A 57671-nucleotide genomic window follows, 5' to 3' on the forward strand; every position below is an offset into this window, starting at 1 on the left:
CCACAATTGGATCTGCGTTTGACTTAGAGACCGAGGTCAGACAGGCCCGGATGGTCATCCGGGCGCCGACCCAGCGGCCAGTGGAACTTGCGCTCGCTTTCCTTGATCGGCATATCGTTGATGCAGGCATAGCGCTGGAACATCAGGCCCTGCTCATCGAATTCCCAGTTTTCATTGCCGTAAGAGCGGAACCAGTTACCCGAATCATCGTGCCACTCATAGGCATAACGCACAGCGATGCGGGTATCGGAGTAAGCCCAGAGTTCCTTGATCAAACGGTAATCCAGCTCCTTCGCCCATTTACGGGTGAGGAAGGCCTTGGCTTCTTCGCGGTTGTTGGCGAACTCGGCGCGGTTGCGCCATTTGGTGTCGAGGGTGTAGGCCAGCGATACCCGTTCCGGGTCGCGGGAGTTCCAGCCATCCTCGGCCAGTCGAACTTTCTCGATGGCCGATTCACGGTTGAAAGGTGGCAATGGCGGACGTACCTGGGCTGCAGTAGACATATCAGTCTCCCGATCTGATTAATAGTTGAACAACAAGTCCGGCTTATTAAGGCGTTACAGGTCCAATAACTTTCGCGCCATGCATTGCGCATTATCGGCGGCACTGTGATCACCCATCACAAGCGCTACGGTAATGGCACCGTCAATCAGGATCAGCAGCTGTCTGGCCAGCAGTTGCGGATCCTCGGCACCATGTTCGGTACACAGCTCGCACACGTAGTCGAGCAGTTTCTGTTTGTGTTCTTTCGCTACCAGCCGCACCGGGTCCTGCGGGTCGCCGGTCTCGCCGCTGGTGTTGATGAACGCGCAGCCGCGAAAGCCTTCTGAGGCAAACCAGCTCTTGAGCACGGTAAACAGGTTGAGCAGGCGATCGGCCGGGGTTTCGGCCTGATCGACAGCGCTTCTGTACCAGTGCATCCAGCGTACGTCACGGCGTTGCAGGGCGGCGACGGTCAGCGCGTCCTTGTCGGCAAAGTAACGGTAGATGCTTTTTCTGGAGACGCCGGCGGTTTTCACCAGAAGATCCATGCTAGTGGCAGCGATGCCACTTTTGTAGATCAACTTTTCGGTGACATCCAGAATGATGTCGCGTGTGTCGTTGCTAGTGATTTCGTTCATGGGTCGAACAGTAGAACGATTGTTCTCCTTGGTCAAGCAAGTATTTTTATTGCTGGTGAAATCGCTTTCGCGAGCAAGCTCGCTCCCACAGGGGAATGCATTTCAAATGTGGGAGCGAGCTTGCTCGCGAAGGAGGCATTACTGACACTGACAAGACCCGAAGGATGCGATGGTGTAAGCTCTGGGGTTCTTCGGATTCGACCCATTGCGAGCCCTATGCCGTTGCTTTTCAAACGTTCTTTGCTGCCCAAATTGCGCAGCTTTCCGCTGACCGCCGAGGCCGTGACCATTCTGTCCGGCGCCGCCGAGTTCCGTCGTTGCCTGCTGGAAAAGATCGCCGCTGCGACCCAGCGCATCTACATCGTCGCGCTGTATCTGCAGCAAGACGAAGCGGGTCAGGAAATCCTCGATGCACTCCACGCGGCCAAGCTCAAGCGCCCCGAGCTGGAAATCGCCGTGGTCGTCGATTGGTTGCGCGCCCAGCGCGGGCTGATCGGCGCAGGCAAGCAGCCGGGCAATTCGGCGTGGTACCAGGAAATGACCCGCACGCACCAGAGCGAAGTGCCGGTGTACGGCGTGCCGGTGCAGACCCGCGAGTTGTTCGGTGTGCTGCATTTGAAAGGCTTCGTCATCGACGACTGCGTGGTCTACAGCGGCGCGAGCCTGAACAACGTCTATCTGCACAAGTTCGACAAGTACCGTTTCGACCGTTACCACGTGCTGCACAGCCACGAACTGGCTGATTCGATGCACCACCTGGTCAAGCACGGCCTGATCGAATCAAAGGCGGTGCACCGTCTCGATCTGCCGAACCTGCCGACCACACGCAGCCTGCGTAATGACATCGGCGATCTGCGCAGCCGTCTCAAATACGCGACGTACGACACCGCTAACGGCAGCACCGCCCGGGAAGGCCTGTCGGTCAGCCCGCTGCTCGGCGTCGGCAAGAACAACCCGCTGAACCGGGCGATTCTCGAACTGATCGCCAGCGCGCAACAACAGCTGACCATCTGCACGCCGTACTTCAACCTGCCACTGGGTGTGATCCGTGAGATCAATCGCGCGCTGGCCCGTGGCGTGAAGATCGACATCGTGGTCGGCGACAAGACCGCCAACGACTTCTATATCCCGCCGAGCGAACCGTTCAAGGTCATCGCAGCGTTGCCTTATCTGTACGAGATCAGCCTGCGCCGCTTCGCCAAGCGCCATCAGCGCAACATCGACAGCGGTCAGTTGAACCTGCACCTGTGGCGTGATGGCGACAACACCTATCACCTCAAGGGCATGTGGATCGACCAGCGTTACACCTTGCTGACCGGCAACAACCTCAATCCACGGGCATTCCGCCTGGATCTGGAAAATGCGTTGCTGATTGATGATCCGAAAGGTGAATGGCTGGCGCCTCGGGCGAAGGAGCTGGAAGAGATTTTCCGCCATACCACGCGGATCGCCAGCTTTCAGAATCTGGAGACGCTGCCGGAGTATCCGGCCGGGGTGGCCAAGTTTCTCAAGCGCGTGAGTCGGGTGCGGATTGAGCGGTTGCTCTACCGGATTCTGTAAGGCTTTAAATTTGTAGCGGTCATACAACCGCTATCGCGAGCAGGCTCACTCCTACAGGGGAACGCATTCCAGATGTAGGAGTGAACCTGCTCGCGATAGGGCCTTAACAGACGCTAAAAAACTTAATTCAGACCGAGCTTGCCACGCAACGTGGACAGGTCTTCAGCCAGCGTATTCACCGGCCCGACCAGCGCCTTACGGTCGTTATCCTTCACTTTGTCATACGTCTCAAAGCCACCATCCTTGGTCTTGTACTTGGCCAGAGTCTTGTCGACGGTGGCAAAGTTCTTGTCCACTTTCGCTACGAACGCCTTGTCCTGCTTCTCGATCTGCGAACGGAACAGGTCGACGATTTTCTTCGCGCCGTCGATGTTTCCCTGGAAGTCGTACAGGTCGGTGTGGCTATAGCGATCTTCTTCACCGGAGATCTTGGTCGCGGCGACTTCTTCCAGCAGTGCGGCGGCACCACCGACGACTTTCTCCGGCGGGAAGGTCAGGCCGGCGACGCGGGTTTGCAGGTCTTTGACGTCGCTGTCGAGCTTGTCTGCCAGCTCGTTCAGGCCTTGGGTGCTTTTTTCCGAAAACAGCGAGTATTCGATGCGGTGGAAACCGGTGAAATCTTCTGCTTTCACGCCTTTCTCGTGGTCGTCGACACGGGAGTCGATGGACGCATCGAGATCACTGAACAGCTCGGCGATCGGCTCGATCGACTCGTAGTAAACGCGGGTTGGTGCGTAGAGTTTTTGCGCGGTGGCCAGATCGCCTTTCTTCACGGCGTCGGTGAATTGTTGGGTGTGGCTGCCCAGTTCATCCAATTGCTCGGTGACATAAATCTTGTAGTCCGAAACCGGCCCCACCAGATCCAGTGGTGCTGTGGCGGCGAACGCCGACAGCGGGGTATTGAGCAAACCAAGGGTCAGCAATAACGCGAGTGGCGTCTTTTTCATGGGGGCGGCTCCAGTGTCGGGATGTTGTTTCAGGCAGCGGTTTTCGGTTGTGTGGCGTTGAGCAGCGAGCGACCGATGAAATCCTTGTCGCCGGTGACACCCGGCAGGGTGAAGAAGTAGCCGCCGCCGACGGGTTTGAGGTATTCCTCCAGCGGCTCGCCATTGAGGCGGGTCTGCACGGTGATGAAGCCTTTTTCCAGATCAGCCTGGTAACAGATGAACAGCAGGCCCATGTCGAGCTGGCCGTTCTTGTTCACGCCGTTGGAATAGTTGAACGGTCGGCGCAGGATCAGGTTGGCCTGGCTCGCGGCGGTTCGCGGGTTGGCCAGGCGAATGTGCGCGTCGAGTTTGGTCAGCTTGCCTTCCGGGTCTTTGCTGTAGTCCGGGACTTCCGTCTCATGTTGCGCCCCCATCGGCGCGCCGGTGGTTTTGACCCGGCCGATGATGCTTTCCTGTTCCTGCAGCGGCGTGCGATCCCAGCGCTCGACGAAGTTGCGAATGATCCGTACCGCTTGATAACTGCCGTGAGCAGCCCAGGCGGGTTCGTCACTGCCCGGTTGCACCCAGACCAGGCGATCCATGGCTTTATCGTCGTTGGAATCCGGGTTGGCCGAGCCGTCGCGGAAACCAAGGAAGTTACGCGCCGATTGCGCCGGCACGCCCGGTTTCGCCGGGGCCTGTGGCGGTACGCTGCCTTCCTGTTTCCAGCGCACCAGCAGCAGGTCGGGGAGATTTTTGACGATGTCGCGCAGGGCGTGAATGTTGGTGTCGGCGGTGTTGGAGCAGAATTGCAGGCTCAGGTCGCCATGGCAGCAATCAGGGTCCAGCGCATCGTTGGGAAAACCGACCATGCGCATCAGACGCTTGGGCTTGGCGGCGGCCAGACCGAAGCGCTCGTCGAACAGCGACTCGCCGACGGACACGGTGATGGTCAGGTTGTCCGGCGTGACATTCGGTCCAAGGATGCCGGAATCCGGCGGCGGCAGTTTCGGATCGATCTGCGCCACCGGGCCGCCCTTCATCAGGAAGGCGATGCGCTCGTTGAGGGTGCGGAACAGCCGCTCCAGATCTTCACGATCACTGGCCAGTACGTCAAACGACACCAGCATGCCCGAGGCCGGGCGTGGCGTGACGATGCCGGTCTGGTGGACGCCGTGGAAATCATGACGGTCTTCGGTCTTGTCGCTGCTCGGTGCTTCGGTGACTTGTGCCGGCGCGGCGGCCATGGCCGGGCAGCTCAGGGCGGACCCGGCGAGGGCGACACCGGCGGCGCCCATGCCCATCAGGACTCGGCGACGTTGCAGGTTGAGGCTTTCTGAATCTTTCATCGGGAATGGGTCTTCTGCTTACAGGCCGGAGAGGCCGAGGGCGGGATCGATGCCATCCAGTGCGTCGGCCAGGGCCTGGGCCTTGTCGGCAATCTGCTTGCGTTGTGCGCCGCTGACGGAGTCGTAGCTGGCGTAGCCGTCCTTGATCTTGTAGGTGTCGAGTTCGCTGTCGAAGTCCGCCAGTGCCTTATCGATTTTCGGCAACAGGTCGGCGGCCGACTTGGTCAGCATCGGCCGCAGCAGCTCGACGACTTTGCGCGCGGTTTGCGCGTTGGCGGCGAAACCGTTGAGGTCGCTGTGGCTGTAGCGTTCCTCTTCACCGCTGGCGGCGCGGACGTCGGCCAAGGTGTTGAGGTTGCGCACGATGACGTTGACCAGTTGCTCCGGTGGCAGGCTCTGCGCGAGCAGTTGCTGTTTGAGCGTGGTGACATCGCTGAGCAGGCGTTGGGCCACGGGCGTCAGTTGGTCGAGATTGCGTTGTTGGAACAGTGCGTATTCGAGGCGGTGGAAACCGACGAAACCCGGATCCTGTTCGCGTTTTTCAAAGTAATCGGCGCGGGCGTTGATGCTGTTGTCCAGTTCTGCCAGGCGTTGCGCGGCCGGGGCCAGACGTTGATATGCAGCACGCGCCGGCAAGTACAGGGCTTGCGCCTGACTGAGGTCGTCGTGTTCAATCGCTTGATCGAGCACAGTCACGGCTTTGATCAACGCGCTGCTCTGGCTGGCCAGGTACACGCGGAACTCCGACAGCGGCCCGACGAAGGCAACCATCGACGGTTTGGCCTTGGCCGCCGCATCAGAAGCGGCAGTCGGCGTCACGTGCAGGGTGCCGCGCGGATTGCTCAGCAGGCCGCAGGTGATCGCGTAATCGCCCGGTTGCAGGTTGGCGTTGATCACCTGGCTCAGGCCCGGCGCGATGTTTTCCCGTTCTTCGACGACCAGCACGCCGTCAAGGATTTCCCATTCCACGGCACGCTCGGAGCGGTTGACGATGCGGAAACTGGCGCGGCCGGCCGGCACCGTCAGTGCATTCGGTTCACAACTGCCGGGATGAATATTCACCACCACTTCATCGTGATTGTGCTGACGCTTGGCGGCGGCCATTTTCGAGGCGTAATAAAACAGACCACCGGCGGCGATCATCACCACCACCGAACCGGCCACCGCCCAACGCAAGGCGCGGGGAGGGGAGGCCTGAGGAGTATTAGGCTTTGACATGAATGCCCTTATTGGCTGGAAACGGAAGACGTCTGCGTGGAAGGAGTGGGCGCGGGAGCCGGGTAAAAGAACATCACCAGCGCCACCAGCAGATAAATCAGATAGGCACCGAGGGTGCTGACGGTCGGCGCATCCTGGTAACCGAACATGCCGGCCAGCACCGAGCCCAACGGGCCGTCCATCGGCAGCGTCGCGCTGAAGTCGAAGAGTACGGTTTGCAGGTGATTCCACAGCCCGGCTTCATGCAGCGCCTGCACCGAGTTGGCAAGAATCCCGGCGGCCACCACCAGAATGAACAACCCGGTCCACTTGAAGAACGCCGAAAGATTGAGGCGCATGCTGCCGCTGTAGATCAGGAAGCCGACGATGATCGCCAGAATCAACCCGAGCAGGGCGCCGATCGGCGCGCCTGGACCTTCGCTTTGCTGGAACACCGCGAGCAGGAAGAACACCGTCTCCAGGCCTTCACGGGCGACAGCAAAAAAGACCATGGCGATCAGTGCGATGACCTGATGCTTTGATGACGTCAGCGCCTGATCCAGCGAGGCTTGCAGTGAATGCTTGATCGAGCGCGCGACTTTGCGCATCCAGAACACCATCGAACTGAGAATGCCCACGGCCACCAGCCCGACCACGCCCTCGAACAGCTCCTGCTGTTTTTGCGGGAATTCGGCACTGACCAGTTCCAGACCACCGCCGACCAACAGGGCGAGGGCGGCAGCGAGAAACACGCCGATCCATACGGCGGGCATCCATTGGCCACGGCCGGTCTGCTGGAGGTAGCTGGCGATAATGCCAACGATCAGCGCGGCTTCAATGCCTTCGCGCAACATGATCAGAAAGGGAACGAGCATTCGGTATCCACGGGGTCATTCGAAGAGGTTACAAGTAGTAACATAATGACAAGCATTCTCACATGACAATCATTGACATAAACCTGAACACAAGCTGAACAAGAGGAATGTTTGCTTCGCATGGATCCCTCTGGGAGCGGGCTTGCTCGCGAAGGCGGTGGGTCAGCAAAAAAATTTGTACTGACCCACCGCCTTCGCGAGCAAGCCCGCTCCCACCAGGGATTTGTGTTGGCTTTGGGTTAAGATGCCGGTCACTCAAAAACAACAAGGTCTACCGCGTTCCATGTCGGAAAAAGACACCATCGCCGCCCAACTCGTGCGTGAAGCGCTGCTGCAAAGTTGCGCCCCGGGCGCGGCCACGGAAGAGGTCTTGAACAAGGTCGGGATCGATCCGGCATTGCTGCAAACCAAACACGGCCGGGTGCCGGCCTCGCAGTACGCCAAACTCTGGCGGTTGCTGGCCCGCCGTGGTGACGACGAGTTTTTCGGCATGGACCCGCGCAAGCTCAAGTCCGGCAGCCTGGAATTCCTCTGTCGCAGCGCGATGGCGCAACCGACGCTGGCAGCGGGTTTGAGTACGGGCCTGAGCTTTTTGTCGCTGATGCTCGAACGCCTGCCGGCGCAACTGGTACACCAGCAAAGTCTCGCCGAGATTGTGCTGCTGGAGGACGATCCCGAACCACGCCGCGCCTTCACCTATTTCACCTACTGGATGATCGTCCATGGCGTGGCCTGCTGGCTGGCCGGGCGGCGGATACCGATTCTGGCGATTGAATTGCGTTGCTCCGAGCCGGATTTCACCGACGATTACCGGGTGATGTTTTCGGAAAACCTGCGATTCGACCGACCTCGAACGCGGATGATCTTCGCGGCTGATTGCCTGGATCTGCCGATCAAACGCAGCGCCGAAGAGCTGAAGCGCTTTCTCGCCCATGCCCCCGCCAACATTCTGGTGAAGTACCGCGACCCGGAGAGCCTGGCCAGTCGGATCAAGCATGATCTGCGGCAATTGCCTGCCGAACAGTGGCCGGAAACCGAGGCGTTGGCGCAGCAATTGTGCATGTCGGCCTCGACCTTGCGCCGACGCCTGGCGGAGGAAGGGCAGACCTATCAAGGGCTCAAGGACAGTGTGCGCAAGGAGTTGGCGATTATCTGGCTGGCTGAGCCTTCGATCAGTTTTGTCGAGATTGCCAGCCGATTGGGGTTTGCCGATGCGAGTTCGTTCTACAAGGCGTTTCGCAAATGGTCGGGGTCCAATCCCGGGCATTACCGCACGTTGATCCTCAATGAAGTTGTCTGATCTGGCGCCATCGCGAGCAGGCGAAGGCCTACATTTGAAATGCGTTCCCCTGTGGGCCTTCGCCTGCTCGCGATAGCGCCATTCCAAGCGCCACAAAACTAAAACCCTGGCCAAACCAGTCAACCACTTTGATAGCTTTGACCATTGCCGCCACCGCCCCACAGCGCGACTATCCCTCTGTTGTTTACGGTTCCCAGCCTAATAAAAACACAGAGGGATTCAGGCAATGCGCGATTACTTGTCTGCCACCGCACAGTTCGACTATCAACACACCGTGGAGGCCGCGCTCAGCGGTACGCTGGAGGCGCTCAACGCCTGCGTCGAATGTTGCGACCGTCATGCCTTGCCCGGGCGCATTGCGCTGTTCTGGGAGGGCCGCGACGGCGCCAGTGCGACGTATACCTTCAGCGATCTGCAGGACAAAGCCGCGCGCTTCGCCAATTTCCTCCTCGCCCAAGGCGTGCAGAAGGGCGATAAAGTCGCCGGTCTGCTGCCGCGCAACATCGAATTGCTCATCACCGTGTTCGCCACCTGGCGCATTGGTGCGGTGTATCAGCCGCTGTTCACCGCGTTCGGCCCCAAAGCCCTCGAACATCGCCTGAACAGCTCCGGTGCCAAAGTCGTGGTCACCGACGCCGTCAACCGGCCCAAACTCGCCGACGTCGCTGACTGCCCGACCCTCGTCACCGTTGGCGGCGCCAAGGGCCAGGGTATCGTCCGAGGCGACTTCAGCTTCTGGGCCGAACTGGCCAACTGTTCCAATGTTTGCGAACCGGTCCTGTTGACCGGCGAAGACCCGTTTCTGCTGATGTTCACGTCCGGCACCACCGGCCCGTCGAAAGCGCTGTCGGTACCGCTCAAAGCCATTGTTGCCTTCCAGAGCTACACCCGCGACGCCGTGGACCTGCGCCCCGAAGATGCTTTCTGGAACGTCGCCGATCCGGGCTGGGCCTACGGCATCTACTTCGGCGTCACCGGTCCGTTGTCGATGGGCCATCCGATCACCTTCTACGATGGGCCGTTTACCCTCGAAAGCACCTGCCGGGTGATCAACAAGTACGGCATCACCAACCTCACCGGTTCGCCGACGGCTTACCGTCTGTTGATTGCCGGTGGTGATGAGTTCGCCAAGTCGATCAAAGGCAAGCTGCGCATCGTCAGCAGCGCCGGCGAGCCGCTGAACCCGGAGGTGATTCGCTGGTTCGCCGACAACCTCGGTGTGGTCATTCACGACCATTACGGCCAGACCGAACTGGGCATGGTCCTGTGCAACCATCACGGCCTCGATCACCCCGTGCATGTTGGCGCCGCCGGTTTTGCCTCGCCGGGCCATCGCATCGTGGTGCTCGATGATCAGTACAACGAACTCGGCATCGGCCAGCCGGGCATTCTCGCCATCGACCGGCCGCAATCGCCGATGTGCTGGTTTGGCGGCTATGAAGGCACGCCGACAAAAGCCTTCGTCGGCGATTACTACCTGAGCGGCGACACCGTGGAATGGAATCCGGACGGCAGCATCAGCTTTGTCGGTCGCAGCGACGACGTGATCACGACCTCCGGCTATCGCGTCGGCCCCTTCGATGTTGAAAGTGCATTGATCGAACACCCGGCAGTGGTCGAAGCGGCGGTGGTCGGCAAGCCCGATCCGGAGCGCACCGAACTGGTCAAAGCCTTTGTGGTGCTGAGTGCGCAATACCGCGCCGCGCCGGAGTTGGCCGAAGAACTGCGCCAACACGTACGCAAGCGTCTGGCTGCGCATTCATACCCGCGTGAAATCGAATTTGTCAGCGAATTGCCCAAGACCCCGAGTGGCAAGTTGCAGCGCTTTATCTTGCGCAACCAGGAAATCGCCAAGGCTCAAGAGGCTGCGGCGCATAACGTTTCAGCTTGAATCAGGAAATACCGTCATGCAGATCGAGAACAAGGTTTTTATCGTCACCGGCGGCGCGTCCGGCCTCGGTGCCGCCACCGCTGAATTGCTGGTCAGTGCCGGCGCCAAAGTGATGCTGGTGGACATGAATGCCGAAGCGGTCGCCGCGCAGGCGCAACGTTTGGGCGCGCAAAGCGTGGTGGCCGACATCAGCAACGAAGCCGCCGCCGAAGCCGCCGTGCAGGCCACGGTCAAAGCGTTTGGCAGCCTCAACGGTCTGGTCAACTGCGCCGGTATCGTCCGGGGCGAGAAGATCCTCGGCAAGAACGGCCCGCATGCGCTGAGCAGCTTCGCCCAGGTGATCAACGTCAACCTGATCGGTAGCTTCAACATGCTGCGCCTGGCCGCTGCGGCGATCGCCGAAGCCGAGGCCAATGGCGACGGTGAACGCGGCGTGATCATCAACACCGCCTCGGTCGCAGCCTTTGACGGGCAGATCGGCCAGGCAGCGTATTCCGCTTCGAAAGGCGCAATCGCCAGTCTGACCCTGCCGGCCGCCCGTGAACTGGCACGCTTCGGCATCCGTGTGATGACCATCGCCCCCGGTATTTTCGAAACGCCGATGATGGCCGGCATGACCCCCGAAGTCCGTGATTCGCTGGCCGCCGGCGTACCGTTCCCGCCGCGTCTGGGCAAGCCTGCCGAGTACGCCGCGCTGGTTCGGCATATCATCGAAAACAGCATGCTCAACGGCGAGGTGATCCGTCTCGACGGCGCCTTGCGCATGGCCGCCAAGTAAGGAGGATTAGTCATGACTATTTCCAGTGATCCGATTGTTATCGTCAGTGCCGTCCGCACCCCAATGGGCGGCTTTCAGGGCGAACTGAAAAGCCTCACCGCACCGCAACTCGGTGCTGCTGCGATCAAGGCTGCGGTTGAACGTGCCGGTGTTGCCAGCGACGCGGTCGATGAAGTGCTGTTCGGCTGCGTATTGCCGGCCGGCCTCGGCCAGGCACCGGCACGTCAGGCTGCGTTGGGCGCCGGGCTGGATAAATCCACCCGTTGCACCACCGTCAACAAGATGTGCGGTTCGGGTATGGAAACCACCATTCTCGCTCACGACATGCTGATCGCCGGCAGCGCCGATGTGGTCATCGCGGGCGGCATGGAGAGCATGTCCAATTCGCCGTACTTGCTGGATCGCGCCCGCGCCGGTTACCGCATGGGCCACGGCCGCGTGCTTGACTCGATGTTCCTCGACGGCCTCGAAGATGCCTACGACAAGGGTCGCCTGATGGGCACCTTCGCCGAGGATTGCGCCGAAACCAACAGCTTCAGCCGCGAAGCGCAAGACGCCTTTGCCATCGCCTCGACCACCCGCGCGCAGCAAGCGATCAAGGACGGCAGCTTCAAGGACGAAATCGTCCCGCTGACCGTGACTGTCGGCAAGGAGCAGGTGCTGATCAGCCACGACGAACAACCGCCAAAAGCCAAACTGGACAAGATTGCCTCGCTGAAACCGGCGTTCCGCGAAGGCGGCACGGTGACGGCGGCGAACTCCAGCTCGATCTCTGACGGCGCCGCAGCACTGGTGCTGATGCGTCAGTCGCAGGCGCAGAAACTGGGCTTGAAACCGTTGGCGGTTATCCATGGCCACGCCGCGTTTGCCGACACTCCGGGCCTGTTCCCGGTGGCGCCGATTGGTGCGATCAAGAAGCTGATCAAGAAAACCGGTTGGTCGCTGGCTGATGTCGATCTGTTCGAAGTCAACGAGGCGTTTGCCGTGGTTGGCATGGCGGCGATGACCCATCTGGAAATTCCCCATGACAAGCTCAATGTGCATGGCGGTGCCTGTGCGCTGGGGCATCCGATCGGCGCATCGGGTGCGCGGATTCTGGTGACGTTGCTCTCGGCGCTGCGCCAGAGAAACCTCAAGCGCGGTGTCGCGGCAATCTGCATCGGCGGCGGCGAAGCGACGGCCATGGCTGTGGAATGCGTCTATTAACGTTGGCACCGGACCCTGTGGGAGCGGGCTTGCCCGCGAAGGCGTCGTGTCAGCCAGCGTTGAGTTGAATGACACACCGCATTCGCGAGCAAGCTCGCTCCCACAGGATTTGTGTCTGAACTTGAAGTAAGGATTCACCATGATTCCCAACGAAGACCAAGCCCAGATCCGCGACATGGCCCGGCAATTCGCCGAGGAACGCCTCAAGCCGTTCGCCGCCGAGTGGGATCGCGAACACCGATTCCCCAAGGAAGCCATCGCTGAAATGGCCGCGCTGGGCTTCTTCGGCATGCTCGTGCCGGAGCAGTGGGGCGGCTGCGACACCGGTTACCTGGCGTACGCCATGGCCCTGGAGGAAATCGCCGCCGGTGATGGCGCCTGCTCGACGATCATGAGCGTGCACAACTCGGTCGGCTGCGTGCCGATCCTCAAGTTCGGCAACGACGATCAGCGCGAACGTTTCCTCAAACCCTTGGCCAGCGGCGCCATGCTCGGTGCCTTTGCGCTGACCGAACCGCAAGCCGGTTCCGATGCCAGCAGCCTGAAAACCCGCGCACGCCTGGAAGGCGATCATTACGTGCTGAATGGCTGCAAACAGTTCATCACCTCAGGGCAAAACGCCGGGATTGTGATTGTGTTTGCGGTGACCGATCCGAGTGCTGGCAAGCGCGGTATCAGCGCGTTTATCGTGCCGACCGATTCACCGGGCTACACAGTCGCCCGGGTCGAAGACAAGCTTGGCCAGCACGCGTCCGACACCTGTCAGATTCTTTTCGAAGATGTGAAAGTGCCGGTGGCTAACCGTTTGGGGGAGGAGGGCGAGGGCTACAAGATTGCTCTGGCCAACCTTGAAGGTGGCCGCGTCGGCATCGCGTCGCAAGCAGTGGGCATGGCCCGCGCGGCGTTTGAGGCGGCGCGCGATTACGCCCGTGAGCGCGACACCTTCGGCAAGCCGATCATCGAGCATCAGGCCGTGGCCTTCCGTCTCGCTGACATGGCCACGCAGATCGCCGTCGCCCGGCAAATGGTGCATTACGCCGCGGCCCTGCGTGACAGTGGGCAACCGGCGCTGGTCGAGGCATCGATGGCCAAACTGTTCGCCTCGGAGATGGCCGAGAAGGTCTGCTCGATGGCGTTGCAAACCCTCGGCGGTTACGGTTACCTCAACGACTTCCCGCTGGAGCGTATCTACCGCGACGTGCGCGTCTGCCAGATCTATGAAGGCACCAGCGACATTCAGCGCATGGTCATTTCGCGCAATCTTTGACAAGGAATTTTAATTCATGACTTACGAAACCATTCTGCTCGAAACCCACGGCCGCGTTGGCCTGATCACCCTCAACCGCCCGCAGGCGCTGAATGCCCTGAATGCGCAACTGGTCAGCGAAGTGAACCAGGCCCTCGATGCGCTGGAAGCGGATGCGAACATTGGTTGCATCGTCCTCACCGGTTCGAAGAAAGCTTTCGCCGCCGGTGCCGACATCAAGGAAATGGCCGAGCTGACCTATCCGCAGATCTACATGGACGACCTGTTCAGCGACAGCGATCGCGTGGCCAACCGGCGCAAGCCGATCATCGCCGCCGTCAACGGTTTTGCCCTGGGCGGTGGTTGTGAACTGGCGTTGATGTGCGACTTCATTCTGGCCGGTGACAACGCCAGATTCGGTCAGCCGGAAATCAACTTGGGCGTGCTGCCAGGCATGGGCGGCACCCAGCGCCTGACCCGCGCAGTGGGTAAAGCGAAAGCCATGGAAATGTGCCTGAGCGGGCGCATGATCGATGCGGTGGAGGCCGAGCGTTGCGGCATCGTCGCGCGGATTGTGCCGAGTGATGAACTGCTCGAAGAGGCGTTGAAGGTTGCTGCGGTGATTGCCAACAAGTCGCTGCCGATTGCGATGATGATCAAGGAAAGCGTGAACCGTGCCTTTGAAGTGAACCTGACAGAAGGCGTGCGGTTTGAGCGCCGGGTGTTCCATGCGGCGTTTGCCACGCAGGATCAGAAGGAAGGGATGGCGGCGTTTATTGCCAAGCGTGAGGCGGCATTCCAGGGCAAGTAATGTGCTGAACTGACTGACGCTTTCGCGAGCAGGCTCGCTCCTACATTGGGTTTTCGGCGAACACAATCTCTGTGCTCACTGGAGATCCCTGTGGGAGCGAGCTTGCTCGCGAAGCTTTTTTTGGCTTGATGTACATCAAAATCAAAAGCCCCTCACCCTAACCCTCTCCCGGAGGGAGAGGGGACTGATTGGGGGATGCTTTAGATGTACGCCGACCTGAGAGAACTTTACTGAATCCTTAATTGACTTCCATATCGACTCGGTCCTTCAGGTCGATGTACAACGCCAGACACCTCGGTCGGCCCCCTCTCCCTTTGGGAGAGGGCTGGGATGAGGGAAAAATGGGGCCAACACCCTTACAACTGATAGTTCTTCAGCTCCCGCGCAATCACCATCCGCTGAATCTCGCTCGAGCCTTCATAGATCTGGGTAATCCGCGCATCACGGTAGTACTTCTCGACCGGATAATCTTCCAGATACCCATACCCGCCATGAATCTGAATCGCCGACGAACACACCTTCTCGGCCATTTCCGAGGCAAACAGCTTGGCCTGCGACGCTTCGGACAAGCACGGTTTGCCCGCCGTGCGCAGACGCGCCGCATGCAGGATCATCAGCCGCGCCGCGTTGATTTGCATGTGCATGTCGGCCAGCAGGTTGGCGATGCTCTGGTGTTCGTTGATCGGTTTGCCGAACTGAATACGCTCGCGGGAATACGTCAGCGCCGCCTCGAACGCGGCACGGGCAATGCCCAGGGCTTGCGCGGCGATGCCGATGCGTCCGCCTTCAAGGTTGGACAGGGCAATCGCCAGGCCTTTGCCGCGCTCACCGAGCAGATTCGCTTCGGGGATGCTGCAGTTGTTCAGCGTCACTGCGCAGGTGTCGGAGGCGCGGATGCCCATCTTGTGTTCGGTGCGATCGACGATGAAACCCGGTGTATCAGTCGGCACCAGAAACGCGGAAATGCCTTTCTTGCCCAGTTCCGGATCGGTCACCGCAAACACAATCGCCAGTTTCGCCCGTTTGCCGTTGCTGACAAATTGCTTGGCGCCGTTGATCACCCATTGGCCGTCGCGCAGTTCGGCGCGGGTGCGCAGGTTGTGCGCTTCGGAACCGGCCTGTGGTTCGGTCAGGCAGAAGCAACCGATGGTTTGCCCGCTGGCCAGATCCGCCAGCCAGGTCTGTTTCTGTGCGTCGCTGCCGTAATTGAGCACCGGGCCGCAACCCACCGAGTTGTGGATGCTCATGAACGCGCCGGTCGCGCCGTCACCGGCGGAAATCTCTTCCACGGCCAGTGCGTAGGCGACGTAATCGACGTAGGTGCCACCCCATTCCTCCGGCACTACCATGCCAAGCAAACCCAGTTCACCCATCTTCGCAACGAGCGCATCATCGATCCAGCCAGCCTTTTCCCAGGCCTGCGCGTGCGGTGCGATTTCGCCACGGGCGAAGTCCCGGGCCATGTCGCGGATCATCACTTGTTCTTCAGTCAGTTCGAGATCATGCATGGCTCAGCTCCCGCTCTCAGCAAACCCGTGGAAGAAACTCGCGACATGCTCTGCGTCCAGCGCAGCGAGGGTCGGCGGGTTCCAGCGAGGTGTCTTGTCTTTGTCGATCAGCAGGGCGCGCACGCCTTCGATCAGGTCGCCGCGGGCGAACCACTGGCGATCCAGGTGCAGCTCCAGCGCGAAGCACTGTTCCAGGCTCAGGTGCCGGCCGCGACGCAGCATCTCCAGGGTCACCGCCATGGCCAGCGGCGAGCGGGTTTCCAGCAGATCAGCCGTGGTGGTCGCCCATTCGTGGCTGTCGGCGACGGTCACTGCGCGTAACTGCTCGACCATGCTCGGTACATCCGGCAGGGCGAAGAAATGGTCGATGGCCGGGCGCAAGGCTTCAAGTGGCGCATCGGGCAGGGTTTGCACGGCGTGCTTGGCCAGCAGATTCTGCAGCGCCTTGAGCGGCGTGTCCTGCCATTCCATCTGATCGAGTCTTTCGTCGAGCAGCGCCAGTTTGCTGCTGTCCAGATACCAGTCGGCGAGGCCGCAATACAGCGCATCGGCCGCACGGATCTGCACGCCGCTGACACCCAGATAAATCCCCAGTTCACCGGGAATGCGCGGCAGGAAATAACTGCCACCGACATCGGGGAAATAACCGATGGCCACTTCCGGCATGGCCAGACGGCTCTTCTCGGTGACCACCCGCAGATCGGCGCCTTGCACCAGGCCCATGCCGCCGCCGAGGACGAAGCCGTCCATCAGTGCCAACACCGGTTTGCGGTAATGATGAATCGTCAGGTCGAGGGCGTATTCCTCGACGAAGAAATCTTCGTGCAGCGTGTCGCCGCTTTTGTAACTGTCGTACAGGGAACGAATATCGCCGCCAGCGCAGAAAGCTTTTTCACCGGCACCGCGCAGGACTACCGCCTGCACATTGGTGTCAGTCGCCCAGGCGTCGAGCTGCTGCTGCAGCAAACGCACCATGTCGAGGGTAATCGCATTGAGGCCGGCGGGGCGGTTGAGGGTCAGGTGACCGATGTGATTGCGAACGTCGGCCAGCACTTCGTTTTGCGTGGCATCCATGGACGGGGTCCGCGGGGATGAAGCCTGAGCTGTCATCAGTAACTCCCTGCTTTTATTGTCTTTATTCGAGAAGCTCGCGCGCGAGCGTTGACCGATCGTAACAGTGCAAATTTGCCGTGTACAACCGGGATATTCGCAGGGGGAGTTTGCGTTTTTGCAGTAGGCGCAGCCTTCGGCAGCGCCTGCACGGGGTCAGCGGAATGTATCGGCAATGCTGCGACGCTTGGCATGCATTTCACTGGCATGGATCAGTTGTTCGAGATCTTCGGGAGTGATGTCGATAAAGGCTTCCATCTCGGCCAGCGCGAGTTTGAGGTCTTCGGCGGTGATCGCCTGACTGTCGACCGGTGCCAGCAGCGGCGCCGGTTCTGCCGGGCGTTTCGGATAATGAATGCGGGTCAGGTTGTTGTAGGCGAGGGCGCTGAGCAGCATGCTCGCGGCGCCGAGCATCACCGGTTCCATGGCTTTCCAGTCCATGGCGATGGTTGCAGGGTCGGCCAGCACCAAGGTCAACGCCAACGCGCCGGCCGGCGGATGCAGGCAGCGCAGCCAGCACATCAGGATCAGCGCCATGCCCGCCGCCAGGCAAGCGCTGCCCAAGGTGCGGCCAAGCACGTGCGCCACCAACAGCGCGACAACCCCGGCACATAAATAACCACCGAGAATCGACCACGGCTGGGCGAGGGCGCCGGAGGACACGGCGAACAGCAACACCGCCGACGCGCCCAGCGGGCCGATCAGGTGATAGGCAACGTCATGGCCAAACACCTGCGCGCATAACCACACACTGAACAACGTGCCCAAAGCCATGCCAATCGCGGCGCGGCTCCATTCAGTGGGACGGGTGTTGATGGCAGCAGGTAACCAGCGAGCGAGCATGTGAATCCGATCCTTGCAGCAAATTCGAGGCAAAAAAAAGGACTTGTCCGGCATGTCCGGAAAGCCCTCGAAGTGTTCCAACATTGGGGGAGGAACGCACACAGTGTGCCGGGCAAACTCGATGCTGACAAATTCATATTAATGCAGATTTAGTGCATTAATTTTGAACTGAAGCAGCGCGGCGTCCACTGATGAAGCACAACCAGCCGCCCACAGCCGCGAGGGCGCTCAAGGCATAGAACATGCTCGGCGCCGGGGTGTGCATCAGTAGAAACCCGCATATGACCGGACTGGCCGCACCGCCGAGGGCGGCGAGGTTCTGCGCGCCGTAATAGCTGCCGCGCAGCTCTTCCGGGGCGAGGGTGTCGACAAACAGAAAGTCGGCCGGGTAAATGATCATCTCGCCCAAGGTGAAGATGAACATCGCCACGCACCAACCCACCAGGCTGTCGGCAAGACTGAAGCCGATCAGGCCAATGATGAACAACGCGGTGCCGCCGGCAATCCAGTGGCGCAGATGTTCGCGGGTCAGTAAACGGCCGATCTGGTACTGCAGCACAATTACCGTGATCGCGTTGCAGGCGAGCAGGGCGGCCATGGTGTCCAGCGTCTGTTGCTGCGTGTGGGTGACCAGCAGGTACTGCGACAGGTACAGGGTGAAACGCCCGTGCACCAGGGTGCTGAGCAGGCAACCCAAGGTAAACAGGATCATCGTGCGGTCGTTCTTCAGGATGATCAGGGTTTTCAGAAAGCTGGATGGCGCAGCGATTGCCGAGACCGGATTCACTTCACGCGCGGCACCGTACAGCAGAAAGATGCTGCCGATGGCAATCGCGCCCGCCACGATAAACGGCGCTGACGGCTGAACGCCGGCGATCACCACGCCGATCATCGGGCCGACGGCATAACCGATGTTGGTCAGCGTGTAATTCAGGGAAAACGCCTTGACCCGCTGGCCTACCGGCAGGTTTTCACTGAGGATGGCTTTGGAGCCGATCAGGAACAGCGCCGACGCCGTTTCGCTGATGATCAGCACCAGGGTGACGAGGTACAGGTTCTGCGCGAAGGTCAGCAGGATCAGACCGGTACCGCTGGAGAGCATGGTCAGGATCAGCAACCGGCGCTTGTCCAGCCGATCGATGATGTAGCCGCCGTACAGCGACAACAGCGTGGCGCTGAACACCGCGATGCCCAGCAGCAGGCCGACATCTTGCGGGTTGAGGTCGAGCTTGTTGCTGAGGAACAGCGTCAGTAGCGGGCTGATCAGGGCGCGGCTGATAACGACGGTCAGCGAGCTGATCATCAAGCGGCGGATGAGGCGCGAGTAAGTGGCCACGAAGGGTCAATGTCCTTATTTCAAATGCTTGGCGAGCGTGCATCATCCTTACCGGGGAGCCACCACCGGTCAAGCCGCCACACCACAATTCCTGTGGGAGCGAGCCTGCTCGCTCCCACAAGGACTTTCATTGCGTTCAAATCAGGCGCAGGCGCATGGCACAGCGACGTTCCGGGGGAAAGCCGTGGAGGATTTCCGATTGCAGTGCTTCGTGTAAATGGCGATCAGCTTGTGCAAGCGTCAGCTCGGCAAATCCCATCCGTTGATAAAACGGCGCATTCCACGGCAAATCACGGAAGGTGGTCAATGTCACTGAGTCCAACCGCATCGCGCGCGCTTGTTCAATGACTGCCGCAACCAGTGCGCGACCGATGCCTTTTCCTTGAAAAGCCTGACTGACGGATAGCTCCTCAATGTGCATCTGCTGATTGATGTCTACCGCACGAACAAATCCGGTCAGTTGCCCATCGCTCTTTTCAGCAACCCACACGTACGTCTGTTCGATGGCCTGCAGATGTTGGGCAGCATCGGGTACCTCGGCATCAGCCAGCCACGCCAATGGCGGATCAAGACGAAACAATTGCGCGGCCGAACGCTCGATCGGGGGGAGGGCAACCGCGTCAGCAAGGCTGGCGCGGCGTACGTCGAAGGTCATGTTAAGGCGCATCCTGTCGGTCAAGAGTTCGACAGGTTACGGTTTGAGCCACAGCAATACATAGTCGTTTTTGTCGAAACGCCCGCTCAACACTGTCTGCGCGCTTTCCAGCGGCGTGCCCTTGAGGGATGGCCGATCGCTGCGATCCATCATCAGCCACGCCGGCCCCTTGAGCGCTTCCAGTTGCTGGATCGAGTCGCTGAACTGCGGTTGCAGATCCTGCTCGATGTTGACCATGAACTTGATCGCCTTCGCGTCCTTGCCCATGCCGTGCAACACCAGCGGCGCCGGGTTTTGCTGAACCTGGGCGAACACCGCGCGGCTGAATGCCTGAGTGTCGTACAAACGTCGCTCCACCGGCTCGAACACTGCCGCGTACATCGTCCATAAGGCCAACACCGCAGACAACGCCAATACCTCGACCCGCCAACGCGGGATCAACAATCGCGACAACGCCAAGAGTTGCAGCACGCCCAGCGCGATCAGGACCCAAGACACGTCACTCAACGGCTCGGTAAACCGCTGTCGGGCGACCAGCAACACCACCAGCAACAATCCCGGCGTGACCAGCCACAACCCCAGCATCAACCCGCGCAACCCGCGAAACACCCGGCCGTGCGCGACCTGAAACGGATACGCGGCAATGATCGCCGCCATCGGCAACATTGGCAGCAGATACCGCGCCTTCTTCGCTTGAGGAATCGACAAACCCACCATCACAATCAGTCCCGCTGCCGCGCAGTACTGCACCAGGCGTAATGTCGGGCCACGTTGCTGCGGTTTGCTCAGCCAGGTCGCTACCAGTACCAGCAATGCCAGCGGATAGGCCAGTGCGTAGTTGCCGAGCGAGCGGGTGAAGTAGTACAGCGAACCGCTGACGCCTTCGCTGCCGTCCATGCGCCCCAGGAACTGCATGCGAACCACGTCCTGCAAGAAGAGCGGACCACCGCTGAGTTTCGCCAGCCACAACAGCAGGCCGACGCAGGCTGCGAGCAACAGCGACGCCAGTACACCGAACACCAGCAGGCGCGACCACTCCCGGTCGAGCAGGTAATAGCTGCACAGCATGCCGGTCGGCACCACCAGGCCAATCGGCCCGCGAATGCCGAAACCGAGCAACAGCAGCGCGAAGATCAGCGGCCAGTGACGTCTGCCGCCGAAATGATCATGGGCATAACCCAGATAGAACACCGCGAAGGCCACTGCCGCGAGCATCAAATCCTGCGACACCGCGCGCACTTCAGTGACGAAACCGCTGGTGAGCATCAGCAAGGCAATACTGATCAGCGCCCAGCGCCGCGAGTACGGCGCCAGCAGTCGGTACATCAGCATCACGATCAATGCGCCCGCGATCGCACTCGGCGCCCACGCGGTAAACGCATTGACCGCACCGAACGGCAACGACAGCAGCCAGATGAACAGCGTCGAAAGCGCTGAATAATCCGCATACGGTTGACCATAGGTGGTCGGAAACACCGTCGGCCCATGGCGCAGCATCTCTTGCGCAAACAACACAAACCGCGAATCAAAACCGATCGGCGCCTGCCCGTGCACGCCGGCCATGAACAATAAAAACGCCAGCAGCCCTGCGATCAGGGATTGCCGGCGAATCTCAGGCGATAACCTCATCAAGCGACGTCGGACGCATGTGGCCACTGTTGCAGCGGGATCGGTAATTTACGCGATTCGCCCCGGCCCATCGGGAAGTATTGGAAACCGTTACGCGCCATACGCTCGGCGTCGTACAGGTTGCGGCCGTCAAAGATCACCGGGGCGTTGAGGCGCTGTTTGATCAGCTCGAAATCCGGGGCCTTGAACTGCTGCCATTCGGTGCAGATGATCAAGGCATCGGCGCCGGGCAATACCGATTCCGGCGTGCCCATGAGCATCAGCTTCGATTCGTCCGGGTAGAGGTTCTGGGTTTCCTGCATGGCTTCCGGGTCGAAGGCGCGCACGCTGGCGCCGGCGGCCCACAACGCTTCCAGCAGGACACGGCTCGGCGCGTCGCGCATGTCATCGGTGTTGGGTTTGAACGCCAGGCCCCACAGGGCGAAGGTCTTGCCGCGCAGGTCACCTTTGTAGAACGCGTTGATGCGTTCGAACAACTTGTGCTTCTGCCGCTGGTTGATGGCCTCGACCGCTTGCAGCAGATCGCTGGAGCAGTGCGCCTGCTCGGCGCTGTGGATCAACGCGCGCATGTCTTTCGGGAAGCACGAGCCGCCATAACCGCAGCCCGGGTAGATGAAGTGATAACCGATGCGCGTGTCGGCACCGATGCCCTGGCGTACCGACTCGATGTCGGCACCCAGGTGCTCGGCCAGTTCGGCGATCTGGTTGATGAAGCTGATCTTGGTCGCCAGCATGCCGTTGGCGGCGTACTTGGTCAGCTCGGCGCTGCGCAGGTCCATGAACATGATGCGGTCGTGGTTGCGGTTGAATGGCGAATACAGATCGCGCATCACGTCGCGCACTTCATCGCGTTCGCAGCCGATCACAATGCGGTCCGGACGGCGGCAATCGGCAACGGCCGAGCCTTCCTTGAGAAATTCCGGGTTGGAGACGATATCGAACTGCAGCAGGCGGCCGACCTTGATCAGGGCTTTTTCGATGTGCGTGCGCAACGTGTCGCCAGTGCCCACCGGCACCGTCGATTTTTCCACCAGAATCAGCGGTTGCTCACGATGGCGGGCGATGGCATCACCGACCGAAAGCACGTAGCGCAAATCCGCCGAACCGTCTTCACGCGACGGCGTACCCACGGCAATGAAGGCGACCCGACCGTGCTGCACGGCAAGTTTTTCATCGGTGGTGAATTGCAGGCGTTTTGAATCCAGACCTTCGCGCACCAGGCTGGCCAGCCCCGGTTCGAAGATGCTGACATGCCCCTGGCGCAACAGGTCGACCTTGTTCTGGTCGACGTCCATGCACACGACATCATGGCCGACCTCGGCCAACACAGCCGCTTGCACCAGACCGACATAACCGCTGCCAAATACTGTGATTTTCATGGAGCACTCCTGGATACGGGCGCACGAGCCGGACGCGTGTTGATGGTGATGACCCCGAGCATGACCAGCGCCACGCCCAGTGATTTGCTGAAACTGAAGGATTCGTTGAACAGCGGCAGACTGGCCGCCAGCAGATAAACCAGCGCGTAACTGATGCTCAGCAGCGAGTAGGCCCGGCCCAGGGGCAGATCGCGCAGGGCGGCGAGCCAGCAGAGCATCGACAGGGCGTAGGCAACAATCGCTGCAATGACCACGGCCAACGCCCGCCGATCGAGGCTGTCGACGGGCAGCCATTGTTCCGGCACGGGCAAGCGGGTCATGCTCCAGCGCATGCCCAGTTGTGCAGCGCTGACCAACAACACGCTGCCCAGCGCGAAGGTCAATCCACGGCGCGGGTTCATGGCGGTTGCCCCAGCAAAACGACGCCGCCGATGACCAACGCCACGCCGAGCCAGTGCCGGCGGTCGAGGGGTTCACGGAAGACCAGGCGCGCAATCAGGGTGATCAGCACGAAATTGAGGCTGAGCATCGGGTAGGCGCTGCCGACTTCCAGCCGCTGCAGCACCAACAGCCAGATCAACAGACCCGAGCCGAGGGCGAGCAGGGCCAGCCACAACCACGGCGAACGCAATTTGTCGGCCCAGCCCGACTCGACGCCGCGCCAGCTCTCCACGGCGTACTTCTGGGCGATCTGGCCCAGACAGGTCAGCAGGCACGCGGCCAACAGCAGCAACAGGCTCATGACGCCTCCTTGGGCAGGATCATGATCACCAGGTTGCCCTGTTCGTAACGGAGGCCGTCCTTGGGCAACTTATCGATTTCGTCCAGTTCGTCCTGCCCCTTGACGCGCATTACCACGCCGACCGCACCGCTGCGGCGTGCCTCGCGCATCCACTGTTGCACGTGTTCGGGATCGACCCGCTGTTGAATGCCGTCAGGATAGGCAAGGCCATATTTCAATTCGCCTATCGTGTTGTACAACTCCACGTGCGGCGTTTTCAGACGCCAGGCCAGCGCCGCAGCAGCCCCCAGATCGTTGCTCAACAGGTGGGTGGTCTGCGCCAGTTCCGCGACGTGATGCCTGATGAACTGATCCGGCATCTTGTTGGCCACCACCGACTTCGGCAGCGCCGCTGGCAACACCGCGATCAGCAACAGGCTGCCCAGCGCCGGTGCCGCCCAGCATTGCAGCGGCAGGAAGGCTTGCAGCAGGTTGGCGATGATCCAGCCGGTCAGCGCGATGAACACCAGCACCAGGCTGTGCAGTTCGTGGTCGTACACCGGTTTGCTCAGTTGCAGATAAACCAGCGCGATCAACACCGCGATCCCCAGCGCCAGATTGAGCAGGCCATTGATGCCCAGCGCGCGACCTTGCGCCAGGCGCAAACGGTCGGCGAGCGCATTGCCCAGCAGCAACGCCAGCGGCAGCAGGCACGGCAGGATGTAGGTCGGCAACTTGCCGTTGCTCAGGCTGAAGAACGCCAGCGGCATCAGCAACCACAGCAGCACAAAGACGATTTTCGGCTGGGTGCGGCTTTGCCAGGCTTGCTTGAGCGCGGTCGGCAGCAGTCCCGCCCAGGGCAAACTGAACGCCACCAGCAGCGGCAGGTAGAACCACCACGGCGCATCGTGTTGCGCATCGTCCCCGGCAAAGCGGCGGATGTGCTCGTGCCAGAAGAAGAACCGCCAGTAGTCCGGCTCCTGCGCCTGCACCGAGAGCACCCACGGCAGGCTGACGATGATCGCCACGGCAATCGCCAGCGGGCCGAATATCAGCAGTTCACGCCAGCGTTTTTGCCAGAGCATCCACGGCACGGCGATCAACACCGGCAGCAGCCAGGCAAGAAAACCTTTGGTCATGAAACCCATGCCACACGCCAGCCCCAATACCGTCCAGGCCACCATGCGCTTGCTGCCGGTATGGCTGTCGACGGCAAACCATAGCGCTACCAGACTCAGGTTGACCCAAAAGGTGAATTGCGGATCGAGGTTGGCGTAACCGGCCTGACCGGCCACGAGGGTGAAACTCATGTAGAGCAGGGCACAGACGAAGCTTTTGCGCGGCTCGTTCCACAGGCGCCGGGCGACCAGATAACACAGGAACACACTCAAACCGGTGCTCAGCGCCGACGCAAAGCGCACGCCGAACAGGTTCTGTCCAAACCATTCCTGACCCAGCGCGATTATCCAGTAACCGGCAATCGGTTTCTCGAAGTAGCGCAGGCTCATGTAGTGCGGCGACACCCAGTCGCCACTGAGCAGCATGCCCTGGCTGATCTGTGCGTAACGGGTTTCGTCGGGAATCCACAAGCCGTGCGTACTCAGCGGCAGCAGATAGGCCAGCAAACAGATACCCAGCAACAGCAGGGCGCGCGTCCAGCGTTCAGTCATGCGCCTTGCACTCCCAGCCAGCCTTCACGGCCGTCGAGGGCGCCGCGCTGCACGCGCCCCACGGGCAAGGTGTTGAAGAACTCGGGCAACAAATCGCCCAACGGTTTGAAGTCGATGTGACGCTGACGTGCCTCGGCCAGCAATTGACGGAAATCCTCAGCCATGAGAATCCCTTCCACCTCGGCATGAACGGTGTAGACGTTGAGTTGTTGCGGGCGGAAGTGATCAAGGATGAAGCTGTTGAAGTCTCGCGCCGCAACGATGGGGCCGACGATTTCATCGAAGGTCGGCAGGTCCACCGGAATCTGCGGCGTGCCCGGCGTGCCGTCCGCCAGCAGCGGACGGAAAACACGCGAGCCACGGCAATCGCTGTTGTAACGAAAGCCAAAGGCTTGCTTGGCCTCGATCACGCGCTCATCGGCACGCCAACCGGCCGCGGCCGAACAGTGGATTTTTTCGCCGAGAATATCGCTCAAGGTGTCGACGCCCTGGCGGATCTGCTCGATCAGTTGCGCATCGCTCCAGCGCCCCGCATTAGCCTGCCAGCCGTGGTGATCCCAGGCGTGCAGGCCGACTTCGTGACCGGCGTCGCGGGCCTGACGCATCAGGTGGCCGAGCTCGCGGCCAATCGGCTTGCCCGGCCACGCGGTGCCGGCCAGCAGAATGTCCCAGCCATACAGGCCGGCGGCATTGGAGCGAAGCATCTTCCAGAGGAACTGCGGGCGGATCAGGCGCCACAGATGCCGGCCCATGTTGTCGGGGCCGACACTGAAGAAGAACGTTGCCTTGATCTGCGCCTCGTCGAGCATTTCCAACAGGCGCGGCACACCTTCACGGGTGCCGCGAAAGGTGTCGACGTCAATGCGTAGACCGGCCTGCATCAATGCTTGTCCGCGATTTCGAGCATGGCTTCACGCAAGAAGAAATCCAGCGTGTTGCCGATGGTCTCGCGCATTTCCACGGTGGGCGTCCAGTCGAGCAGACGCTTGGCGTTGGCGATGCTGGGCTTGCGGTGTTCCACGTCTTGATACCCGGCGCCATAGAACGCCTTGCTTTCCACATCACGGAAACCGGCGAACGGCGGGAAGTTGTCGCGCAGCGGATGCGCTTCGAACTGGCGCAGCAGCTCTTCGCCCAACTGGCGGATGCTGGCTTCGTTGTCCGGGTTGCCGATGTTGATGATCTGGCCGTTGCACACGTCGTTGTCGTTATCGATGATCCGCGCCAATGCCTCGACACCGTCAGCGATGTCGGTGAAACAACGTTTCTGCTCGCCACCGTCGAACAGACGAATCGGCGTGCCTTCGACCAGGTTGAGAATCAACTGGGTGATGGCCCGAGAGCTGCCGATGCGTGCCGAATCCAGGCGGTCGAGGCGCGGGCCCATCCAGTTGAACGGGCGGAACAGGGTGAACTTCAGCCCTTTGGCGCCATAAGCCCAAATCACCCGATCGAGCAATTGCTTGGAGACGGAGTAGATCCAGCGCTGCTTGTTGATCGGGCCGACCACGAGGTTGGACGAGTCTTCGTCGAAATGCTGGTCCTGGCACATGCCATAGACCTCCGAGGTCGACGGGAAGATCACGCGCTTGTGGTACTTGACGCAGTAGCGCACCAGTTTCAGGTTTTCTTCGAAGTCGAGTTCGAACACACGCAGCGGGTTGCGGGTGTATTCGATCGGCGTGGCGATGGCCACCAGCGGCAGGACCACGTCGCACTTCTTGACGTGGTACTCGATCCACTCGGAGTGAATGCTGATGTCGCCTTCGACGTAGTGGAAGTGCGGATGGCTGCGCAGCCGATCGATGGCGTCGGAGCCGATGTCCAGACCATAGACCTCGTAGCGATCATCGCGCAGCAGGCGCTCGGACAAGTGATTGCCAATAAAACCGTTGACGCCGAGGATCAGCACGCGAGTACGACGTGGCGCACGGCCGGACTCGGCTCCGCGCAACAGCGAACCGTCAACCAGACCAAGTTCACTGGCCAGTTGCGGACCACTGAGGAACAGGCCGTTGTCGTTGCGCTGACCGGAGAGGATCACCAGCGAATCTTCGCCGCATGCAATGCGCAGTGGATCGACGCTGATCACCCGGCCCGGCGCCTGACCGTCGTTGCCTTGGACGACTTCGGCGCTCCAGACGATGAGTTTGTGCTCACCGACCGCGCAGAACGCGCCCGGATACGGCTGGGTCACGGCGCGCACCAGATTGAACAGGTGCTCGGCAGGTTTCGCCCAGAGCAGTTTGCCGTCCGCAGCAGTGCGTCGCCCGAAGACAGTGGCTCTGGATTCGTCCTGCGGGGTTTCGCTGGTTCTGCCTTGCAGCATCGCCGGCAAGGTGTCGCGCAGCAGATCGGTGGCGGCGATACGCAGCTTGCCGTGCAGGCTCAACGCGGTGTCGCTGCGTTCAATGGCGACACGCTGTTGGGCAACGATGGCGCCGGCATCGGCGCGTTTGACCATGCGGTGCAGGGTCACGCCAGTTTCGCTTTCGCCATTGACCAGCACCCAGTTCGCCGGCGCGCGACCACGGTAGCTCGGCAACAGCGAACCGTGCAGGTTGAAAGCGCCTTTTTTGGCAACGGCCAGCAGCGACTCGCTCAGCAGATTGCGGTAGTAAAACGAGAAGATGTAGTCAGGGGCGAGTTTGGCAATCCGCTCGATCCATAGCGGGTGGTTGACGTCTTCGGGAGCCTGCACCGGGATGCCTTTGCGTGCGCAGAGTTGCGCGACCGAAGCGTAGAAGGCGTTCTCTTGCGGGTCGTCGGCATGGGTGAACACCGCCGCAATGTCATAGCCACTGTCGAGCAGGGCTTGAATGCCGGCGCAGCCGATATCGTGATAAGCGAAGACAACCGTTTTTGCGCTCATGAGAGAACCTGATCATTGGAGGAAGAGAGACCGTCGACGGTGATGGCGCGCGGCGGCAGGGCGGGTTGGCCGCGCAAGACTTTTTCAACGAAGAAACGCGGGCGGGCGCGCACGTCGCTGTACATGCGCCCCAGGTATTCGCCGAGCAGACCCATGCCGATGAACTGGCCCCCGGTGAATACAAACAGCACGGCGAACAGCACGAACAGGCCGTCACCGGCCCAGCCGGCACCGAACACCAGCCGCAACACGATCAGCGCCGCCGCGAATACCACGCCCAGCCCGGCCATGGTGAAACCGACGATGCTCAGCAGACGCAAAGGCGTGGTGGTCATGCAGGTGATCAGGTCGAACATCAGGTTGATCAAACGCATCGGGCTGTACTTCGAATCACCGTGTTCACGCTCGGCGTGGGTGACGACGATTTCCGTGGTGTGCCGGGCGAAGCTGTTGGCCAGAATCGGGATGAATGTGCTGCGCTCCCGGCAGGCGAGCATGGCGTCGATGATCGTTCGGCGGTAAGCGCGGAGCATGCAGCCGTAGTCGCTCATGGCGACGCCGGTGGAGCGCTGCACGGCGAGGTTGATCAGCTTCGACGGATAACGGCGCAGGGCCGAGTCCTGACGGTTGCCGCGCACGGTGCCGACCACGTCGTAACCCTTTTCCGCTTCAGCGACCAGGCGCGGGATTTCTTCCGGCGGGTTCTGCAGGTCGGCGTCGAGGGTGATGACGACATCGCCTTTGCATTGCTCGAAACCGGCCATGATTGCCGCGTGCTGGCCGTAGTTGCGGTTGAGGATGACCGCCACGAAAGGGCTGTCTTCACGGGTCGCGGCTGCTTCCAGAAGATAAGCGGAATCGTCACGGCTGCCGTCGTCGACAAGGACAATTTCATAATCGTGACGCAGCCTGCGGCACGCGGTTTCAGTGCGTCGCAGCAATTCCGGCAGGCTGTCCTGTTCGTTGTAGACCGGGATGACGATCGACACACAGCGGATCGGATAAGGTTTCACGGGCGTTTGTCCATAAGAGTGGCAATGGCAGCGACCACGCGATCAAGGTCTTGATCGCTCATGTCGGGGAACAACGGAATCGAGCACAGTCGCGCCGAGTTCCATTCGGTGTTCGGCAGGTACAGGTCGGGGTTACGCTGGCGATACCAGGTGTGCAGGTGGGTGGCGATGAAATGGATTCCGGTGCCGATGCCTTGGTCCTGCAAACCCTTCATGAAGGCTTCGCGGTCGATGCCACAGCGCTCACTGTCGATGCGCAGGATGAACAGGTGCCAGGCGTGGGTTTGCGCGTAGGCGGGCAGGGCCAGTGGCTGCACCGGCAGGCCTTCGAGTTTTTGCCGGTAAGCGGTGGCCAATTCAGTGCGACGGGCGTTGATCGCGTCCAGCCGCTGCAGTTGCACCAGCGCGATCGCGGCATTGATGTCGGCGAGGTTGTACTTGAAACCCGGCTCCATCACCTGTGCCTGCGGCTTGCGGCCCCCGGTCAGGCGATCGTAGGCGTCGACGCCCAGACCGTGGAACTTGAGCCTGCGCACGCGGCTGGCCAGCGCTTCGTCATCGGTGACGAACATCGCGCCTTCGGCACAGGTCATGTTCTTGATTGCGTGGAAGGAGAAAATCGCCGTGCCTCGCGCGCCGACAGGGCGGCCCTTGTAACGGGTGCCAGCAGCGTGGGCGGCATCCTCGATAACGGCGATGCCGTGCCTGTCGGCCAGCGCGTACAGCGGATCGAGATCAAATGCGGCGCCGGCGTAATGCACCGGAATGATTGCTTTGGTGCGCGGGGTGATCGCCGCTTCGATGCGCGTGGCGTCAGTCATCAAAGTGTCGCGATCAACGTCGACGAACACCGGCGTGGCACCGAGCAGCGAGATCATGTTGGCCGTCGACACCCAGGTCTGCGACGGCGTGATGACTTCGTCCCCCGGACCAACGCCCAGGGCCAGCAACGTGATGTGCATGCCGCCAGTGGCCGAGGAAAGTGCTACTGCATGCTGGCAACCCACATAGTTGGCGAATTGTTCTTCCAGGGCCTGACATTGAGGACCCGTAGTAATCCAGCCGGAACGCAATACTTGTTCAACGGCAGCTATCTCATCATTGCCAATACTCGGCCGGGAAAACGGCAGGAACACTTGACTCATAAGAACCTCGAGGCGACAGCCATCCTTCAGCCGATTGTCTGAAAAACACGGGATTTCAATGGGTTGAGAGACCGGCCGGGGAATGCCTGATTGACTTTTAAGTCCACGGACGGCAGGGTTGCAGGCCTTTCGGGGCAACCTGTCGTGATTAAGGTTATGCGCGTTTTTGTGAAAGGAACATGAAAAAGCGGTCGGCGATTCGTCTATCTGTAAGCCATACAGCCACCGTTCAGACTTCTTCCGTTCATCGGCTCTTTTAATTGAAAAGCCCAGCGAAAGCGTCGTTCTTTATATAAGTTTGTTTGCACTTTTAAGTTGTTTCGTTGAACTGTTTTCCATTCAAGGCCGTTTCGTTTGATTGACTTGTCGAGTACTCAATCCACCCCGTCCAACACTAATCCGCTGACGCTTTATCTGACGCGCCTGGCGCCCTCCAGCCAACTGACCATGCGTTATGTCTTGCAGGACGCTGCTGACCGCCTCGGCTTCGAAGACGTGGACATCGAGGAAATCCCCTGGCACGGGCTGCAACCGGAAGACGTCGTGGCACTGGTCGCCGCGTTACGCGCCGACGGCTATGCACCGAACACTTCTTCGCTTTATGTGAATGCCGTGCGCGGCGTGATGAATGAAGCGTGGCGCATGAGCCTGATCTCTCAGGATCATTTGTTGAAGATGCGCTCGGTCAAAGGCATTGCCGGTACGCGCTTGTCCCAGGGACGCAATTTGAAGCGCACCCTGATCCACGAATTGATGGAAGTCTGCGCCGCCGATCCGCGCCCGCAAGGGCTGCGCGATGCGGCGGTAATTGCGTTGTTGTACGGCACCGGCATGCGTAAATCGGAGTCGGTGGACCTGGACCTGAATCAGGTCGACTTCACTGAACGCAGTCTGACCGTCACCGGCAAAGGCAACAAACAACTGATCAAGTACGCGCCGGCGTGGGCGTTTGCCAAACTCGATGCCTGGCTGGAACTGCGCCGCTCGCAACTCAAGGAAGGCGAGAGCGACGACGCCTTTCTGTTCAACCGCATCCGTCGCGGCAGCCATATCACCCGCGAGCGCATCACCAAACACGCGATCTATTACATCGCCCGTCAGCGGGGCACGCAGGTCGGGGTGAAGATCATGCCCCACGACTTCCGTCGTTCGTTCATCACGCGGGTGATCGAGGAACATGATCTGTCGATTGCGCAGAAGCTCGCCCACCACAGCAACATCCAGACCACCGCCAACTACGATGTGCGTGATGACAACGAGCGGCGGCGTGCGGTGGATCGTTTCGATCTGTAGGCGCCGTCAGGACGGGGAGGGGCAGGTGCGCGCGTTGCCGGCTGCCGCCCGGCTGATCTGATCGGCCAGACGTTTGACGTTGTGCTGCTGGGCACCCACCAGATCATCGATGGTCGGGCCGGACGGGGTTTGCAGGGTCGAACGGCAGGTCAGCGAGCCACTGTCCGTGGCGCCGACGGGACGCAAGCGCCATTTGGCGTCGATCAGGCCGTACTGCCCGGGGATCGAGTCGAAGCGTTGCACTTCGATGCGAACCGAAACGTTGCCTTGCCCACTGGTATTGCTCAATTGGTCGGCCAACGCACCGCGCAACTCATCCGCCAGTGTCGCCCCCCACCAATCGGTTTCCAGAATCGCCAGGCCGCTGTTGCCTTGGCGGATAACAATTTGCGCCCGGTCGACCTGCGGCGGCACGCTCAGCGCCTCAATCGGAATCTGCGCGCCGGTCCGGGTGTTGGCGACCTGCACCGGCGTCAGGGTGTGAAAGCTGATCGGGTCGCTGCGACAGGCGCCAAGCAGCATGAACGCAGCGAGCACGGTGATTTTCAGCGGTAAAGCCATTGCGGTAGCTCCTGTGCTCAATTGCGTGGCGGTCCTTTGAGATCCAGCGGCGCGGCGTTATCGGGACGACCGCGAATCAGCGATTCCGGATGCCGGCCGAGGTAATCCGACAGTTCACGCAGCGAACGCGACATGCGCCCGAGTTCGTCGAGGGTTTCCGTGAGTTTCTCGCGCTGCGGCGAATCTTCGGCGAGCGTCGAACTGGCCGACTGCAAGGTCTTGCTGACATCGGCGAGGGTGCTCTGCACGCCCGGCAAGGTCTTGGCATTAAACTGGGTCAGGCCTTTGCGCAGCTCGACCAGATTGCTGTCGAGGTTGCTGGCGATGCGGTCGACCGGCAGCTTGTTGAGCTTGTCGACCACCGCTTCGAGTTTTTCCTGCAACTGTTCGAGGCTGCCGGGCACGGTTGGAATCACCACCGGGCGCGCCGTGGGGTCAAAGGCGACTTTTTCGGCTTTCGGGAAGAAGTCCAACGCAACGTACAGTTGACCCGTCAGCAGGTTGCCACTGCGGGCCTGAGCGCGCAGGCCATTGTCGATGAAGGTGCCCATCAGACGAATGCCGGCCGCTTCGTCGTTGGGGTCGTGTTTGAACGCGGTGAGCATTTTGCTGTAGGCCTGACCGAGGCGCTGCGGGTAAATGACGATGCCGACGTTCAGCGGGAAGCTGCGCTTTTTCGCGTCGAAATCGAGATTGATGGCCACCACCCGACCGATTTCCATGCCGAGGAACTCCACCGGTGCGCCGACCTTGAGGCCGCGCAGGGACTGGTCGAACCGCAGACTCAGGTATTGCGCCTTGCCGTTGGGCGGTGCGAGGGCCGTCTGTTGGTCTTCGAACAGTTCGAAGTCCTTGTCATCGGCGGCGGCCACATCGTTGGGGCTGTAGTCCGGCGCGCGGAAGGCGATACCGCCTACCAGCATGGACGACAACGATTCGGTTTTGACCTGGAAGCCGTTGGCGCCGACGTTGACGTCGATACCGCTGGCGTTCCAGAAACGGGTGTTTTCGGTGACGAACGCATCGTTGGGCGCGTGAATGAACACTTCGATGTTCACGCCTTTACCGTCAGGCGCCAGCGCGTAGGTGACGACCTGGCCGACAGGGATCTTGCGGTAATACACCGGCGAACCGATGTCCAGCGAACCGAGATCCTGAGTGTGCAGCATGAACCGCTTGCCCGGTTCGCCGTAGGTGATCGGCGGCGGGTTTTCAAGGCCCTTGAATTGTTTGGCGCGATTGTTGGACTGCCCGATGTCGGCGCCGATGTAGTCGCCGGAGAGCAGGGTGTCGATACCCGACACGCCGCCTGCACCAATACGTGGGCGCACCACCCAGAATTGTGAATCTTCGCGGGTAAAGCTTTCGGCTTGCTTGGCCAGTTTGATGGTGGCGTTGACGCTCTTCTGGTCATCGCTCAATGCGACATCGGTGACCTGACCGATCACCACGTTGCGGTACTTGACATCAGTCTTGTTCGCCACCAGCCCGCTGCCGGTCTTGAAGTTGACGGTGATGCTGGGCCCTTCCTGCATGATGTTGTGCACCACCAGCGAGATACCCACCAGCACCGCCACGATCGGCACGATCCAGACGAGTGAAATGCCGAAACGGCGGGTTTTGACCGGGGCCTGGCCTGGCGCTCGCGGCTCGTCGGTGGCTGACGACTTCATCCATGTCCTCCTCGATTGATTGGGCACTGAGCGTCAGGAACGCCAAAGCACCTCATGAATATAGAAGTGCTTGGCGATAGAGCAAATGTGTACGGGGCGTACGCCCCGATTCCCGTGGAGATGCCGCAGGGATTGGGAGTTAACCGAGCATTTCCCGCAGGCGATACCAGAACATGCCCAGTGCCAGCAGCGGCGAGCGCAGGGCCGGGCCACCGGGGAAGGTCATGTGCGGCACGCCGCTGAACACATCCATGCCCTGACTGTGACCGGCATCAATCGCCTCGCCGAGCAGTTTCGCGCACCAGTGGGTAACGTTGAGGCCATGGCCGGAGTAGCCTTGGGCGTAGAACACGTTCGGGTGTTGCTTGAGCCGGCCGACCTGCGGGAAGCGGTTGGCGGTGATGCCGATCCTGCCGCCCCATTGGTAATCGATGCGCACATCCGCCAGTTGCGGGAAGACCTTGAGCATCTTCGGTCGCATATAGGCTGCAATGTCCGCCGGATCGCGTCCGGAATAGTGGCAGGCACCGCCGAACAACAGGCGCCGGTCCGCCGAGAGCCGGTAGTAATCGAGGCCGACTTTCTGGTCGCACACCGCCAGATTGTGCGGTATCAGCTGCGCGGCGCGGGCCTCGGACAACGGTTCGGTGGCGATGATGTAGCTGCCCGCCGGCAGCACCTTGCCACTGAGTTGCTGTTCGAGTTCGTCCAGGTGCGCATTGCAGCCGAGCACCAGACTGCCGGCGCGCACCGTACCGGTGGCGCAACGCACCTGCACGGTCGCGCCGTGGATGATTTCCAGCACCTCGCTCTGCTCGAAGATCCGCACGCCCAACGCGGCCGCCAACCGCGCTTCGCCTTGCACCAGATCGAGCGGGTGCAGGTGACCGGAACCCATGTCCACCAGGCCACCGGCATAAATGTCTGAGTTGACTACCTGCTGGCGGATCTGCTCCGGACCAATCAGGCGGGTTTCGTGGGTATAACCGAGTTCGGCGAGGTCGACCAATTCATCCTTGAAGGCAGCGAACTGTGCCCTGGTGTTGGCCAGATCGCAGAAGCCCCAGCGCAAGTCGCACTCGATGCCGTTGGCGCCGATGCGCTGGCGCACCAGCTCGACCGAATCGATGCCGGCACGCTGCAAGTAACGTACGCCTTCCTGACCGACATACTTGGCAAAACCTGTCACCTCATGCCCGATCCCGCGAATCAACTGGCCGCCATTGCGCCCGCTGGCGCCCCAGCCGATGCGCCGGGCTTCGAGCAACACCACCGATAACCCGCGCTGAGCCAGCTCGATGGCGGTGTTGACCCCGGTGAATCCGCCGCCGATCACGCAAACATCGGCCGTCAGATCACCGTCCAGCAGCGGATAAGGTGTGCTCGCCCGGGCCGAAGCGGCGTAGTAGGAGCGGGCGTGTTCCTGGGTGTACTGATTCATTTGTTCGACTTCACTTTGCTCCAGGAGCGGGTCATCAGTCGCATGATCGCCTGGGGCGGGGTAGAGGAGATGTAGAGCTTGTCGAGTACAGCCTGAGATGGGTAAACCTCAGGGTTGTTGACCAGCTCCTGATCCATATATTGCTTGGCGGCCGGGTTCGGGTTGGCGTAACCGACGGAGGCGCTGACCTTGGCGATCACTTGCGGATCGAGCAGGTAATTAATGAAGGCGTGGGCTTCTTTGGCGTTGCTCGCATCGGCAGGGATGGCCAGCAAGTCGAACCAGAGGTTGGCGCCTTCCTTCGGAATGGCATAGGCGATGTTCACGCCGTTCTTGGCTTCCTTGGCGCGGTTGGCGGCCTGGAACACGTCGCCGGAGTAACCGAAGGCCACGCAGATATCGCCGTTGGCCAGATCCGAGACGTACTTCGAGGAATGGAAGTAGGTGATGTACGGGCGGATGCTCAGCAGTTTCGCTTCAGCCTTTTTATAGTCTTCGGGGTTTTCGCTGCGCGGGTCCATGCCCATGTAATTGAGCATGGCAGGGAAAACTTCGTCAGCGGAGTCCATCATCGACACGCCGCACTGGCTGAGTTTTTTCAGGTTCTCGGGTTCGAACAGCACCGCCCAGGAATCGATGTGGTCGATGCCCAGCACTTGCTTGACCTTGTCGACGTTGTAGCCGATGCCATTGGTACCCCACAGGTACGGTACCGAGTGCGCGTTACCCGGATCATTTTTCTCCAGCAGTTCGAGCAGTTTCGGGTCGAGGTTCTTCCAGTTCGGCAGTTGCGAACGGTCGAGCTTGAGAAACGCGCCGGCCTTCACCTGACGGGCGAGGAAGTGGTTGGACGGCACGACCACGTCATATCCGGTGCGCCCGGCGAGGAGTTTGCCTTCCAGGGTTTCGTTGGAGTCGAAAACGTCGTAGATCACCTTGATCCCGGTTTGGCTCTGGAAGTCGGCGAGGGTGGTTTCGCCGATGTAGTCGGTCCAGTTGTAGACGCTGACCTGGGGTTGGGCTTGGGCTACGGCGCTGAACAGCACGCTCAGGGCGACCGGGAGTACGGATTTCAACAAACGCATTTCGACACCTCTTAAATTTATTGGATTTCTCAGGTGGTTCGCTAATCCCCATGTGGGAGAGCGCTTGCTCTCGAAAGCGGTGTGTCAGTCGACATCAACAGTGAATGTGCCGACGCTTTCGGGAGCAAGCCCCCTCCCACAGGGATTTGTGCAGATTTGGCTTAAACGCTGAGCATCAGGAACTCACGCTCCCACGAGCTGATCACCCGCTTGAAGTTTTCATGCTCGGCACGCTTCACCGCGACGTAGCCACGGACGAATTTGTCGCCGAGGTATTGCGCGACGGCCTCGCACTCTTCCATTTGCGTCAGCGCTTCCTCGATGGTGATCGGCAGGCGCAGGTTGCGGCGTTCGTAGGCGCGGCCTTGTACTGCAGCGCTCGGTGCGATGCCTTCGACCATGCCGATGTAACCGCAGAGCAGGCTCGCGGCAATCGCCAGATACGGGTTGGCGTCGGCGCCCGGCAAGCGGTTCTCAACGCGCATGGCTTCCGGGCTGGAGGTCGGCACGCGCAGGCCGACGGTGCGGTTTTCTTCGCCCCATTCGACGTTGACCGGCGCCGAGGTGTCCGGCAGGAAGCGGCGGAACGAGTTGACGTTCGGCGCAAACATCGGCAGCACTTTCGGGATGTATTTCTGCAGACCGCCGATGTAATGCAGGAACAGTTCGCTCATCTGCCCGTCGGCGTTGGCGAAAATCGGCTGGCCGGTGGCGATGTCCACTACGCTCTGGTGAATGTGCATGGCGCTGCCCGGCTCGTCGCCGATCGGCTTGGCCATGAAGGTCGCGGCGACGTTGTGCTTGAGTGCGGCCTCACGCATGGTGCGCTTGAACACGGTGATCTGGTCGGCCAGATCCAGCGCGTCGCCGTGGCGGAAGTTGATTTCCATCTGCGCCGGGCCGTCTTCGTGGATCAGCGTGTCGAGGTCCAGCCCCTGCAGCTCGCACCAGTCGTAGACGTCTTCGAACAGCGGATCGAATTCATTGGCGGCATCGATGGAGAACGACTGTCGGCCACTTTCGGCGCGGCCCGAGCGGCCCAATGGCGCCTTGAGCGGCAAGTCCGGATCCTCACAGCGTTGGGTCAGGTAGAACTCCATTTCCGGCGCAACGATCGGCTTCCAGCCTTTGTCGGTGTACAGCTGCAAGACTTTCTTCAGCACGTTGCGCGGCGACAGTTCGATCGGGTTGCCGAACTTGTCGAAGGTGTCGTGGATGACGATGGCGGTCGGCTCGATCGCCCATGGAATCACGTAGACCGCGTCAGCCACGGGCTTGCAGACCATGTCGATGTCGGCAGGATCGAGCAGGTCGTAGTAGATGTCGTCGTCGACAAAATCCCCGGTTACCGTTTGCAGCAGCACACTTTCCGGCAGGCGCATGCCTCGCTCATGCAGGAACTTGTTGGTCGGTGCGATCTTGCCGCGGGCGATGCCGGTCAGGTCGCTGACCACACATTCAACTTCGGTAATCTTGTGATCTTTCAGCCACGTCAGCAGCTGATCGAAAGGGGCATTCATAAAGACCTCGTTATTGGTTTGAGAGACGCCGGGGAGGGCGGGTTTCATCTTCCGCCCCTTCCCCTGTGGCGCGTTGACGACTATCTTGGGCGAGCCTTGCTGTTCCATCTATCCACTTTAAGCAGCACCAAAGCGCACCAAAAGAGTGCGCAAAGGTCACCCATGACAACGTGCAATTCGCTCCAGGTTCAAGCGTTCAACACCGCCGATGTGGCCGAGCAGGTCCGCGCCACGCCGGGCTGGGTCCAGCATTACCAACAGATGTCGCCGGGTCATTTCGCCGGGCAGATCCGCTATCTGGATCTGCAGGGTGTCGAGGTCTATGAAGAGCAGATGAACACCCGCGTCGAGCAGAATTTCAGCGCGCCATCGGGTGCCCTGGCGTTCTGTTTTGATCGCAGCGACAACGCGCTGTACCTGCTCAATGAAGAGAGCCGCAACATCTGGATCACCCCGGAGAACTATCAGGAAATCGCCGTGGTGTTCGGCCCGGAGTTTGTCCGTCAGCACGGTCTGAATGTGGCGAAACTCGAAGGGCTGTTCATGACACAACTCAATTGCGGGCAGAACGCCTTGTTCAGTCGCTGGTTAAGCTCAACTCTCACGAAGTTGTCGCAAGTTATTGATCCGCTTGATAAAGATGCACTGACTCAACAACTGCTCGAAGACTGTTTATTCATTCTGGATAACGCTCACACCAGCCTCGATCGCGGCGGATTACAGCGGCGCAGCGAAGAGCGCACGATCATGAAACGGGTCGGGGAGTGGGCGGCGGATTCGCCGGAAGACATCGTCAATCTGCTTGAACTGTCCCACGTGGCAGGCGTGCCGCTGAGGCAATTGCAGCAGGCATTCAAGGCCTACACCGGGATGACCCCGAGTCACTGGCTGCGCCTGCGCCGGTTGAACAGCGCCCACCGCGAATTGCTCAAGCGCCGGCCCACGGAAACCACCGTCGCCGAGGTGGCCATGCACTGGTCGTTCTGGCATTTGGGGCGGTTTTCCAGCAGCTATCGGGCGCTGTTCAAAGAGCTGCCGAGCGAGACCTTGAAGCGCTCATGAAAGCCGTTTTGTATAAAAAGGCTTTGTGTCGTCGCTCAAGTTAAATAGAATCACTCTCATTTGAAACTGACTTCGCGCAGGACTCTTGAGATGACTGAAGCAGCGACGCCATCGCCGCAGCACCTGCACGAACTGTATCGCGATCACCGCGGCTGGCTGGAAACCTGGCTACGGCGGCGCATGGGCAATGCCTGGGATGCGGCGGATCTGAGCCAGGACACCTTCATGCGCGTGCTGTGCAGTGCGCAACCGATTGCCGACTTGCGTGAACCGCGCGCGTATCTGCTGACGGTGGGCAAACGCCTGCTGAGCAATTTCTACACCCGCCGCAGTCTGGAAAAAGCCTACCTCGAAGCCCTCGCGCAATTGCCCGCGGAGTGCGTGCCGTCGCCCGAACAGCGCTGGCTTCTGCTGGAAACCCTGCAAGCGCTGGATGAACTGCTCGATGGTTTGCCCCGAGCAGTACGCCGGGCGTTTTTGTGGAGTCAGCTGGAAGGCCTCGGTTACCGCGAAATCGCCGAGCGCCTGCAGGTTTCCGAGCGAACAATAAAACGTTATATGGCAATGGGTTACGAGCATTGTTTGATGTTGGATCTATGACGCGTGTAGCTCCCGATGCAGAAGTGCGCGACGTGGCACGCGCCGCCGCGCAGTGGCTTGCGCTGCTCGAATCGGGCGATGCCACCGATGACGATCATGCGCGCCTGCAGGATTGGCGCAGCAGCGACAGTCGTCACGAGAACGCCTGGCAGAAGATTCAGCTGCTGCGCCAACGTTTTTCTGCCGTGCCGGCGCAATTGGCCATGGCCACGCTGGATCGTCCGGATCTGGCGCGGCGTGCCGCACTGAAACGTGCACTCGGTCTGGCTGCGCTGGTGCCAGCGGCGTGGCTGATCAGTCGACAACTGCCGATGGATGCGTGGCGTGCGGATCTGCACACCCGCACTGGAGAGCACCGACGGTTGCCGTTGGCGGATGACAGTTGGCTGGATCTCAACACGGACAGCGCGGTAAATATCGATCTGGCCGCGCGTCAATTGACCTTGGTTCGTGGCGAGATAGCGCTCAACGTCCCGCAAACGTCGTCGCTGACCATCAACGCGCCTTACGGGCGGATCATCGTCAGTCGCAGCGAGGTTTGCGTGCGTCTCAATGAGCGCGATTGCAATGTTTCGGTGGTCAGCGGCTCGGTCCGCTTACAACCGCTGCGCGGGCCTGTGCTGGTGTTGAATCAGGGGCAGCAGGTCAGTCTGCGAGCTACTGGCGCAGGTTCCGTTACAGCGTTCGATGCATTGATGCCGGACTGGCGTCACGGCGTGTTGATGGCGCAGAACCAACCGCTGGGGGATTTCCTGCGTGAGCTCAGTCGCTATCGCTCGGGACTGTTGCGCTGGGACCCGGCTTTGGAAGCGCTGCGCATCACCGGTAGTTTCCGCCTCGACGACACCGATCAAATCCTCGCATTGCTCGCGGCCAGCCTGCCGCTCGAGGTTCATACGCGTACACGGTTCTGGGTGTCCCTTACGCCGCGAAACATTCCTCCCACAGAAAAAACTGGCTGAAGCCTGTCCCTTTTTTTCGCCTCGCTGGTCATTCCAGGCAAGTGAACAAAACCGAGAGCTTCTTCCAATGCCCGCCGTATTCCCAAGTCGTTTGCGTCCGTTGTTGCAGTTGAGCCTGCTGCTGAGCCTGAGTGCCAGCCCCGTATTGATCCAGTCCAGCTGGGCCGAAGACGCCCGGCGCAGTTATCAGGTGCCGGCCGGCAGCCTGAGTGCAGCGTTGACGCGGTTTGCCGGATTGGCCGGGGTCAATCTGTCGGTCGATCCGGCGCTGGTCAGCGGGCGCAACAGTAATGGTTTGTCCGGCGAGTTTGGCGTGGAGGAGGGGTTCACCCGGTTGTTGCTGGGCTCCGGTTTGCAACTGCAATCGCTGGGCGAACACGCTTACACCCTGGTGCCGGCAGCGGAGGGCAGCAGCCTGCAATTGGCGCCGACTTCGATTCTCGGCGCCAGTGATTCGACCGGCGCCGATGTCTTTGCCGGAGGGCAGGTGGCGCGGCGCGGCTCACAGGGTTTGCTGGGGTCGAAAGACTTCATGGAAACCCCGTTCAGCATGACCACCTACACCAGCGAAACCGTGAAAAACCAACAGGCACGCACGCTGGGCGATCTGATCGCCAGCGACCCGTCGGTGCGCGCGACCAACCCGGCCGGTGGCCGTTACGAGCAGTTCACCATCCGTGGTTTCAGTCTGTTCAACAGTGACGTGGCCTACAACGGCCTCTATGGGGTTTTGCCGACTTACACGATCGACATGGAAATGGCTGATCGCGTCGACATTCTCAAAGGCCCGAGCCAGCTCATCAACGGCATCTCGCCACGGGGCAGTGTCGGCGGGGGCATCAACGTGGTGCCCAAGCGCGCAAGCGACGAGCCGATCACTTCGCTGACGGCCAATTACGCGTCGAATAATCAGGTCGGGGGTGCGGTGGATGTCGGCCGCCGTTTCGGTGAAGACAACCAGTTCGGCCTGCGTTTCAACGGCGTCAAACAGTCCGGTGACACGGAGTGGGATCACCAGAGCGTCGACCGCGACATGGCCGTACTCGGCCTGGATTTTCGCGGCGAGCGCCTGCGGCTGTCGACCGATATTGGCCACACCGAGCGCGACACCGACGCACCGCAAGAGCGCGTGCAAGTCGCCGCCAATGCCAAGGTGCCGAACGCCAACGATGTGCGCGACAACTACGCGCAACCGTGGAGCCAGGCGCGGACCAAGGATACCTTCGGCACGGTTAACGCTGAGTTCGATGTCAGTGATTCGGTGATGGTGTACGGCGGTGTGGGCGCTCGCAAAAGCAATCACGACTTCCTCCGCCATGCGGTTTCCGTGACCAACGATGCCGGTGATTTCAGCGTTCAACCGCGTGATTTCACTCGTGACGAAAATGTGCGCACAGCTACGGCAGGCGTACGCAACTGGTTTCACACCGGGCCGGTAAGCCACGAGGTCAATCTGGCGGCCAGTTATTTCTATATGGATTTCGAGAATGGCGGCGCGCGTTATGCGGCCGGTCGCAGCAACCTTTATGAGCCGGTGGAAATCGCCAAACCCGGCACGCCGACGCGTTATGACGCCAAGGTTTACACCGAGAATCGCTTCAGCGGTGTGGCGTTGTCCGACACCTTGGGCTTCTTTGATGACCGCCTTCTGTTGACCCTCGGTGCGCGCTGGCAACGGGTAAAAGTCGATGACTGGAGCGATGACGTGAAAGGCGATACGGCGTATGACGAGGAAAAAGTCTCGCCCTCGGGCGGCATTCTGTTCAAGGCCACTGACAAGCTGTCGCTGTACGCCAACTACATGGAAGGCTTGAGTCAGGGCAAGATCGCGCCGTCGACCTCGGTGAACGAAGACCAAATATTCCCGCCATTCATCAGTCGTCAGGTTGAAGTCGGCGCCAAGTACGACGCCGGCGCCTATGCACTGACCGCAGCGGTGTTCCGGATCAAACAGCCCGCTTATGAAACCAACGCCACGACTCGAGTTTTCGGCCCGAACGGCAAACGACAGAACAACGGCGTGGAACTGAGCGTGTTCGGCGAACCGCTCAAAGGCGTGCGGTTGCTCGGCGGCGTGATGTACATCGACAGCGAGCTGACTCACACCACCAACGGCACGTTCGACGGCAATCGCGCGCCGGCAACGCCGAAATACAACGTCAATCTGGGCGCCGAGTGGGACGTGCCGACGCTACAAGGCCTGACGCTGACCGGGCGCGGCATTTATTCGAGTTCGCAGTATCTGGATCAGTCGAACGACAAGGAAATCGACTCCTGGGAGCGCTTTGACGTAGGCACGCGGTACGCCTTCAAGGTCGATCAGAAAACCGTCACCTTGCGCGCCAATGTCGAGAACGTGCTGGATAAACGCTACTGGAGCTCGGCAGGCGCTTCGGACGACAGTGAGCCGGGGCTGACGCTTTCGACACCGCGCACCTATTTGTTGTCGGCAACCGTGGATTTCTGAATGACTGCACCTGACGAAAGTCCAGGGATGGGCTTTGCCGTGCTGAGGCTGAGCAGGCTCGTAACTGGATCGCTTGCCTGCTGAGTCACTCGGCTCTGGCGCCGGGTATCGTTGTTGCCGATACCTGCCAGCGTCGCATGCGATTGGTGCATCGGCAAACCGCTGGATAAGGTCATGATTTGTTGTGGACCATGCCCGTCATCTCGGGCAAACACCTGACCCTTTCAGCGGAACCGACATGCGATATCGACGCCTTGACCTCAATCTATTGGTTGCGCTGGACGCTTTGCTGAGCGAATGCAGTGTCAGCCGGGCGGCCGAGCGTCTGTGCCTGGGACAGTCAGCTGCCAGCTCGGCACTGGGCCGCTTGCGTGAACATTTCAATGACCCGTTACTGGTGCAGGTTGGACGACGCCTGGAGCCCACCGCGTTGGGGATGGAGTTGCTGCCAAAAGTGCGTGCTGCGTTGGCGCTGACACGGGAAGTCGTCGACGCGCCACTGAATTTTGATCCGGCAAACTGCGACCGGCACATTACCCTCGTAGCCTCCGATTACGTCGCCGATGTGCTGCTTGCGGCGGTCAGCCGTGCATTGGCGCGTATCGCTCCGGGTATTCGCTTGAGCCTGCGTGACATGCCGGTGCCGCGTGACGGCGATGTCGTCAGCGAAGCATTGGATTATCGGCGCAGCGACTGTGTGATCGTGCCGCAGCGACGGTTGAACCCGGCCTATCCCCATGTGCCGCTGATGACGGACCAGCTCTGTTGTATCGTCTGCGCGCAACAGCCACAGTTTGCCGAGCAGCTGAGCCTGGCCGACTATCGCGCGGCAGCGCATGTGGTGCGCGAGTTTGCCGACGGGCACAACCTGGCGATGGATGCCATGCACCTGCATGAACTCGGGATTGAGCGGCAAGTCGCGGTGACCGTTGAAAGCTTTGTGCTGATGCCGGAGTACATCATTGGCACCGCGCGCATTGCCACGGTGTTTCAACGACAGGCGCAACGCTTCGCCCAGCGTTATCCATTGCGCGTCCACTCGGCGCCGTTGGCTTTTCCCGAGGCCGTTCAAGTCTTGCAATGGCATCCTTATCAAGAACATGACCCGGCCATGCAATGGTTTCGCGGCCTGCTCCTGGAACAGGCCGCGTTGCTCGATCAACCCTCTGCCTGATCGCCGGTGTCGGCGACCAACCCGGCTTTGGCGATGGCCAGCAATGCGCAGCGCTCGTCGTTGTCCGAGGTATCGCCGCTGATGCCGATGGCCCCGAGCACCATGCCCTCGGCATTACGAATCAGCACGCCGCCCGCCACCGGTATAACCTCACCGCCGGTCAAACTGTTGATAGCGTCGAAAAACGCCGGCATGGCCTGCGCGCGTCGTGCCAGTTCACGTCCGCCAAAACCCATGCCCAGGCAACCGCGTGCCTTGCCGATGGCGATTTGCGTGCGCAGGTAAGTGGCGTGTTCGTCGCGCAGAACCGCCAAGGGATGGGCGGCGGCATCCAGTACGGCGACGCCCAGAGGTTTGATCCCGGTTTCCCGAGCAATGCGAATCGCATCGCTGGCCAGGTTCGTCGCAGTCAGTAGATCAAGTCGTTGCATGGCTTCTGTCCTCAAACGGCCCATTTGCCTAGTTGGGCAACGCGGTCGCGGGTGTAAAGATCAGTCCATTTCAGCGAATTGAAATCGGACACTTGCTTGGGGTTGTAGGGGTTGCGATCCATGCGTATCGGTTGGCCGGCCTTGTACACCGCTTTGATCCGCGAACGATCCTGAAGGAGGCGGATGTCATCCAGCGGTGAACCGTCGAGCAGCAGAAAATCCGCCTGCTTGCCCACTTGCAGCGACCCGAGTGTTTCACCGCGCGGCATACAGCGCGCACCGACAGCGGTCGCGGCGTACAACGCTTCAGCCGGGGTGAATCCAAGCCGGGTCACCAGCAACTCCAGCTCACGGGCGTGCCACTCGCCGTAAGGCGTTACCGCGAACCCGCTATCACTGCCGCAGGCAAACGGTACGCCGGCTGCTTTGGCGCGTTTAAGGACCGCCGAGCCGACTTCCAGTGTGCGCGCACAATAACCGGCATAACCGGTGCTGATCGCCGGGTCGTGGGGCTGGCAGAAATCCACGGTGTTCTGCGGGAAGGTCATGGTCGGGGCGAGGATGCTGCCGGCCTCAAGCAGCGCTTCGATGCACGCATCGTCCATGTAAAAGGCATGGAAAACCAGATCAACGCCCGCGCGCGCCGCGTACATCACGGCCTCGCGCCCGTAGGCATGCGTGGCGACCTTGCAGCCCAGACGATGCGCTTCCTCGACCATTTCGAAGGTTTCGTCGGCGGTAAAGGCCGCAATGATTTCGCCATTGGGGCGACGGTGCGTGCCGTCCATGGCGATCTTGATCAGGTCAACGCCATCCTTGGCCTGCTTGCGGATCTCCGCGAGGGCGTCGCTACGGCTGGTGACCAATTGGGCGGTGAAGTATTCCGGGGCGCCCACCCGACTCGGGAACCAGTCATTGAGACTCTGGCGATTGGTAATGACACGGCTGCTGGCCGCGATCCTCGGACCTTCGAATAAACCTGCGGTGACGGCATTGCGCACCGCGATGCTGAGCTGGCCGCTGTCGCCGGGACAGACCATGCTGGTGACGCCGGCGGCCAGCACGTGTTGCGCGAAGAACATCCCGCGCAATGCGCGAAATTCGTCGCTGGTCCACAGATCAATGTCTTCTTCGCTTTGCGCGTTGCCGAAGGCCAGATGCGTGTGCACGTCCACCAGCCCTGGCATGACAAAATTACTCCCCGCATCCAGCAGGGCATCGCCTGGCTTGGGAGCAGGTGCCAACGCAGTAGGCCCGACGTAACTGAGCAGGCCGTTTTCGACAATCAATGTCTGTTGTTGACGAGTTTCCAGTCCGGTGCCGTCAAACAGGGTCTGGCATTTCAGGTGCAGGGCGGTCATGGCGTCTTCGCTTTGTGATTGTTCTGCACATGAGGCTAAAGAGCAGGCGAGGGGGCCACCAGCAGATTGCATCGATGGCTGCGCATTGATCGTGTCAATAGCTGCGCGGAGCTGAAGCCGTTAACGAAAACGCCGGACAATCGAGAGATTGTCCGGCGTTTGTTTGTGCATGTCTTTCAGTGATCAGGCGGTACGGCCGCCCAGCGTTTCGGCGACCCAGTCGGCAATGTATTGCCCGGCATTGATGCTGTTGTCGAAGCTCGAATGCTGCACACCACCTTCACGCTCAGTGAACACTTTCAGTTCACATTTTGGACTGTTGACCAGTTGTTCATAGGTGCGATGCGCCCACTTCAACGGAATCTGCGAATCCTGTTCACCGTGGGTCACGAGGAACGGCACTTTGATCCGGTCGAGCACGCCATCGAGGTGGACGTTTTCGGCGATGGTCATGAACTCTTCGACGTCCTTGGCGCCCCACACCCAGCAGACATGCGCCCAGTAATGCGGCACCGGGAAGCTGCCTTCCTTTTCGAGTCGACGCTTTTGCACATCACGCCAGTCATGGTTGGCGCCCCAGACGACGCCGCAGGCGAAGCGCGGTTCGAATGCAACCGCCCGCGGGCAGTAATAACCGCCCAACGAGACACCTTCGAGTCCAATGCGTGCAGCATCAACGTCGCTTCGGCTTTCCAGCCAGTCAACTACGCGACTGGCCCAGTGTTCACTGTCGAATCGTGCGGTCAGGCCATGCAGGCGCAGCGCTTCGCCGGTGCCGGGCTGGTCGATGATCAGCGAAGAGATGCCTCGTTTCGCCAGCCAGGCTGGCAGGCCCACGCGGTATTTCATTTCTTTGGTCGAGTCCAGACCATTGACCTGCACCAGAATCGGCGCCGGCCCCTCGACGCCTTCGGCGCGCACCAGCAAGCCGGAAAGATGTTTGCCCTCGTACGGGATTTCCACCCGTTCACAGTTTTCCCGCGACAGTTCGACGCCGCGCTTGAAGGTTTGCAGAAAACGCTGATACAGCTCGGTACGCCCCGGAGCGCCGTGGGCTTGCAGGCGCTCGCAGGTCAAATAGTAAGTGGCGGCGCGGTTGTATTTTTCGCCAGCCGAGAGCATCCGGCCATTGCCTTCGTCTTCCTCGGCCAGACCGCAAAGCTTGTCAGCCATTTTCGCCCAGGTTTCGCGAAAGGCCCGGGTGCCGGCCGCGTCCGGCTGCTTGGCCGCCTCTTGCAGTGGGGCGCACATCTCTTCGATTTCACCCATGCGGGCGCCCATTTCAATGGCCAGGTCGACAGAGAGATTCCAAACGTAGTTGGTCGGGAAATAGCGAAACATGATTATTGTTGTCCTTATGGTTGCCTTGGCATTCCCAAGGCACGTTAAGGATCACCCGACTAATTGGCCAATCGTGACGGCGGATACGAGGTATCGCGAGATACGATGGGCGCGTGTTGCAGATGCTGGATGGATTCGCTGATGCGTTCGCGCAGCCAGCGGTGCATCGGGTCGCCGTCAACGCTGCGGTGCCACAACATGTACTCGCGCATGATCGGGATTTTCACCGGCGGCGGCAGGATGCGCAGCGGCAGATAGTGCGCGTAGAGGTTCGCCAGGCGCTGGTGCATCGTGGCGATGCGCTGCGTGCCGACGATCAGTTGCGGCAAGGTATTGAAGTCGCTGGTGATCACTTCAATGCGCCGATTGAAGCCGTATTGATTCATGAACCATTCTTCGATGCTCATGTGTCGGGTACGGCCGAAGCCCACCGAGACATGGCCCATCTCCATGTACTGCTCAAGGGTCAGGGTGTCGCCGACTTGCGTATTGCCTTGCCAGACCACGCACACGTGATCTTCCTCGAACAGCAGGCGCGAAGGGTGGCCATCAATGATGTAGCGCTCGGGAACAATCATCAGATCGACCTCGCCACGTACCAGCAACTCGCCGGAATTGTCGCTGGGGCCAAGCATTTCGAAAGTGATGTTGGGCGCTTGCTGATGAATGTTCTGGATCACCTGGGCGAACAGCACGCTGATCAGATAGTCGGAGGTCACCAAGCGAAAATGTCGCTTGCTGGTGGCCGGGTCGAACACCGGTTTGGCGGTAATCGAGGACTGGATCGTCAGCAGCACTTCACGCACCGGTCTGGCCAGTTCTGTGGCATAGGGCGTGGGCTGCATCTTGCGTCCCACCTGGACCAGCAGCTCATCTTCAAAGTAGGTGCGCAAACGCGCAAGCACGCCGCTGGTGGCGGATTGGGTCATGTGCAGGCGTTCAGCGGCGCGGGTGATGTTCTGCTCTTCGAGCAATACATCGAGCGCGACCAGCAGGTTCAGGTCCAGATGGTTGAAACGCATGGGCAGGTCCGTTTTTGTATTTATTTTCGCAATACATTCGAACGAATCCATCGGCGCGTCAACCTTCCTCGCAGGTATCGCGTTTGCCGATAGGTCGCATCCCGACTCGCGATTAGTCAGCTGCCAGCCCTTGCGCCAATCTTCGCCGCAGTCGGCCCCGCTGCCGACACCACCACCGGTTTCCAGTCAGGCCCGGCGCGCTGCAAGGCGTCCACGGCGACGGTCACCGGATCATAATTTCAATGGAGTGGTAAGCCATGAACATCATTGGCCTTGACGCCCTGATTTTTGGCGTCGATGACATTCAAGCCTGCACCGATTGCCTGCGCGACTACGGCCTTGCGCCGGTTGGCGTTGACAGCGAGGGCGGGCGTTTCGAAGCGCTGGACGGCACCGCGGTGATTATCCGTCGAGCCGACGATCCTGATTTGCCGGCGGCAATCGGCCCGGCGCCGTCGATTCGCGAGACGGTCTACGGGGTCGCTGCGCTCAGCGATCTGGATGCCATCGAAGATGAGCTGGCCCGTGATCGTAGTGTCCGTCGTGATCAACACGGCGTGCTGCACAGCGTTGACGACATGGGTTTCGCCATCGCGTTTCAGGTCAGCATCCGCAAGCCTTTCAGCGCACCGAATGACCTGACCAACGCCGCCGGCCATGCGCCACAGCGGCCACTTAACCAGCCGGGCATTACTCTCGATATGGGCGCTGTCCCGCGCACGTTGTCGCACGTGGTGTATTTCGTCCCTGATGCAGCAAAAGCTGAAGCCTTTTACGCCGAGCGCCTGGGTTTTCGCACCACCGACACCTTCATTGGCGCCGGCCCCTTCATGCGCCCGGCCGGTTCTGACGATCACCATTGCCTGTTCATGATCCAGACCCCGCCGCACATGAAGGGCTGCGAACACTTCACCTTCCACATGGGCAGTGGCACCGAAGTGCTGCTGGCCGGGACGCGTTTCGAGCAAAAAGGCTGGACCAGTTTCTGGGGCCCGGGTCGTCACCTGTTTGGCTCCAACTGGTTCTGGTACTTCAACAGTCCGCTGGGCTGCCACATCGAATACGACGCCGACATGGACAAGCACGATGACGCCTGGGAGGCCCGTCGCGCGCCGCTATCGGCGGATAACTCGCAGCTGTTCCTGTTCAGCGCGAAAGAAAAATGGGCCCCGGGCGGACCGCCGCCAAAACTCGGTTGAGGCAGGCGCTGATCATGAGCGGCATTGCGCAGCCACTGTGTCGGCTGGACGAACTGGAGGAGGGCCGGGCGCGCGGATTCGATCCGTTGGCGCAGGGCCGCGACAGCGTGTTTGCCCTGCGTCACGACAATCAGGTGCGGGTCTATCGCAACCGTTGTCCGCATCTGGATGTGCGCCTGGAGTATCGCAAGGACCGTTTCCTGTCCGCCGATGGCCAGTTGATCGTCTGTTACGCCCACGGTGCGCAATTCCTGCCGGCGACGGGCGAGTGCATTTACGGGCCGTGCCTGGGCCAAAGGCTGGAGGCGCTGCCGTGCGGCGAGAACGACGGCTGGCTGCTGGTGCAAATGCCTGAGCCGGGATAAATCGAGGTATCGCGTACGGCGATACATCGCATCCCTACTCGCGATTAGTCAAATCCCTGCTTTGCCGGGAAGCTTCACCCAACGATGCCGTGCCCGACGCAGCATCGATCACAAGAATAAAAAGAGAGAACACCATGAGTGCAGTGAACAACGTTCTGATCGTGGGCGGTGGTATCGGCGGCTTGTGTGCGGCCATCGCCCTGCGGCGTAAAGGTATCGCGGTCGACCTGATCGAGCTCAAGTCCGAATGGACAGTCTACGGCGTCGGGATTATCCAACAGAGCAACGTCGTTCGTGAAATGGCCAAGCTCGGCGTTCTCGACGGCTATCTCGATGCCGCTTATGCCTTCGAAGACGTCGCCATATACGGCCCCGGCGGACAGCAACTGGCGCGCATTCCGGGTCAGCGACTGGCCGGCCCGCAGTATCCCGCCAACGTCGGCATTTCCCGCCTGGCGCTGCACAAAGTCCTCAGCGAAACCGCCCTGCACCTCGGCGCCAACGTGCGTTTGGGCCTGAGTGTGGAAGCGCTGGACGACAACGGCACGGAGGTCGACGTGTTGTTTACCGACGGCAGTCGTGGCCGCTATGACCTGGTGGTCGGCGCCGATGGTCTGTTCTCGAAAGTGCGCAGCCTGGTCTTCGGCGATACCTACACCCCGCGTTTCACCGGTCAATCGGTGTGGCGCTACAACTTTCCCCGCGCGCCACAAATCGATCATCTGGCCAACTATCAAAGCGCTGACGGCAACGCCGGGCTGGTGCCGCTGGCCGGCGACTTGATGTACCTGTTTCTGACCTCCCACGAACCGTCCAATCCGTGGATGGATCCTGCCGATCTGGCGGCGCAGATGCGCCAGCGCCTGCAAGGTTTTACCGGGCTGATCGGCGAACTGCGCGAGCAAATCACTGACAACAGCCTGGTCGTCTACAAGCCGATGGAAGTGGTGTTTGTCGATGAAGCGTGGCATCGCGGTTGCGTCCTGCTGATCGGCGATGCGGCCCACGCCACCACGCCGCACCTCGGTCAAGGCGCGGGCATGGCCATCGAAGACGCGATTGTGCTCAGCGAAGAACTGACTCGCGAGCAGTCCGCCTCCACCAGCGTCGAACAGCAGCTGCAGCGCTTCATGGCGCGGCGCTTCGAGCGTTGCAAATACATCAGCGAAAGCTCGGTGCTGGTCGGTGACAAGGAGATGCAACACGACCGCGACTTCGATCGCATCGGCCTGGTCAAGCAAATGCTCGCGCGCACCGCCGAGCCGATCTAGGCGCCACCTGCGACGCATCCACAGCAGTTACCACTATAAAAACAAGAGGTTAACGCGATGGTTAGTTCTACGACTGCGGCGCTCGCGCGTCGCCCGGTCTGCTCGTCTGCACCCTTTGGTTTGAGCGTCGCTGCGCTGCTGGTGCTGTGCAGCCAGGCCGCTCAGGCTTTCGACATCGATACCGGCAACCCGGATTTCAAGTTGCGCTGGGACAACACGGTCAAGTACAGCGCTGCCTGGCGCACGCAGAATCCGAGCAGCAAGTTGACCGAGGGTCAGGTGGCGCTCAATCAGGACGATGGTGATCGTGCCTTCAAGAAAGGCCTGATCTCCAATCGCACCGACATCCTCTCGGAGCTGGATCTGTCGTTTCAGGATTTCGGCGCACGTTTGAGCGGCGCAGCGTGGTACGACAGCGAGTACCAGGGCAACAACGACAATAACGACCCGTCCCGCGCCAACGCACGTTCCGTGGACTACGACGAGTTCACCGACGATACCCGTCATTTGCATGGTGGCGACGGCGAAATCCTCGACGCGTTCGTCTACTGGAACGGTGAACTGGCCGACCGTGCAACCTCGGTGCGCGCCGGTCGTCATGGCCTGATCTGGGGCGAAAGCCTGTTCTTCGGCGCCAACGGCATTGCCGGTGGCATGGCCCCGGTTGACGTGGTCAAGGCGCAGTCGGTGCCGAACACGCAGTTCAAGGAAATCACCCGTCCGGTCAATCAACTGTCTGGCACGTTCCAACTGACTGACGACGTATCGCTCGGTGCCTACTACCAACTCGAATGGGAAGAAACCCGCCTGCCCGCCGCTGGCAGTTATTTCTCCACCAGCGACACCATTGGCGAAGGCAATGAGCGTTTGATCGTCGGTGCGCCGTTCCCGGCCTTCCTCGGCGGTAACCCGGCCAGTCCCGCCGCGTTTTTCCACGGTAATGACAAGGAAGCACGCATTTCGGGGCAGGGCGGTCTGCAACTGAAATACAGCGCTGAGACCGTCGAGTACGGCCTGTACGCCATCCAGTACCACGACAAGACGCCGAAGCTGTATCTGAAACCATCGACCGCGGCGCCGAACTTCAGCACCGGACAGATCGGCGAGTACTACTGGGTTTACCCCGAAGATATTCGCGCGCTGGGCGCGAGTTTTTCCACCACCGTGGACGAGTACAGCTTCGCCGGTGAAGCGTCGATGCGCTGGAACATGCCGCTGGTTTCGAACGGTCAGACCGTGCTGCCCGGCGTCATTGCCGACAACGATGATGACGCGCTGTACGCCGTGGGTCGCACCGCTCACGTCAACTTGAACGTGTTGGCGTCCTTTGGCCCGAACTTCATCGCCCGCGAGTCCGGCCTGGTCGGCGAAGTGGCGTGGAACCGCTTGCTCAGTGTGACCAAAAATCGCGCGGCGCTGGACCCGAACGCCACCGATGATGGCCTGGGTTTCAAAGTCGTCTACACGCCGACGTACCGCCAGTTCTTCTCCGGCATCGATATCAGCATTCCCGTTGGCGTGAGTTATTTCCCGTTGGGCAAATCAGCGGTGGTCAGCTCGTTCGGCCCGGACAACGGCGGCGACATCAACATCGGCATCACCGCCACTTACCTCGATCGCGTCACGGCCGGCCTGACCTACACGCATTACTACGGCGCCGAGGATACCAACCTCAACGGCCTCAGCCAGTTCAATTACAAGCAATCGTTGAAGGATCGGGATTACCTCGCCTTCTCCGTCAAGACCACGTTTTAAGAGGACTTGCGCATGACTTCTCACCACCACAATCGCTTCCCACAGCTGAAGGCCCTGTGCTTTGCCTTGCTCGGAACGCTGACCGTCCTCAGTCAGGGAGCCACGGCGGCCACCGCAGAAGAGGCCGCCAAACTATCGAGCAGTCTCACGCCAATGGGCGCCGAGCGCGCAGGCAATGCCGACGGCAGCATTCCGGCCTGGCAGGGCGGTTACACCAAGGTCGACCCGGCGTACAAACCGGGCGGCAAGCGCAACGATCCGTTTGCAGCCGACAAGCCGCTGTTCAGCATCACCTCGAAAAACCTGGCGCAATACGCCGCCAAGCTCAGCGATGGCACCAAGGAAATGTTCAAGCGTTTTCCCGAGACCTATCGCATCGATGTCTATCCGACTCGTCGCTCGGCCGCCGCGCCGCAATGGGTGTATGACAACACCCTGAAAAACGCCACCCGCGCCAAGCTGGTCGACAGCAGCGCAGGACCGGTGCCTGAAGGTGCGTTTGGCGGGATTCCATTCCCGATTCCGCATAACGGCGCCGAAGCCATGTGGAACCACATCCTCAACTGGCGCGGCACGTCACTGGCCATGCACTTTCGCCATTACCTGATGACTGCAGACGGCAAACAGGTGATGACCACCGACGGCCAGGCGATTCAGGACATGCCTTATTACTACCAGGACGGCACGCCGGAAAGCTTCGCCGGTGATTACTGGCTGTTCCGCCTGCTTAACGTCGGCCCGCCGCTGCGAGCCGGTGAGCAAATCATGGGGCGCACCAATATCAACGGCGACAAGTCCCAGGCTCACGTCTATCTGACCGGCCAGCGCCGCGTGCGCAAGTTGCCGAATGCCTGCTGTGACACACCGACGCCGGCCACCGCCGGGGTGATGTCGTTCGATGAGTTGAGTGTGTTCCAGGGGCGCATCGATCGCTTCGACTGGAAACTGGTCGGCAAGCAGGAAATGTATATCCCTTACAACACCAACAAAGTCCTCACGGCCGGCAAGCCGGAAGACCTGTTTCTGGCCCATCACATGAATCCCGATTACGTGCGTTGGGAATTGCATCGCGTATGGGTGGTGGACGCCGAACTCGCGCCGGGCAAGCGCCACCAATTGCCGAAGGGCCGCTACTACCTCGATGAAGACACCTGGCAAGCGATGCTCGGCGATCGCTGGGACGCCAACGGCCAGCTCGCCAAAACCTTGTGGTCGCTGCCGGCCGTGCTGCCGGATCTGCCAGCGCAAGCGCAGCTGTCTTCGGGGTTCTACGACCTGACCTCCGGCGCCTGGTTTATCCAGAACGTCTATACCGGTCTGCCTGAGCAATACGGCGTGGTCGATCGCTACAAGGCATCGGAATTCTCGCCGGCGGCGATGGCGGGTGCCGGGGTTCGTTGAATCGGGCCGGATCGCGACACGCTGTGGCGATCCGGTTTCACAGGTGGTTTCGAGGTCGGTATGAACAGAATCTGTCAGGTGCTCGGGCGGTTGTTAGCGTTACTGGCGCTGCCTTGCGTATTACCCGTGAGTCAGGCTCAGGCCGCTGTCGTCGGTGATGTATTGCACACCCCGGCGATGCGCGCGCCGCAGGCCCGGCAAGCCGTCCTGCTTGATCTGGCGCGGGCAGGGGCGCGGTTGGTGGCGGTCGGCGAGCGCGGCATCGTCTTGCTCTCCGATGACAACGGGATCAGTTGGCGGCAGGCGCAGGTGCCGGTCTCCGTCAGCCTTACGGCGGTGCAATTTGTCGATGCCAACACGGGCTGGGCGGTTGGCCATGCCGGTGCGGTGCTGGTTTCCCATGACGGTGGGGAAAACTGGGCGTTGCAGCTGGACGGCAACCGCGCTGCGCAACTGGAATTGCACGCCGCACGCGAGCAATTGCCGACAGCGACTGATCCCGACGCAGCGGCGGCACGCGTGCAAACCGCCGAACGCATGGTCAGCGAAGGCGCGGACAAACCGTTTCTGAGCCTCAAGTTCACCGATGCGCTTCACGGCCTGATCGTCGGCGCCTACGGCCTCGCTTTTAGCACCGAAGACGGCGGGGTGAGCTGGAAGTCGCTGATGGGCCATATCGACAATCCGATGGGCGCGCATCTGTATGCCATCGCGCAACAAGGCGAGCGTTGGTTCGTCGCTGGCGAGCAAGGCTATGTGGCGCGTTCCGAGGACGGCGGACAATCCTTCGTCGCGCTCGACAGCCCGTACAGCGGCAGCTTCTTTGCCCTGCAAGTGCGCGATGACGGCGCGCTGCTGGCGGCAGGACTGAAAGGCAACGCGTTCATGTCCACCGACGACGGCAACAGCTTCGTGCCCGCGCCCGTACCGATGCCCGTGTCCTTCAGTGATGCGATCCGCAGCGCTGACGGCCAGCTGTTGTTGGTCAATCAGGCGGGCGCAATGTTTCGCACCTCGGGTGATGCACCCACCCTGCAGCCTTTCGGCAAACCGCTGGGCAAACCGATTGCCAGCGTCGTGCAGGCCGCCGATGGCAGCCTGGTGCTGGCCGGTTTCACCGGGGTGACGCGCCTGGCGTCGCCCACCGCTACTGCTTCGGAGTGAGGTTATGAAACCATTCGACAACGCCACGGCGAGCCTGGCGAGTTTCGACCCGCGCTCCGGCTCGGTCGTGGAACGCACTTTGTTCAATCACCGGTTGTGGGTGTTGCTGGTGTGCCTGGTGACCACGCTTTTCTTGGGCTATCAGGCCACGCGTGTCGAGCTGAACGCCAGTTTCGAAAAGATGATTCCCACGCAACAGCCTTACATTGCCAATTATCTGCAACATCAAAAGCAGCTCAGCGGTCTGGGCAACTCCTTGCGCATCGTCGTCGCCAATCGCCAGGGCGATATCTACGACGCTGAGTATCTGAAAACCTTGCAGGCGTTGAGCGACAGGCTGTACCTGCTGCCCGGCGTTGATCGCGCCTACATGAAGTCGCTGTGGACGCCGGCAACGCGTTGGGTCGCAGTGACTGAAGACGGCCTGGATGGCGGCCCGGTAATTCCGGATGACTACGCGGGCACCCCGGCCAGTCTCGAGGCCTTGCGCCGTAATGTGCAGCGCTCCAACGAGCTCGGCCAGCTGGTCGCGTTCGATCAAACCTCGAGCATCATTTACGTGCCATTGCTGGCGACGACTGCCGACGGCCAGGCGCTGAATTACTCGGTGTTGTCCGAGCAACTGGAGGCGTTGCGCAGCGAGTACCAGAACGACAGGATCGCCATCCACATCACCGGTTTCGCGAAAAAGGTCGGCGACCTGATTGCCGGGCTCAAGCAGATCCTGCTGTTCTTCGCCGTCGCAATCCTGATCACCACCGCCGTGCTGTTCTGGTACACACGCTGCCTGCGTAGCACGGTGCTGGTGGTGTTCTGTTCGCTGGTGGCGGTGGTCTGGCAGTTGGGTCTGTTACCGTTGCTCGACTATCAACTGGATCCGTATTCGGTGCTGGTACCGTTTCTGGTGTTCGCCATCGGCATGAGCCACGGCGCGCAGAAAATGAACGGCATCATGCAGGACATCGGTCGCGGCATGCATCGGGTCGTTGCCGCACGGTTTACCTTCCGCCGACTATTCCTGGCCGGGCTGACGGCATTGCTCTGCGACGCAGTGGGTTTTGCCGTGCTGATGCTGATCAAGATCCAGGTGATTCAGGATCTGGCGGTGATCGCCAGTATCGGTGTGGCGGTGCTGATTTTCACCAACCTGATTCTACTGCCGGTGTTGCTGTCCTATGTCGGCGTAACGCCGCGCGCGGCGCAATTGAGCCTCAAGAGCGAGCAGAACGATCAGGCCGGCGCGCGGCGTCATGGCTTCTGGCGCTTTCTCGATCTGTTTACCCGACGTCGCTGGGCCAGCCTGTGCATTGTCATCAGCCTGGCGCTGGCGGCATTGGGCTTTGTGGTCAGCCTGCAATTGAAGATCGGTGATCTGGATGCCGGCGCACCGGAGCTACGGGCCGACTCACGCTACAACCAGGACGATGGGTTTCTGACCCGGCATTACGGCGCCAGCAGTGATTTGTTCGCGGTGATGGTCAAGACCCCGGCCGGGCAGTGTGCGCGTTACGACATCCTCGCCAAGGTCGATGCGCTGGACTGGCAACTGCGTGCGCTGCCGGGGGTAGATTCGACCAACTCGCTGGCCTTGCTCAATCGACGCATGCTGGTCGGCCTCAGCGAAGGCAGCGCCAAGTGGTACGAGCTGCAAAACAATCAGGCGATGCTCAACATGATCACCGCCAGTGCACCGCGCGGCTTGTACAACGAGGATTGCAGCCTGTTGACGCTGTACGCCTACCTCACCGATCACAAGGCTGAAACGCTGACGCGGCTGGTCGATCATGTCGAGCAATTCGCCGCTGCCAATAACAACGATGATGTGCAGTTTCTGCTGGCAGCGGGCAATGCCGGCATCGAAGCGGCAACCAATATCGTGGTCAAGCAAGCCAATCGCGAGATGCTGTTCTGGGTCTACGGGGCGGTGATCGTCCTGTGCCTGATCACCTTCCGCTCGTGGCGCGCCACGCTGTGTGCGGTAATTCCACTGATGGTCACCTCGATCCTCTGTGAAGCGTTGATGGTCTGGCTGAACATCGGCGTGAAGGTCGCGACGTTGCCGGTGATCGCCTTGGGTGTCGGCATTGGCGTCGACTACGCGTTGTATGTGATGAGCATCCTACTCGGCCATCTGCGCCAGGGCGCGAGCCTGTCCGAGGCTTATTACCGCGCACTGGTGTCCACCGGCAAAGTGGTGATGCTTACCGGCATCACACTCGCCATTGGCGTGGCCACGTGGATCTTCTCGCCGATCAAATTCCAGGCCGACATGGGCGTGCTGCTGGCGTTCATGTTCGTCTGGAACATGGTCGGCGCGCTGCTGCTATTGCCGGCGCTGGCGTACTTCCTGCTGCCTGCTCGGCGCACGAACACCGACGCAGA

General features: G+C 60.7%; 49 protein-coding genes (1 of these 49 running past the window's edge). 20 read left to right on the forward strand and 29 right to left on the reverse strand.

The genetic code is table 11. The features are described from left to right. Positions 1-23 precede the first annotated feature (23 nt). Both ACM6IV_RS25705 and ACM6IV_RS25710 read right to left on the reverse strand, forming a co-directional pair. Positions 24-503, reverse strand: coding sequence for a DUF1348 family protein (locus ACM6IV_RS25705; RefSeq protein ID WP_034153955.1), 480 nt, complete (start codon positions 501-503; stop codon positions 24-26). Positions 504-557: 54 nt separating this feature from the next. Next, positions 558-1121 (reverse strand): TetR/AcrR family transcriptional regulator, encoded by a 564-nt coding sequence (locus ACM6IV_RS25710; protein ID WP_150792674.1) that lies wholly within the window; start codon positions 1119-1121, stop codon positions 558-560. A gap of 216 nt (positions 1122-1337) precedes the next feature. Here ACM6IV_RS25710 and pssA point away from each other — a divergent pair, with 216 nt between their 5' ends. Further along, the gene (gene pssA / locus ACM6IV_RS25715; protein ID WP_414872172.1) at positions 1338-2681 is read left to right on the forward strand and encodes a CDP-diacylglycerol--serine O-phosphatidyltransferase; all 1344 of its coding nucleotides are present in this window, start codon (positions 1338-1340) and stop codon (positions 2679-2681) included. A gap of 122 nt (positions 2682-2803) precedes the next feature. On the opposite strand, the gene efeO (ACM6IV_RS25720) is transcribed toward pssA, so the two are convergent. Genes efeO (ACM6IV_RS25720) through efeU form a run of 4 tightly spaced genes read right to left on the reverse strand, consistent with a single transcriptional unit; the run spans position 2804 to position 7028 of the window. Continuing rightward, positions 2804-3628, reverse strand: a complete 825-nt coding sequence (efeO, locus tag ACM6IV_RS25720; protein WP_414872173.1) for an iron uptake system protein EfeO — start codon at positions 3626-3628, stop codon at positions 2804-2806. A 29-nt stretch (positions 3629-3657) separates the two neighbouring features. Further along, positions 3658-4956 (reverse strand): iron uptake transporter deferrochelatase/peroxidase subunit, encoded by a 1299-nt coding sequence (gene efeB, locus ACM6IV_RS25725; RefSeq protein ID WP_414872174.1) that lies wholly within the window; start codon positions 4954-4956, stop codon positions 3658-3660. A gap of 18 nt (positions 4957-4974) precedes the next feature. Then, positions 4975-6174 carry an iron uptake system protein EfeO gene (efeO, locus tag ACM6IV_RS25730; RefSeq protein ID WP_414872175.1) on the reverse strand — a complete coding sequence of 400 codons (1200 nt, stop codon included), beginning with the start codon at positions 6172-6174 and terminating at the stop codon, positions 4975-4977. 8 nt (positions 6175-6182) lie between these two features. Continuing rightward, a complete protein-coding gene (gene efeU / locus ACM6IV_RS25735) occupies positions 6183-7028 on the reverse strand; it encodes an iron uptake transporter permease EfeU (protein WP_414872176.1) in 846 nt (281 codons plus the stop codon). 283 nt (positions 7029-7311) lie between these two features. On the opposite strand from efeU, the gene ACM6IV_RS25740 reads away from it, so the two are divergent. The 6 genes from ACM6IV_RS25740 to ACM6IV_RS25765 all read left to right on the forward strand — a co-directional run bounded on the left by ACM6IV_RS25740 (position 7312) and on the right by ACM6IV_RS25765 (position 14260). Further along, positions 7312-8328: an AraC family transcriptional regulator gene (locus ACM6IV_RS25740; RefSeq protein ID WP_414872177.1), complete on the forward strand. Its 1017-nt coding sequence runs from the start codon at positions 7312-7314 to the stop codon at positions 8326-8328. A gap of 226 nt (positions 8329-8554) precedes the next feature. Further along, positions 8555-10219 (forward strand): AMP-binding protein, encoded by a 1665-nt coding sequence (locus ACM6IV_RS25745; protein WP_414872178.1) that lies wholly within the window; start codon positions 8555-8557, stop codon positions 10217-10219. A gap of 16 nt (positions 10220-10235) precedes the next feature. After that, positions 10236-10997: an SDR family NAD(P)-dependent oxidoreductase gene (locus tag ACM6IV_RS25750; protein WP_414872179.1), complete on the forward strand. Its 762-nt coding sequence runs from the start codon at positions 10236-10238 to the stop codon at positions 10995-10997. 12 nt (positions 10998-11009) lie between these two features. Further along, complete coding sequence (locus ACM6IV_RS25755) at positions 11010-12203, forward strand: acetyl-CoA C-acyltransferase (protein WP_414872180.1); 1194 nt, start codon at positions 11010-11012, stop codon at positions 12201-12203. Positions 12204-12342: 139 nt separating this feature from the next. Then, positions 12343-13470, forward strand: a complete 1128-nt coding sequence (locus tag ACM6IV_RS25760; protein ID WP_414872181.1) for an acyl-CoA dehydrogenase — start codon at positions 12343-12345, stop codon at positions 13468-13470. Positions 13471-13486: 16 nt separating this feature from the next. Next, positions 13487-14260: an enoyl-CoA hydratase gene (locus ACM6IV_RS25765; protein WP_414872182.1), complete on the forward strand. Its 774-nt coding sequence runs from the start codon at positions 13487-13489 to the stop codon at positions 14258-14260. Positions 14261-14616: 356 nt separating this feature from the next. Here the strand turns inward: ACM6IV_RS25765 and ACM6IV_RS25770 are convergent, their stop codons facing one another. The 14 genes from ACM6IV_RS25770 to arnB form a co-directional block, all read right to left on the reverse strand. Continuing rightward, positions 14617-15768, reverse strand: a complete 1152-nt coding sequence (locus tag ACM6IV_RS25770) for an acyl-CoA dehydrogenase family protein (RefSeq protein WP_414872183.1) — start codon at positions 15766-15768, stop codon at positions 14617-14619. Between the two features lie 3 nt (positions 15769-15771). Continuing rightward, complete coding sequence (locus ACM6IV_RS25775; protein WP_414872184.1) at positions 15772-16878, reverse strand: enoyl-CoA hydratase/isomerase family protein; 1107 nt, start codon at positions 16876-16878, stop codon at positions 15772-15774. 156 nt (positions 16879-17034) lie between these two features. After that, positions 17035-17721, reverse strand: a complete 687-nt coding sequence (locus ACM6IV_RS25780; RefSeq protein ID WP_414872185.1) for an HPP family protein — start codon at positions 17719-17721, stop codon at positions 17035-17037. Positions 17722-17878: 157 nt separating this feature from the next. After that, complete coding sequence (locus ACM6IV_RS25785) at positions 17879-19057, reverse strand: MFS transporter (protein ID WP_414872186.1); 1179 nt, start codon at positions 19055-19057, stop codon at positions 17879-17881. A 136-nt stretch (positions 19058-19193) separates the two neighbouring features. Further along, a complete protein-coding gene (locus tag ACM6IV_RS25790) occupies positions 19194-19712 on the reverse strand; it encodes a GNAT family N-acetyltransferase (RefSeq protein ID WP_414872187.1) in 519 nt (172 codons plus the stop codon). A gap of 36 nt (positions 19713-19748) precedes the next feature. Further along, on the reverse strand, positions 19749-21341 hold the full coding sequence (locus tag ACM6IV_RS25795) for an ArnT family glycosyltransferase (protein WP_414872188.1): 1593 nt from the start codon (positions 21339-21341) through the stop codon (positions 19749-19751). Continuing rightward, a complete protein-coding gene (locus ACM6IV_RS25800; protein ID WP_414872189.1) occupies positions 21341-22720 on the reverse strand; it encodes a UDP-glucose 6-dehydrogenase in 1380 nt (459 codons plus the stop codon). Before ACM6IV_RS25800 ends, ACM6IV_RS25795 begins: the two co-directional genes overlap by 1 nt. Continuing rightward, positions 22717-23121 (reverse strand): 4-amino-4-deoxy-L-arabinose-phosphoundecaprenol flippase subunit ArnF, encoded by a 405-nt coding sequence (arnF, locus tag ACM6IV_RS25805; protein ID WP_414872190.1) that lies wholly within the window; start codon positions 23119-23121, stop codon positions 22717-22719. Before arnF ends, ACM6IV_RS25800 begins: the two co-directional genes overlap by 4 nt. Further along, on the reverse strand, positions 23118-23462 hold the full coding sequence (gene arnE, locus ACM6IV_RS25810) for a 4-amino-4-deoxy-L-arabinose-phosphoundecaprenol flippase subunit ArnE (protein ID WP_414872191.1): 345 nt from the start codon (positions 23460-23462) through the stop codon (positions 23118-23120). Before arnE ends, arnF begins: the two co-directional genes overlap by 4 nt. After that, positions 23459-25111: a lipid IV(A) 4-amino-4-deoxy-L-arabinosyltransferase gene (arnT, locus tag ACM6IV_RS25815; RefSeq protein ID WP_414872192.1), complete on the reverse strand. Its 1653-nt coding sequence runs from the start codon at positions 25109-25111 to the stop codon at positions 23459-23461. The genes arnE and arnT overlap by 4 nt, the downstream gene beginning before the upstream one ends. Further along, complete coding sequence (arnD, locus tag ACM6IV_RS25820) at positions 25108-25992, reverse strand: 4-deoxy-4-formamido-L-arabinose-phosphoundecaprenol deformylase (RefSeq protein WP_414872193.1); 885 nt, start codon at positions 25990-25992, stop codon at positions 25108-25110. The genes arnT and arnD overlap by 4 nt, the downstream gene beginning before the upstream one ends. Then, entirely contained in the window at positions 25992-27983 is a 1992-nt protein-coding gene (gene arnA / locus ACM6IV_RS25825) for a bifunctional UDP-4-amino-4-deoxy-L-arabinose formyltransferase/UDP-glucuronic acid oxidase ArnA (RefSeq protein WP_414872194.1), read from the reverse strand. The genes arnD and arnA overlap by 1 nt, the downstream gene beginning before the upstream one ends. Then, a complete protein-coding gene (gene arnC, locus ACM6IV_RS25830; protein ID WP_414872195.1) occupies positions 27980-28996 on the reverse strand; it encodes an undecaprenyl-phosphate 4-deoxy-4-formamido-L-arabinose transferase in 1017 nt (338 codons plus the stop codon). Before arnC ends, arnA begins: the two co-directional genes overlap by 4 nt. Beyond that, positions 28993-30141 carry a UDP-4-amino-4-deoxy-L-arabinose aminotransferase gene (arnB, locus tag ACM6IV_RS25835; RefSeq protein ID WP_414872196.1) on the reverse strand — a complete coding sequence of 383 codons (1149 nt, stop codon included), beginning with the start codon at positions 30139-30141 and terminating at the stop codon, positions 28993-28995. Before arnB ends, arnC begins: the two co-directional genes overlap by 4 nt. Positions 30142-30588: 447 nt before the next feature. Between arnB and xerC the strand changes: the two genes are divergently transcribed. Continuing rightward, entirely contained in the window at positions 30589-31434 is an 846-nt protein-coding gene (gene xerC / locus ACM6IV_RS25840) for a tyrosine recombinase XerC (RefSeq protein ID WP_238704415.1), read from the forward strand. A 6-nt stretch (positions 31435-31440) separates the two neighbouring features. On the opposite strand, the gene ACM6IV_RS25845 is transcribed toward xerC, so the two are convergent. From ACM6IV_RS25845 to ACM6IV_RS25865, 5 genes are all read right to left on the reverse strand, one after another. Beyond that, a complete protein-coding gene (locus ACM6IV_RS25845; protein WP_414872197.1) occupies positions 31441-31995 on the reverse strand; it encodes a membrane integrity-associated transporter subunit PqiC in 555 nt (184 codons plus the stop codon). A gap of 17 nt (positions 31996-32012) precedes the next feature. Then, positions 32013-33668: an intermembrane transport protein PqiB gene (locus ACM6IV_RS25850; RefSeq protein ID WP_414872198.1), complete on the reverse strand. Its 1656-nt coding sequence runs from the start codon at positions 33666-33668 to the stop codon at positions 32013-32015. Between the two features lie 139 nt (positions 33669-33807). Next, positions 33808-35109 (reverse strand): NAD(P)/FAD-dependent oxidoreductase, encoded by a 1302-nt coding sequence (locus ACM6IV_RS25855; protein WP_414872199.1) that lies wholly within the window; start codon positions 35107-35109, stop codon positions 33808-33810. Beyond that, positions 35106-36194, reverse strand: a complete 1089-nt coding sequence (locus ACM6IV_RS25860; RefSeq protein WP_414872200.1) for a polyamine ABC transporter substrate-binding protein — start codon at positions 36192-36194, stop codon at positions 35106-35108. Before ACM6IV_RS25860 ends, ACM6IV_RS25855 begins: the two co-directional genes overlap by 4 nt. A 161-nt stretch (positions 36195-36355) precedes the next feature. Then, the gene (locus ACM6IV_RS25865; RefSeq protein WP_414872201.1) at positions 36356-37714 is read right to left on the reverse strand and encodes a glutamine synthetase family protein; all 1359 of its coding nucleotides are present in this window, start codon (positions 37712-37714) and stop codon (positions 36356-36358) included. A 162-nt stretch (positions 37715-37876) separates the two neighbouring features. Between ACM6IV_RS25865 and ACM6IV_RS25870 the strand changes: the two genes are divergently transcribed. The 5 genes from ACM6IV_RS25870 (at position 37877) to ACM6IV_RS25890 (ending at position 43979) form a co-directional block, all read left to right on the forward strand. Further along, positions 37877-38776, forward strand: coding sequence for a helix-turn-helix domain-containing protein (locus ACM6IV_RS25870; RefSeq protein ID WP_414872202.1), 900 nt, complete (start codon positions 37877-37879; stop codon positions 38774-38776). Between the two features lie 90 nt (positions 38777-38866). Next, positions 38867-39376 (forward strand): sigma-70 family RNA polymerase sigma factor, encoded by a 510-nt coding sequence (locus tag ACM6IV_RS25875; RefSeq protein ID WP_414872203.1) that lies wholly within the window; start codon positions 38867-38869, stop codon positions 39374-39376. Beyond that, positions 39373-40338, forward strand: coding sequence for a FecR domain-containing protein (locus ACM6IV_RS25880; protein WP_414872204.1), 966 nt, complete (start codon positions 39373-39375; stop codon positions 40336-40338). The genes ACM6IV_RS25875 and ACM6IV_RS25880 overlap by 4 nt, the downstream gene beginning before the upstream one ends. A 67-nt stretch (positions 40339-40405) precedes the next feature. Further along, on the forward strand, positions 40406-42805 hold the full coding sequence (locus tag ACM6IV_RS25885; protein ID WP_414872205.1) for a TonB-dependent siderophore receptor: 2400 nt from the start codon (positions 40406-40408) through the stop codon (positions 42803-42805). Between the two features lie 238 nt (positions 42806-43043). After that, positions 43044-43979 carry a LysR family transcriptional regulator gene (locus ACM6IV_RS25890; RefSeq protein ID WP_414872206.1) on the forward strand — a complete coding sequence of 312 codons (936 nt, stop codon included), beginning with the start codon at positions 43044-43046 and terminating at the stop codon, positions 43977-43979. Here ACM6IV_RS25890 and ACM6IV_RS25895 read toward each other — a convergent pair. The 4 genes from ACM6IV_RS25895 to ACM6IV_RS25910 form a co-directional block, all read right to left on the reverse strand. Then, entirely contained in the window at positions 43964-44410 is a 447-nt protein-coding gene (locus tag ACM6IV_RS25895; protein ID WP_414872207.1) for a GlcG/HbpS family heme-binding protein, read from the reverse strand. The two genes, ACM6IV_RS25890 and ACM6IV_RS25895, sit on opposite strands and share 16 nt — an antisense overlap. Positions 44411-44421: 11 nt before the next feature. Then, positions 44422-45771 carry an amidohydrolase family protein gene (locus tag ACM6IV_RS25900; RefSeq protein ID WP_414872208.1) on the reverse strand — a complete coding sequence of 450 codons (1350 nt, stop codon included), beginning with the start codon at positions 45769-45771 and terminating at the stop codon, positions 44422-44424. Between the two features lie 183 nt (positions 45772-45954). Beyond that, entirely contained in the window at positions 45955-47112 is a 1158-nt protein-coding gene (locus ACM6IV_RS25905) for an alpha/beta hydrolase family protein (RefSeq protein ID WP_414872209.1), read from the reverse strand. A gap of 59 nt (positions 47113-47171) precedes the next feature. Then, positions 47172-48134, reverse strand: a complete 963-nt coding sequence (locus ACM6IV_RS25910) for a LysR family transcriptional regulator (protein WP_414872210.1) — start codon at positions 48132-48134, stop codon at positions 47172-47174. A gap of 257 nt (positions 48135-48391) precedes the next feature. Between ACM6IV_RS25910 and ACM6IV_RS25915 the strand changes: the two genes are divergently transcribed. The 7 genes from ACM6IV_RS25915 to ACM6IV_RS25945 all read left to right on the forward strand — a co-directional run. After that, positions 48392-49333 carry a VOC family protein gene (locus ACM6IV_RS25915; protein ID WP_414872211.1) on the forward strand — a complete coding sequence of 314 codons (942 nt, stop codon included), beginning with the start codon at positions 48392-48394 and terminating at the stop codon, positions 49331-49333. A 14-nt stretch (positions 49334-49347) separates the two neighbouring features. After that, a complete protein-coding gene (locus tag ACM6IV_RS25920; protein ID WP_414872212.1) occupies positions 49348-49698 on the forward strand; it encodes a Rieske (2Fe-2S) protein in 351 nt (116 codons plus the stop codon). A 134-nt stretch (positions 49699-49832) separates the two neighbouring features. Then, on the forward strand, positions 49833-50969 hold the full coding sequence (locus ACM6IV_RS25925; RefSeq protein WP_414872213.1) for an FAD-dependent oxidoreductase: 1137 nt from the start codon (positions 49833-49835) through the stop codon (positions 50967-50969). Between the two features lie 57 nt (positions 50970-51026). Beyond that, positions 51027-52724, forward strand: a complete 1698-nt coding sequence (locus ACM6IV_RS25930; RefSeq protein WP_414872214.1) for a DUF1302 domain-containing protein — start codon at positions 51027-51029, stop codon at positions 52722-52724. A gap of 12 nt (positions 52725-52736) precedes the next feature. Continuing rightward, positions 52737-54125: a DUF1329 domain-containing protein gene (locus ACM6IV_RS25935; protein WP_414872215.1), complete on the forward strand. Its 1389-nt coding sequence runs from the start codon at positions 52737-52739 to the stop codon at positions 54123-54125. 60 nt (positions 54126-54185) lie between these two features. Next, positions 54186-55289: a WD40/YVTN/BNR-like repeat-containing protein gene (locus ACM6IV_RS25940; protein ID WP_414872216.1), complete on the forward strand. Its 1104-nt coding sequence runs from the start codon at positions 54186-54188 to the stop codon at positions 55287-55289. A gap of 4 nt (positions 55290-55293) precedes the next feature. Further along, positions 55294-57671 carry the 5' portion of an efflux RND transporter permease subunit gene (locus ACM6IV_RS25945; protein WP_414872217.1) on the forward strand. 97 nt of this gene lie beyond the right edge of the window, so only the first 2378 of its 2475 coding nucleotides appear in the window; the start codon lies at positions 55294-55296; its stop codon lies off the right edge, out of view.

Source organism: Pseudomonas sp. IT-347P (genome assembly GCF_949768005.1).
Taxonomy (GTDB): Bacteria; Pseudomonadota; Gammaproteobacteria; order Pseudomonadales; family Pseudomonadaceae; genus Aquipseudomonas.

Bases quoted from the DNA above. Each gene is read 5' to 3' on its own strand.
- ACM6IV_RS25705 (WP_034153955.1), bottom strand. From the start codon at position 503: ATGTCTACTGCAGCCCAGGTACGTCCGCCATTGCCACCTTTCAACCGT.
- ACM6IV_RS25710 (WP_150792674.1), bottom strand. From the start codon at position 1,121: ATGAACGAAATCACTAGCAACGACACACGCGACATCATTCTGGATGTC.
- pssA (WP_414872172.1), top strand. From the start codon at position 1,338: ATGCCGTTGCTTTTCAAACGTTCTTTGCTGCCCAAATTGCGCAGCTTT.
- efeO (WP_414872173.1), bottom strand. From the start codon at position 3,628: ATGAAAAAGACGCCACTCGCGTTATTGCTGACCCTTGGTTTGCTCAAT.
- efeB (WP_414872174.1), bottom strand. From the start codon at position 4,956: ATGAAAGATTCAGAAAGCCTCAACCTGCAACGTCGCCGAGTCCTGATG.
- efeO (WP_414872175.1), bottom strand. From the start codon at position 6,174: ATGTCAAAGCCTAATACTCCTCAGGCCTCCCCTCCCCGCGCCTTGCGT.
- efeU (WP_414872176.1), bottom strand. From the start codon at position 7,028: ATGCTCGTTCCCTTTCTGATCATGTTGCGCGAAGGCATTGAAGCCGCG.
- ACM6IV_RS25740 (WP_414872177.1), top strand. From the start codon at position 7,312: ATGTCGGAAAAAGACACCATCGCCGCCCAACTCGTGCGTGAAGCGCTG.
- ACM6IV_RS25745 (WP_414872178.1), top strand. From the start codon at position 8,555: ATGCGCGATTACTTGTCTGCCACCGCACAGTTCGACTATCAACACACC.
- ACM6IV_RS25750 (WP_414872179.1), top strand. From the start codon at position 10,236: ATGCAGATCGAGAACAAGGTTTTTATCGTCACCGGCGGCGCGTCCGGC.
- ACM6IV_RS25755 (WP_414872180.1), top strand. From the start codon at position 11,010: ATGACTATTTCCAGTGATCCGATTGTTATCGTCAGTGCCGTCCGCACC.
- ACM6IV_RS25760 (WP_414872181.1), top strand. From the start codon at position 12,343: ATGATTCCCAACGAAGACCAAGCCCAGATCCGCGACATGGCCCGGCAA.
- ACM6IV_RS25765 (WP_414872182.1), top strand. From the start codon at position 13,487: ATGACTTACGAAACCATTCTGCTCGAAACCCACGGCCGCGTTGGCCTG.
- ACM6IV_RS25770 (WP_414872183.1), bottom strand. From the start codon at position 15,768: ATGCATGATCTCGAACTGACTGAAGAACAAGTGATGATCCGCGACATG.
- ACM6IV_RS25775 (WP_414872184.1), bottom strand. From the start codon at position 16,878: ATGACAGCTCAGGCTTCATCCCCGCGGACCCCGTCCATGGATGCCACG.
- ACM6IV_RS25780 (WP_414872185.1), bottom strand. From the start codon at position 17,721: ATGCTCGCTCGCTGGTTACCTGCTGCCATCAACACCCGTCCCACTGAA.
- ACM6IV_RS25790 (WP_414872187.1), bottom strand. From the start codon at position 19,712: ATGACCTTCGACGTACGCCGCGCCAGCCTTGCTGACGCGGTTGCCCTC.
- ACM6IV_RS25795 (WP_414872188.1), bottom strand. From the start codon at position 21,341: ATGAGGTTATCGCCTGAGATTCGCCGGCAATCCCTGATCGCAGGGCTG.
- ACM6IV_RS25800 (WP_414872189.1), bottom strand. From the start codon at position 22,720: ATGAAAATCACAGTATTTGGCAGCGGTTATGTCGGTCTGGTGCAAGCG.
- arnF (WP_414872190.1), bottom strand. From the start codon at position 23,121: ATGAACCCGCGCCGTGGATTGACCTTCGCGCTGGGCAGCGTGTTGTTG.
- arnE (WP_414872191.1), bottom strand. From the start codon at position 23,462: ATGAGCCTGTTGCTGCTGTTGGCCGCGTGCCTGCTGACCTGTCTGGGC.
- arnT (WP_414872192.1), bottom strand. From the start codon at position 25,111: ATGACTGAACGCTGGACGCGCGCCCTGCTGTTGCTGGGTATCTGTTTG.
- arnD (WP_414872193.1), bottom strand. From the start codon at position 25,992: ATGCAGGCCGGTCTACGCATTGACGTCGACACCTTTCGCGGCACCCGT.
- arnA (WP_414872194.1), bottom strand. From the start codon at position 27,983: ATGAGCGCAAAAACGGTTGTCTTCGCTTATCACGATATCGGCTGCGCC.
- arnB (WP_414872196.1), bottom strand. From the start codon at position 30,141: ATGAGTCAAGTGTTCCTGCCGTTTTCCCGGCCGAGTATTGGCAATGAT.
- xerC (WP_238704415.1), top strand. From the start codon at position 30,589: ATGCGTTATGTCTTGCAGGACGCTGCTGACCGCCTCGGCTTCGAAGAC.
- ACM6IV_RS25845 (WP_414872197.1), bottom strand. From the start codon at position 31,995: ATGGCTTTACCGCTGAAAATCACCGTGCTCGCTGCGTTCATGCTGCTT.
- ACM6IV_RS25850 (WP_414872198.1), bottom strand. From the start codon at position 33,668: ATGAAGTCGTCAGCCACCGACGAGCCGCGAGCGCCAGGCCAGGCCCCG.
- ACM6IV_RS25855 (WP_414872199.1), bottom strand. From the start codon at position 35,109: ATGAATCAGTACACCCAGGAACACGCCCGCTCCTACTACGCCGCTTCG.
- ACM6IV_RS25860 (WP_414872200.1), bottom strand. From the start codon at position 36,194: ATGCGTTTGTTGAAATCCGTACTCCCGGTCGCCCTGAGCGTGCTGTTC.
- ACM6IV_RS25865 (WP_414872201.1), bottom strand. From the start codon at position 37,714: ATGAATGCCCCTTTCGATCAGCTGCTGACGTGGCTGAAAGATCACAAG.
- ACM6IV_RS25870 (WP_414872202.1), top strand. From the start codon at position 37,877: ATGACAACGTGCAATTCGCTCCAGGTTCAAGCGTTCAACACCGCCGAT.
- ACM6IV_RS25875 (WP_414872203.1), top strand. From the start codon at position 38,867: ATGACTGAAGCAGCGACGCCATCGCCGCAGCACCTGCACGAACTGTAT.
- ACM6IV_RS25880 (WP_414872204.1), top strand. From the start codon at position 39,373: ATGACGCGTGTAGCTCCCGATGCAGAAGTGCGCGACGTGGCACGCGCC.
- ACM6IV_RS25885 (WP_414872205.1), top strand. From the start codon at position 40,406: ATGCCCGCCGTATTCCCAAGTCGTTTGCGTCCGTTGTTGCAGTTGAGC.
- ACM6IV_RS25890 (WP_414872206.1), top strand. From the start codon at position 43,044: ATGCGATATCGACGCCTTGACCTCAATCTATTGGTTGCGCTGGACGCT.
- ACM6IV_RS25895 (WP_414872207.1), bottom strand. From the start codon at position 44,410: ATGCAACGACTTGATCTACTGACTGCGACGAACCTGGCCAGCGATGCG.
- ACM6IV_RS25900 (WP_414872208.1), bottom strand. From the start codon at position 45,771: ATGACCGCCCTGCACCTGAAATGCCAGACCCTGTTTGACGGCACCGGA.
- ACM6IV_RS25905 (WP_414872209.1), bottom strand. From the start codon at position 47,112: ATGTTTCGCTATTTCCCGACCAACTACGTTTGGAATCTCTCTGTCGAC.
- ACM6IV_RS25910 (WP_414872210.1), bottom strand. From the start codon at position 48,134: ATGCGTTTCAACCATCTGGACCTGAACCTGCTGGTCGCGCTCGATGTA.
- ACM6IV_RS25915 (WP_414872211.1), top strand. From the start codon at position 48,392: ATGAACATCATTGGCCTTGACGCCCTGATTTTTGGCGTCGATGACATT.
- ACM6IV_RS25920 (WP_414872212.1), top strand. From the start codon at position 49,348: ATGAGCGGCATTGCGCAGCCACTGTGTCGGCTGGACGAACTGGAGGAG.
- ACM6IV_RS25925 (WP_414872213.1), top strand. From the start codon at position 49,833: ATGAGTGCAGTGAACAACGTTCTGATCGTGGGCGGTGGTATCGGCGGC.
- ACM6IV_RS25930 (WP_414872214.1), top strand. From the start codon at position 51,027: ATGGTTAGTTCTACGACTGCGGCGCTCGCGCGTCGCCCGGTCTGCTCG.
- ACM6IV_RS25935 (WP_414872215.1), top strand. From the start codon at position 52,737: ATGACTTCTCACCACCACAATCGCTTCCCACAGCTGAAGGCCCTGTGC.
- ACM6IV_RS25940 (WP_414872216.1), top strand. From the start codon at position 54,186: ATGAACAGAATCTGTCAGGTGCTCGGGCGGTTGTTAGCGTTACTGGCG.